The sequence below is a fragment of the Alistipes sp. AF48-12 genome (assembly GCF_003477565.1).
GTDB lineage: Bacteria > Bacteroidota > Bacteroidia > Bacteroidales > Rikenellaceae > Alistipes_A > Alistipes_A hominis.
Map to the genome: position 1 here is coordinate 56867 of NZ_QUDJ01000011.1, position 57671 is coordinate 114537.

Below are 57671 nucleotides of genomic sequence, written 5' to 3' on the forward strand. Positions count from 1 at the left end.
ACAGGATACGGCCCGGAGTAACCGGAGCGACGAATCCTTCGGGAGAACCTTTACCTTTACCCATACGTACCTCGGCAGGCTTCTTCGTGATGGGTTTATCGGGGAATATACGGATCCAGATCTGACCTTCACGTTTCATGCAGCGCACGATGGCCTGACGTGCGGCTTCTATCTGGCGACCGGTTATCCAAGTAGATTCCATAGCCTTGATGCCGAACGAGCCGAACGCAAGCTGAGCTCCGCGCTGTGCGTTGCCCTTCATGCGGCCCTTCTGCATTCTTCTGAATTTGGTTCTTTTTGGCTGTAACATGCTATTATCGCTTTAAGAAGTCCTACTTATTATTTTTTCTTTTTTTGTTATCGCGTCCGCCGCGCGGCTTGTCGCCGCGGTAACCGCCGCCCTGCTGGTTGCCGGCCGATGCCTGCGCATTGACTCCCGAGATCTGGAACAGGTCGCGCTTGTCATATACTTCACCGTTGCAGATCCACACCTTGATCCCCAGAAGACCCACTTTGGTCAGGGCTTCGGAGAGCGCGTAATCTACGTCGGCACGGAACGTGTGCAGCGGAATACGGCCTTCCTTATAGGTTTCGTTACGGGCCATTTCGGCTCCGCCCACGCGACCCGAGATCTGAATCTTGATCCCTTCGGCGCCCATACGCATCGTCGATGCGATGGCGGTTTTGATCGCCCGGCGGTACGAAATACGGCCTTCCAGTTGACGTGCGATGTTGTTACCGACGATCACGGCGTCGATTTCCGGACGTTTGACCTCGAAGATATTGATCTGGATCTCCTTGCCGGTCAACTTACGAAGTTCTTCTTTCAGCTTGTCGACCTCCTGGCCGCCCTTGCCGATAATAATGCCGGGGCGTGCCGTAGAAATCGTAACGGTTACGAGCTTCAGCGTACGTTCGATGATGATTTTCGAGATGCTTGCCTTAGCCAGACGGGCATTCAGATACTTGCGGATCTTAGCATCCTCGACGAGCTTGCTGGAAAAATCCTTCCCGCCGTACCAGTTGGAATCCCAACCGCGGATGATACCAAGTCGGTTTGCTATCGGATTAACTTTCTGTCCCATCTGCTTTAACTTTTTTATCTGCTTTAACTACCATTTTATCGACTACGACCGTAACGTGGTTCGAACGCTTCCGGATACGGTGTGCGCGGCCCTGAGGAGCCGGCTGGATCCGTTTGAGCATCTTGCCGCCGTCCACGAAAATCTCTTTCACGCACAACGTATTGTCTTCCAAACGCTGTCCTTCGTTTTTCTGTTCCCAGTTGGCGATCGCCGAACGCAACAGTTTTTCCAATCTGATCGAAGCTGCCTTCTTGCTGTAACGAAGGGTACCCAACGCTTTATTGATCTCCATGCCGCGGATCATGTCGGCGACGATGCGCATCTTCAGCGGCGAGGTCGGGCAGTCGCGGAGTACGGCAATCGCCGTCTGCTTCTTTTCGGCCTTCAATTTTTCGGCTCTTATGCTTTTTCTTGCACCCATTTTTACCTACTATTTTTTCTTATTACCTGAATGACCACGGAAGTTGCGAGTCGGAGCGAATTCGCCCAGCTTGTGTCCTACCATGTTCTCTGTTACATATACAGGAATAAACTTATTCCCGTTGTGCACGGCGATGGTCTGTCCGACGAAATCGGGCGAAATCATGCTTGCACGCGACCACGTCTTGATGACAGACTTCTTGCCTCCCTCGTTCTGAGCGATGACTCTCGCTTCCAGTTTGGGCTCGATGTATGGTCCTTTTTTTAATGATCGGCTCATTATGCTACTATTTTTAAATTATTTTTTCCTTCTGGATACGATGAACTTAGACGTAGTCTTCTTAGGATCGCGCGTCTTGTAACCCTTGGCGAGAAGACCTTTGCGTGAACGCGGGTGTCCTCCCGAAGAACGGCCTTCGCCACCACCCATCGGGTGATCGACCGGGTTCATGGATACACCGCGGTTGCGCGGACGGCGTCCGAGCCAACGTTTGCGGCCGGCTTTACCGTGCGATTCGAGGCTGTGGTCGGGATTCGACACGACGCCGATCGTTGCGCGGCAGGTTACGAGCACCATACGGGTTTCACCCGAAGGAAGCTTAATAATAGCGAATTTACCTTCACGAGCCAGAAGCTGTGCGTAGGTACCGGCACTACGAGCCATCACGGCTCCCTGTCCGGGGTAGAGTTCAATGTTGTGGATCACCGTACCCAGCGGAATATCCGCGAGGAACAGCGTGTTGCCCACTTCGGGGGCCACGCCGGCTCCGGTCGATACGGTCTGTCCCACCTGCAGTCCGTTCGGGGCGAGCATATAACGTTTTTCGCCGTCGGGATAGCAGAGCAGAGCGATGCGAGCGGAACGGTTCGGATCATATTCGATGGTCTTCACCTGGGCGCTCATGTTATCTTTGTCACGTTTGAAATCGACAATACGATACATCCGTTTGTGACCGCCTCCGATATAACGGACGGTCATTTTACCGCTGTTGTTGCGGCCGCCGGAACTTTTCAGAGGGCTGAGTAATGATTTTTCCGGTGTAGACGAAGTAATATCGTCAAAGGTACCGATCACTTTGTGGCGGGTACCCGGGGTCATGGGTTTAAACTTTCTTACTGCCATCTCTCTTAGATATTACTGTAAAAATCAATCTTGTCTCCGTCTTTCAGGGTGACGATCGCCTTCTTGAAATTGTTGGCGCGTCCGACCAAAAGTCCGTGCTTGGTGTAGCGGCTTTTGAGCTTGCCCATGTAATTCAGAGTATTTACATCCATAACAACCACATTGTACATCGCCTCGACGGCATCCTTGATCTGCAGTTTGTTAGCCCTCGGATCTACGATAAAACCGTAACGGTTCAGCTTTTCGCCCTGAGCCGCCATTCTCTCGGTTAAAATTGGCTTAATTAATATATCCATTGTGTCATGCTAATTTTTAGGACGGACGGTAGCCTATAATCCGAACATTTGATTAATTACATTCACGGAACCTTCGGCCAATACGATGTTGCCGGCGTTCATCACGTCGTACGTATTGATGTTCGACGCCAAAACCACCTTTACGTTCTGCAGGTTACGGGCCGACAGCGCTACGTTCGCATTGGATTCGGGAAGAACCAGCAGAATCTTCTTGCCTTCGAGGTTCAGGTTCTTGGTAATGCCGATAAACTCTTTGGTCTTCGGAACTTCCATCGCGAAATCCTCCACGACCGTCAGGGCTTCGCCTTTGACCTTATAGGCAAGGGCACTTTTACGGGCGAGCTGTTTGAGTTTCTTGTTCAGCTTGAAGCTGTAATCGCGCGGAACCGGGCCGAATACGCGGCCGCCGCCTACGAACAGCGGAGACAGGATGCTGCCGGCGCGTGCGCCGCCGGTACCTTTCTGTTTCTTCAGTTTACGGGTCGAGCCGGCCACTTCGTTACGCTGTTTCGACTTGTGGGTTCCCTGACGCTGATTGGCCAGATACTGCTTGACATCGAGGTAGATCGCGTGGTTGTTGGGCTCAATACCGAAAATCTCATCTTTCAGGACGGCCTTTTTGCCGGTATCTTTCCCTGAAACGTTATAGATAGCTATTTCCATGTTAGTCTTCGATTAATAAGTACGAACCTTTTGCACCCGGAATCGAACCCTTCACCAGAAGCAGGTTGTTTTCGGGAAGTTTCTTAACGATACGCAGGTTGAGCACCGTAACGCGCTCTCCGCCGGTACGGCCCGGAAGGCGTTTGCCTTTGAACACGCGCGACGGATACGAAGAGGCACCCAGCGAACCCGGCTTGCGCTGACGGTTGTGCTGGCCGTGCGTCTGTCCGCCGACACCGGCGAACCCGTGACGTTTCACAACGCCCTGGAAGCCCTTGCCTTTGGAGATGCCCGTAACGTCCACCCAGTCGTTCTCTTCGAAAATATCCACGGTGATCACGTCGCCGAGGTTCAATTCGTTTTCGAAGCTGGTGAATTCGACCAGTTTCCGTTTCGGAGTGGTGTTGGCCTTTTTGAAATGGCCCAGTAAACTGTTGCTGGTGTGTTTTTCGGTCGTTTCGTCATAGGCAATCTGGACTGCCGAGTAACCATCTTTCTCGGGGGTCTTCAATTGCGTAACTACACAGGGACCAGCTTCGATTACGGTGCACGGTATGTTTTTACCGTCGGCACCGAACACGGAAGTCATTCCGATCTTTTTTCCAATTAGTCCTGACATTTTTGTCTGTTAATTAGTATTGGAGGCGAAGTCCACTTGCAAGGCCCCGGCAGCCCGTACGAAACAGGCCGCCGTCCTTACAAGCCTTCCGCCTTTTGTTAAAAACGTTTGTTATTCAACTTGGGTACTGCGATCAGACTTTGATTTCCACCTCTACGCCGCTGGGCAGCTCGAGTTTCATCAGCGCATCGATCGTCTTCGGAGTCGAACTGTAGATATCGAGGATCCGTTTGAAAGTGCACAACTGGAACTGCTCGCGCGCTTTCTTATTGACGAAAGTCGAACGGTTTACGGTGAAAATCTTCTTCTGCGTAGGCAGCGGAATCGGGCCGCTTACGACCGCCCCCGTACCTTTCACAGTCTTTACGATCTTTTCCGACGATTTATCGACGAGGTTATGATCGTATGATTTCAATTTAATTCTTATTTTCTGGCTCATAATTCTGATAAATCTACGGATTATTCCTTTTTACCATTTGTTTTTTCGATAATCTCCTTGGCAAGGTTCGCAGGAACCTCTTCGAAATGAGAGAACTCCATCGAAGAAGTAGCGCGTCCCGACGAGATCGTACGCAGCACCGTAACGTAGCCGAACATCTCCGACAACGGCACCTTGGCATCCACCACGCGGGCGTTGCCGCGCGATTCCATGCCGGCGATCTGTCCGCGGCGTTTGTTCAGGTCGCCGATAATGTCGCCCATGTTTTCTTCGGGAGTCACCACTTCGACCTTCATGATCGGTTCGAGGATTACCGGAGAAGCTTTACGGGCAGCCTCGCGGAAACCGTTGCGGGCACAAATTTCAAAAGAGAGCGCATCGGAATCGACCGGGTGGAACGAACCGTCGATCAGCGTGATCTTCATGCTGTCGAGCGCGAAGCCTGCCAACGGGCCGTTGGACATGGCCGATTCGAACCCTTTCTGGATCGACGGGATGTATTCCTTCGGAATATTACCGCCCTTCACGACATCGACGAATTCGAGTCCCATCTTGCCTTCTTCGGCAGGGCCGATTTCGAAGATGATGTCGGCGAACTTACCGCGACCGCCGGTCTGCTTCTTGAACACTTCGCGGTGCTGAACTTTCGATTTCAGCGACTCCTTGTAGTTCACCTGCGGAGCGCCCTGGCTGATTTCGACGCCAAACTCACGCTTCAAACGGTCCACGATGATCTCCAAGTGGAGTTCGCCCATCCCGCTGATGACGGTCTGTCCGCTATCTTCGTCGGTCTTCACCGTAAAGGTCGGGTCTTCCTCGGACAGTTTGCCGAGCGCGATACCGAGCTTATCGAGGTCTTTCTGCGTTTTCGGTTCGATAGCCAGACCGATCACCGGTTCGGGGAAAGTCATCGATTCGAGCACGATCGGATGCTGTTCGTCGCACAACGTATCGCCGGTGCGGATATCCTTGAAACCGACCGCGGCGCAGATATCGCCGGCTCCGATCACTTCCATCGGATTCTGCTTATTGGCATGCATCTGGTAGATACGGCTGATACGTTCCTTTTTCGAAGAACGGCTGTTGTGCACGTAAGAACCGGCTTCCATCTTTCCGGAATAAACGCGGACGAATGCCAGACGGCCCACGAACGGGTCGGTAGCGATTTTGAACGCCAGACCGCAGAACGGATCGGATTCAACCGGTTTGCGACTGGTTTCCTCTCCGGTGCGCGGATCGGTGCCGATAACGGCTTCGATATCCACCGGCGACGGCAGGAATGCCATCACGTAGTCGAGCAGCAATTGCACCCCTTTATTTTTAAAGGACGAACCGCAGAGCATCGGCACGACCGTCATCGAGATCGTAGCCTTGCGGATCGCGGCGATCAACTCGTCAGACGTGATCGAATCGGGATCCTCGAAGAACTTCTCCATCAAGGCGTCGTCTACCGACGCGACCTCTTCGATCAGCTTGGCGCGCCATTCGGCGGCTTCGGCCTCATGTTTTCGGGAATCTCCTCGTAAGTATAGTTTACCAGATCGGCCTTTTTCGAATCGTCGTAAATAATAGCCCTATTATATATAAGGTCTATCAAACCGGCGAATTTGTCTTCGGCCCCGATCGGCAGAACGACCGGCAACGCATTGGCTCCGAGACGCTCCTTGACCTGAGCGCAAACGTTCAGGAAATCGGCGCCGGTACGGTCCATTTTATTTACGTAACCGATACGCGGCACGCGGTACTTGTCGGCCTGACGCCATACGGTTTCGGACTGGGGTTCCACGCCGCCCACGGCGCAGAACGTGGCCACCGCACCGTCCAGCACGCGCAGCGAACGTTCCACCTCGGCGGTGAAGTCCACGTGACCCGGGGTGTCGATGATATTGATCTGATAGGTCTTATCTTTGTACTGCCAAAAAGCGGTCGTCGCAGCAGAAGTGATGGTAATACCACGTTCCTGCTCCTGAACCATCCAGTCCATCGTAGCGGCACCTTCGTGCACCTCGCCGATTTTATGGGTTTTTCCCGTGTAGAAAAGGATACGTTCCGAAGTAGTCGTTTTACCGGCATCGATGTGAGCCATGATCCCGATATTTCTCGTATATGTTAAATCCCTTGCCATATAATTACCCTCGCTTCACAAATTAAAATCTGAAATGGGCAAAAGCCTTGTTGGCTTCGGCCATTCTGTGCATCTCTTCTTTCCGCTTGAAGGCAGCGCCTTCTTCGTTGTACGCAGCTTGAATTTCAGCAGCCATTTTTTCCGCCATCGATCGACCTGCGCGTTTTTTAGAGTAAAGGATAAGGTTCCGCATTGCTATTGAAACTTTACGCTCGGGTCTCACTTCCGTCGGTACCTGGAAGGTTGCTCCGCCCACGCGACGCGACTTCACCTCCACCTGGGGAGTGATGTTCTCGAGGGCTTTTTTCCAGATATCAAGGGGAGCCTTGTCCGCATCCTTCATCTTCTCACCCACGATCTCTATGGCATCATAGAAAATCGTATAGGCAATACTCTTCTTACCATCCAGCATAAGGTTGTTTACAAACCTTGTCACAAGTCCGTCTCCGAATTTGGGATCTGGAAGTAGAATTCGCTTTTTAGGCTTCGCTTTTCTCATTGTTTAAAAAGTCTTTGTGTTTGATTTAATGGTTACTTTTTCTTTGCGGGCGCTGCTGCTCCTGCTTTCGGCCTTTTGGCCCCGTACTTCGAACGGCGTTGCTTGCGACCGTCCACGCCTGCGGCGTCCATCGCTCCGCGCACCAAGTGATAACGAACACCCGGCAGGTCTTTCACACGGCCACCGCGAACGAGCACGATCGAGTGCTCCTGCAGGTTGTGACCTTCGCCCGGGATGTAGGCATTCACCTCTTTCCCGTTGGTCAATCTCACACGGGCTACTTTTCGCATAGCCGAGTTCGGCTTCTTGGGAGTGGTCGTGTAAACACGAACACATACGCCACGACGTTGCGGACATGCATCCAACGCGGGAGCTTTACTTTTAAAGCTCGGCGTCAACCTTCCCTTACGTACTAACTGTTGAATAGTTGGCATTTTACTTACTTTTTCCTTTACTTTGTTTGGTTAAAAATCTGTTCCATTCACACAAAACGGAGTGCAAAGATACCAATAATTTTCGAAACCGCAATATTTATCGATCTTTTTTCACTGATAATCCGTGTTTTTCAGGCTTTTTCATGCCGTTCAACACATTAGTGACTATCATTTATTTTTATGATTTCAACAACATAATAAACAAAATAAATACACAAACACGCAAACAACTGTTCAACAAAACATTAATACATTACAAATCACCTCTAAATATTTCTGAAACTTATTTTTTGTAATCTGCCGTTTTGTCGTAATTTTGCTCGGTATCAACCGGGAAATCATGGTGTCCGGCCGGCTCGAATCGAACCGGCCGGATACCCCGGCGGAGAAACGTTTAAATTTGAAATCCGTGGGAACAACCGCTATTTTCCGCCTGGAAGCGCGATGCGACGATCCGGCCGGCGAACGAATGAATCTGCACCTGAGCCTCGCTTCTTACGACTCCGAAGAGCGTCAAATCGCCGTCGAGCATACGGACGCGAGCCCGATCCGCAAAGAAACGACCTACAGCGTCCAAACTTCCGATCCGGCGGCGTCCGTCGCAGCATCCGTCTATGCCGTGCCGACGGCCGACCCGCCGTCCGACATCGTCGCCGACACTCCTCCGTTCAAACTATCGTTCCGCATCCTGCGCGGACAGGAGGTAATCGACGCGCAGCAAATACAGGTCAACCGCTGGGGAGGCACGCAGCGAATCGGAATGATTTACAAATAACCGTCGTCCGCCGAAACGCCGGAGAAAACCCGTCGGAATATTTTCGGAATATGGATCGCCGCCCTACCAAACGGGCGGCCCGGTATGTTTTTTCGATGATTCTGCCGCATACGGATTCAGCCGATGCCGGGCGACTTCGACTGAGAACAAGGATCGCGCGACGGGCCGGTTCTGCGCAAACGGCCCGGCCGCTAAAACGACGCGACGATTTCCAGCGTAAACTTGTCGTGCAACAATTTGTTGACGGCGAAATCGGACGGCCGCTCTTTCAGAAGGTATTTTTCGTAATTCAGCCGCACCTCGGAACGCACCAGTTTTGTCGAGAATCCGAGGTTGATCCCGGCCGTAATCCGGTTCGCATCGAAAAGCTCGCGCCGTCGGGTATCGCTATTCAGGTAATCGACCCCGTTGCCGAGATCCCAGCGCACGACCGGCAACAGGTAGCGGGCAAACGACCTTTCGGGCAGATCGAACCGATAGAACCCCTGCACGAGAGCCACGGCCATCACCTCCGACGAACTACCGGTTCCGAGATAGCGACGCGCGTACTCCCCCTCGATCCGGAACTTTCCGCGGACATAACGCAATTCGAAACCGGCCATCCGCATCTTTTGCTCGAAATTTTCCGTTACGTTTTCGCCATCGCGTTCTACAACCCGCGTATGCTGCGGAGCGTAACCGTCGTAATAAGCAACCGCCCCCTGCAGTCCCTCGCTGCCGCCGAGCTCCGCGCGACCGATCACGTTCACGTGTTTCCCCCACACGGGATTGTTGATTCCCGAACCGTTGAAAACGCCGGCGAGCAATTTCAGCGGCAGTTTCGATGCGAAACGGTATGAGAAAAACGCGCCCAGATCGCGCGAACCGAGCGTCCGGACGTAGTCGACGGTTTTCCCGCCGGATAGTTCGCTGCCGTAATAACTCGTCAAGTATTTCGACAGGAAAGAACGGTTCGCGAACAGATTCGTGGACGGCCCCCGATCCATATCGGTGCTGAAATGGTACTGCTGCTGCCCGAGTTCGGCCGTAAAACCTCCGGACTGGTAACCGGCATAAGCATCCAGCAACGATATTTTCCCTTCGTTACCGAAATCCATCTGAAGGCGGTAATTCATTTTCGGCGAAACGTTCCCCCGAACGCCCAGCCGGGCGTTGCGTACGCTGAACCGGTACTCCCCGCCGTTCAGATCGACCTCCATCTTCGCTTTGATCGTTCCGTCCAGTTTCGGCACGTACGAAACCGGCTCCGCCTTTTTCCCGGCCGCAACCGTGTCCGACTGAGCAAAGGCGACGCCTGAAGACAGCACAAAAAGCGAAATCAACACAAACTTCATTTTCATTTATCATTCTTTTTAACGGCCCGGCAGACGGTCGAATCCCGCAACGGCCACAATCCGGCACAAAAATACCATTAAATCGGAAAACGGAAACTTTCGCCCGCGCGCAATTCTGATCTTAACAAAAAATTAATTCGTCTGTTTTTAAAATATAATAATTATATTTGCAGATATTCAATTCATTCAGACCGTCATGATCACGAAAACAGCGCTCGAAAACATCGTCTCCAAACAACGTAAAATGCTCGCGAACGTTTCGCCCGGACATCCGCGCGAAATCGAGGAGTCCATTCCCTACCTAACCGACCGTATGCTGCTGATCGGGGGCGTGCGCGGATGCGGATGCAGCGCGTTGCTGCACCGGATGCTGAACAACGACTATCCCGAAGCGTGGTACACCGACTTCGACGACCCGCGGCTCGGAGGTTTCGACGCGGGCGATTTCACGAAGCTCGATCGGCTGCTGGAAGAGTCGGGCAAAGGCATCGCCCTGTTCAACCGGATCGACCTGGCGGCCGGATGGATCGAATTCTGCGACCGAAAAATCCGCCAGGGGATCAAGATTGTCTCCACCGTTTCGCTGGAAACCCTCCTGCGGCTCGCAAAAGCCGAGCGTCCGGACGGGACAGGCGCCGTCCCGGATATTTTCTCGCTCCGCCGACTCGACCTCTTTTCGTACAACGAATTTCTCAGCTTCACGCATAAACCGGCCGGCGAACAGGCCGTCAACGAATTTCTGTCGCGGGGAGCTTTTCCCGGACTCATCAAAACGGGACACACCGAAGCGCTCCATCAACTCTACACGGAAATCCTCTGCAAGGACGCCGTCATCGCGGGAGGCATCCGCGACCGGAACACCCTGCAACGGATGGCATTGCACCTAATCACCAACACCGGAGAACCCGTCACCGCCAACAAACTGCGCGAAAAACTGAAAATAAAGGCCGTGAGCACGGCCGCAGAGCACATGCAATGCATCGAAACGGCCGGACTCGTACGCTTCGTTTCGATCCTCAGCGACAACCCGGCGCGCCAGGCGGTCAATCCGCGCAAGGTCTATGCGGTCGACACGGCGCTGGCCGCAGCCGTATCGACCGCCGAGACCGTCGACCGGAACAAACTGTTCGAAACGATGCTATTCAACCACCTGTGCCGGGAGAGCCGGTCGGTATGCTATACGAACGAACAGGGCGGATGCGATTTTATCGCGTCCGATGCGGAAGGGGGCGTCCGCTGCATCCAGGCCTGCTACGACGACGACCCCGACCTGATGCAGACCAAAACCGACGGATTGCTATGGGCGCTACGGCAAACCGGGGCGAGCCGAGGCACGATCGTTACGGCCGACCGGAACGACCGCATCGATGCCGAAAATTTCGAAATCGAGGTAATCGACGCCGACACTTTCCTCGGCGGATACTGACGCCGGCAGATGCAAACGCAGCCTTCTAGTCTTTGATTTTTTTGAAACGGCCGATCACGTCGATGTCGGTCAGTTCTTTGGACAACATCAAGATCGTCTCTTCGGGCACCCGCCGCAGGTCGAGCAGCATCAGGGCGTCGAGCGAGTCGCAGAACTCGTGATCCGTATTGAATCCGAGCACACTGCTGTTCAGTTGCAAGTATTTGCGAATCAACACAGGGATCGAAAACGCATTCCGCTCGATATCGCAGATTATCTTATTGATCAGTTCGATCGGACGCACCTCCGCGATCAGCGACTCGTCGATCCGAGCCGGAACGACGATTCCCGTCCGGGGCCTGATGTAAGAGGCCTTCTTCCGATCCAAGTAGAAACGACTGACATACGCGGCGATAATCAGCTTGGACGTATGCTGGAAACCTCCCGAAACGGTCACCGGCCCCATCAGATAGCGATACTGTTCATTCTGTAGCAGAACGTGGAGAATCCCCTTCCATAACAGCATCAGCGACGCCGGTTTCCGCTGGTATTCGCGCGCGATGAACGAACGACCGAGCTCGATGGTGCGGCTCATCACCTCTCCCATCGGGGGCGACATCCGGAAAAGCGTATGGGTATAGAAACCTTTCAATCCGTAGTTCCGCATGATCTCGTCGCCCAATCCCAAACGGTAGGCTCCGACCAGCCGCAGCGCCTCGTTGTCCCAGATGAACAACTGCCGGTAATAGCGGTCGAAACGGTCGGTATCGATCTCGTTCTTGGTGCCTTCGCCGATCTCGCGGAACGTCCGTTCGCGCAACGTGGCGATCATCAGCATCATGTTCGGGATTTGCTGCGGCGGAGCGCAATAAACCTCATAACCGCCCGAAACGAACAGCCGATAATGTCCCCGCAGGCTTTCCAACTCGCTGCAAAGCAATTTCACGTCGACGTCACCGCGAACCTCATCGGGCACCTTCCGCGCCGCACGGCGCTCGGCCCGGCGGGGACGCCGTCTACCGGACGGCTTCAGGTACTCGACCGAAGCGCGCAGGTAACTGTTATAAGCCGTTTTGGAAAGATCCTCGGTCTTTTTGGGCAGGATCGGCGAAGCGATGCGCAACGGCACCGAACAGCCCGCTTTGTTGACCAACTCGCGCGGTAGCAACAACGTCCGCAGCATCGGATGCACCTTCCCGGCCAGCCGGAACGTCCGGCTGTTGGAAGCTTCGATATAAACGGGAACGACCGGCACCTGCGCCTTCCGGATAAACTTTAGCACCGACTCGGGCCACGGCCGGTCCTTAACGTCCCGGAACCCGCGCTGCCAAGTCGCCACTTCGCCGGCCGGGAAGATCACCAGCAGTCCGCCGCCGGAGAGATGCTGCAACGACTCGCGGATTCCGGACACGTTACCGCCGGACTTCGCGTCGAACGGATCGACGTCGATAAAGAACCGTTTCAGGGGGCCGATCCGGCTCAGCAGGAAATTCCCCATGAACTTCACGTCGGGACGCGCTTTCGAAAGCAGGTCGATCAGGATCATCCCGTCCAGCGCACCGGTCGGATGGTTCGCGATCACGATCGCCGGACCCGACGCCGGAATATTCTTGAGATCGGACGGAGCGACGTCGTACGAGACGCCCAGATTATACAACAACCCTTCTGGATAAGGCCCCTCGTAGGAAAATGCGCTTTCGTACAGTCGATTGATTTTCTTCAGGGCGGCCACCTTCATAATCAGACGGGCTTGCAGGCGGGCGATCCATCCCCTCCGTCCAAAATAGAGGTCACTGGGCTGTATAAGTTCCATAATCGGGCGATAAAATAGCTCTGCCGGCTCCGGAATTTTTTCACAAAAAGTTCCGGCCGTTTTACAAATGTAGAATAAATTTTGATACTTTTAATTTTCGAAACCACAAATTAACCGCATGGCCGACTCGAAACGCATTGCCGAACTGAAAGAAAAAGTAGCCCTGCTGCCGGAATCCCCGGGCATTTATCAATTCCTCGGGGCCGACGGCCGCGTGATTTACGTAGGCAAGGCGAAAAACCTCAAACGCCGCGTCTATTCCTATTTTACGTCGAAAGCCAACGAGAGCGCCAAAGTGCGCGTGATGGTCTCGCGGATCGCCGACCTGAGGCACACGGTCGTGGCAACCGAGAACGAGGCTTTCCTGCTCGAAAACAGCATGATCAAAAGTCTTCAGCCGCGGTACAATATCCTGCTGAAGGACGACAAGACCTATCCGTGGATCGTGATCCGCAACGAACCGTTTCCGCGCGTACAGTCCACCCGGCGGCGCGAGCGCGACGGTTCTCGCTATTTCGGGCCGTACGCTTCGGTCTATATCCAGAAAACGGTGCTCGACCTGGTGCGCAGCATCCACAGCCTGCGCACGTGTTCGCTGAATCTCTCCCCGGAAGCGATCGCCAAAGGCAAATACAGCGTCTGCCTGGAATACCACATCGGCAACTGTAAGGGACCTTGCGTCGGTCTGCAAAGCGAAACCGAATACCGCGAAGGGATCGAACTGGTAACGTCGCTGCTGCGCGGCGACACCCGGGAGACGACCGAATACCTGCGCGCGAAAATGGTCGGCGCGGCAGCCGAAATGCGGTTCGAAGAGGCCGCCGTCTATAAAAAACGGATCGAAGCCCTCGCCGCCTATCAGAGCAAATCGGTAGTCGTCAGCAACACGCTGACCAACCTGGACGTCTTCTCGCTGGTCGTCGACGACGATGCGGCCTACTGCAATTTCATGCGGATCGCCGACGGAGCCGTCGTCAATTCGTTCACGGTCGAACTGAAACCGGGGCTGGAAGACCGGCCGCAGGACATCCTGACCTACGCGATCAGCCGGATCGCCGAACAACTGCCGGGCGGACGGTTGTCGCGCGAAGCGATCGTCCCGCTGCTGCCGGCGCAGGAACTATTCGAAGGAGTAACGTTCACCGTGCCGCAGCGCGGCGACAAGCTGCATCTACTGGAACTCTCGGAGCGCAACAGCCGCCTGTACCGGCTCGAAAAACTCAAGCAGATCGAAATCAAAGATCCCGAACGGCACACGAACCGCATCCTGGCCGCCCTGCAAAAAGAGCTCCACCTGAGCGTCCCGCCGCGGCACATCGAATGCTTCGACAACTCGAACCTACAGGGAACCAATCCGGTGGCTTCGTGCGTCGTATTCCGCGACGCAAAACCGGCGCGCAAGGAGTACCGCCATTTCAACATCAAGACCGTCGTTGGAGCCAACGACTTCGCCTCGATGGAAGAGGTGATCGGACGCCGTTACCGCAGGTTGCTCGACGAAGACGCCGAACTGCCGCAACTGATCGTCGTGGACGGAGGCAAGGGGCAGCTCCGCTTCGCCTACGAAACCCTGCTGCGGCTCGGGATCGCCGACCGGGTCGCCATCGTCGGACTGGCCAAACGGATCGAAGAGGTCTATTTCCCGCACGACTCCACCCCTTACTATCTCGACCGCAACAGCGAAGCGTTGAAAGTGCTGATGCACATACGCGACGAAGCGCACCGTTTCGGCATCACCTTCCACCGCAAGAAGCGTTCGCTCGCCTTTATCAAAAGCGAACTGGAAAGCATCCCGACCCTCGGCAACCGTTCGGTAGAGAAACTGCTGCAACGCTTCCACACGCTGTCCCGAATCCGGACGGCTTCCGAAACCGAACTATCGGAACTGATCGGTCGGCAACGCGCCGCCGAAGTGATCCGCTATTTCCGGGAAGCGCCGGCGGACGGCACGAAAGAGGGGAAATAACCGGCGTACGAACGGGCCTGAAAATTTGTGAATCCGGGAAAAAAAAGACACCTTTGCAAAGTCGGTCCAAGAAAACGGCCGGAAACGGGCGCACCATGCATATCAGCGTTCCATACGCGGTTCCCGACCCACTGTGAACGGAAAGGCACGATTTTTTCACGAAACCTCAACTGTACCTAAAACCGAATCATCCATGAAAAGCGTCATCGGAATGGGCAATGCCCTGACAGACATCCTGATCAACCTGAAAAACGACGAAATACTCGATACCTTCAAGTTACCGCGGGGCAGCATGAACCTGGTCGACAGCGAACTGCAACGACAGGTCGACGCATCGGTCGCCGACGCGCCCCACACGCTTTCGCTCGGCGGATCGGCTTCGAATACGATCCGCGCACTGGCCCGGATGGGCGCTTCGACAGGCTACATCGGCAAAGTCGGACGCGACGAAACGGGCGACTTTTTCGAACGGACGCTGAACGAACTACAAATCGCCCCGACCGTTTTCCGCGGCGACGAACCGTCGGGACGCTGCGTATCGTTGGTCTCCCCCGACGGCGAACGCACGATGTGCACCTACCTCGGCGCAGCGCTCGAAATGCGCCATACCGAACTCACGCCCGAAATTTTCGACGGTTACGAATACTTCTACATCGAAGGCTACCTGGTGCAGGATCACGAATTGATCTCGAACGCCGTACGCATCGCCAAAGAGCGCGGACTGCAAGTCGCCCTCGATCTGGCGAGTTTCAACATCGTCGAAGAAAACCTCGGCTTCCTGCACGACCTGGTCGACCGACACGTCGATATCCTGTTTGCGAACGAGCAGGAAGCGGCCGCTTTCACAGGAGAAAAAAACCCGCTGGAAGCGCTCGACAAGATCGCCCGTAAATGCTCGATCGCAGTCGTGAAGGTCGGTACGCGCGGCGCTTACGTCAAACACCGCGGCCGGGTGGATCACATAGGGATCATGGGGAATGCCCGCCGGGTCGACAGCACCGGGGCAGGCGATTTTTACGCCGCCGGATTCCTGTTCGGATTGTGCCGGGGATTGTCGATGGAACAGTGCGGCACGATCGGCTCCATCGCCGCCGGAAAGGTGATCGAAGTCGTCGGAACCACGTTCGATGAAAAAGTATGGGAAGAAATCCGCCGGATGGTCGGCGACGTGGAAACCGGAAACTACATCCTGTAATGCACCCGAATCGTCCAATCCGTTAAACATACCGCGTGGAATGGCTGCTTAATCTGGGATACGTCGGCCTGTTCGCCGGCTCGTTCATCGCCGCGACGGTCGTTCCGTTCAGTTCCGACGTGCTGCTGCTGGGTATGCTGGCCGCAGGCGGAAACGTATGGTTGTGCGTGCTGGTCGCCACGCTCGGCAACTGGCTCGGCGGACTGACTTCGTACTGGCTCGGATGGCTCGGCAAATGGGAATGGATCGAGCGCTACATGGGCGTCAAGCACGAAACCCTCGTCAAACACAAAAGCAAAATAGACCGCTTCGGCTCGCTGCTGGCCCTGTTGACCTGGTTGCCGGTCGTAGGCGACGTATTCGCGATCGCTCTCGGATTTTACAAGGTGGATTTCAAGAAAGCGGCCGTCCTGATGCTGATCGGCAAAGGAGCCCGCTTCGTTTGCTGGGCCCTGCTGTTCATCTGGGGCAAACAATATTTCTGACCGGCCGCCGGCTATCGCTGCGACAGATCCAGCGTCAGGCTGCCGTCCGCATCCGGCATAAGCAGAAACGTATTCGCAGCCTCCTCCTCCCCGACGGTTCCGGCCGTACATTGCGCCCGGTAATCGAGATCGCCGATACGGGCCCGAACGCACTGCGGTTCGATCGCGGTAAAAGGCAACGCCTTCTCCGGGGCCGTCGTCAGCACGAAACGATACTCTTTTCCGGCGTTCTCGGTCAACCGGATACGGATCGCCCGCTCATCGAAAACCATCCGGCACGAACCTCCTGCGAGGATCGGAGTCGTCACGGTCAGTTCGCCGGGCGAGGTCTCCCCGGCCGCCGGCATCCCCACCGGAACCGGCCGCCAACTACCGTCGGCCATCTTTTCCACCAACCGCAGGCCGGCCGTCTCCGTCGTCGAACTCCAATTGAAACCGTCTACCAGAGGCAGGGTCGTATACAGGCACTGCGTCGAAGTGCCCGGCTGCGTCAGGTAAGCCGACGGCAGCCGTTCATCGAAAAGATGGATGTCGCGGAAACGCAGCGTACTATCCTCCCACACGACATTGGCCCGGTAAAAACGGCTGTCGTACCACACCGTTTTGCGGCCGGCCGGCTTGCTGTCCTTCATCGCCACGATGCAGGTCGCCGGAGTCTCCGCGAAACGCTCCTTGAACCATCGTCCCGATTCGGACAACGTCTGTACGGTCAGGGCTCCCGCCCGAGACAGCGAATCCGCCACTGCGACCTGGTATTCCAGTCCGCGCCGCATCCGCGGCCAGGTAAACGAATTCTCCTGTCCGACCTGCGCATACTGGAAAGCCAGGCACGGCCCGTCGGTCAGCATGTCGAAAAACCAATCGATCCAAACCGGGTTGCCGCCCCCTTCGGTATAGGCGGGCTCCAGCGTCTCGACTCCCTGGGCCGGAAGCCCGAGCCCGCTATCGTACTGGTTGATCGGATCGCTGCCGAGCATCCGGAACACCGGGACGCCGATCTGCTCTTGCGGAGTCTGCGCCGGCATGTAGGCATTTTTACGGCTCGGGTAATAAGCCTGGTTCCAGTAACCGCCCCACAGCGTGTAACCGTCCGTTCCCACCTGATCGCGGCAATTGCACGAAGCGACGATCCGGTAACGATCGGCCATGTACTGCAACGTATGCGCGTCGATGAACCACGATCCGACCGCCGTCGGATAGGCCCCGAAAATCTTTTTGAATTCGGCCATGTAGACGTCGACCAATTTTTCGCGCTCTTCGGGAGTATATCCCGTCGAAAAACCTACGTTCGCGTGCCAGTCCCACGGATAGGCCCCGCGCCACGTCATGCCGGCCGCTTCGACGTGAGGTTGGGTGATCTCCCACCAGCCGCCTACTTCGGAACCCTCTTTCAACGCCCTGCGCATCAGTTCCTGATAACGCGGATTGAGCAGCGCGTCGTACTGCAACAAGAAAGTCCCGCGCAAGCGGTGTTTTTCCAGCAGTTCGACCTGCCGGAGCGTTGTCAGGAAAAGATCCTCGTCCGAAATATTCACCGGACGCGGCTCGGTCTGGCGAACGAAATTAATAATATTCACGATGCGGGGCGCCGGTTCTTCCGCCCGCTCCCGGCAGGCGACCAAACACTGGGTCAGACCGAGAACGGCCAGCCCTTCCACGACTCCCCAAACCAAAATCCGTTTTACATTCATATTCTTAAACAGTAACAAATTATGAGTCAGAACGATCCAGCCCGACGTTTTTTCAGCAACCCGTCGACCCGGGCCCCGAACCTGCGGATCTCCTCGGCCGAAGGCGGGCGGAAAGCAGGCCCGCAAGCAGGCAGGCCCAATTTTTCAAGCTTCGAAATCCCGAGCCGGTGATAAGCCACGTACTCCACCTTCACACCATCCAGCCCGTCCAGCAAATCGGCCAGAGCTCCGGCATGAGCGGCGTTATCGTGCAATTCGGGAATAAAAATCGAACGCAGCAGCACGTTCCCGCCCGCCCGGTGCACCGCCCGCAGGTTATCCAGCATCGCCGCGAGCGGCAAACCGGTATATTTTTCATACAGTTCCCCGTCGAGCGACTTGACGTCCCACAACCACAAATCGGTCATCGGCTGCGCCCTGAGAAAATCGGAGAGCCGGCCTTGTCCGGAAGTCTCGATTGCCGTATGGATACCCTCCCGGCGCAATGCTTCCAGCAAAGCGGCGGTAAACCGGAACTGCGCCATCGGTTCGCCGCCGGAGAGGGTGACTCCCCCGCCCGAATGCCGGAAGTAAGAAACGTCGCCACGCACCTCTTCCATCACCTGCCCGACCGTCATATCCCGGCCGACCCGTTCGATGGCCCCGGTCGGACAGGCGTCGGCACAACGCGAACATCCCCCGCACCGCTCGCGTCGAAGCGCCGCATCCCGCAGCGTACGGCGCGCATCGCGGTAAGGACACGCTTCGTCGCATACTCCGCACCCGATACAGCGCGTACGGTGGAACAGCAATTCGTCCGCCGCACGCTGCGATTCGGGATTGTGGCACCAGGCGCAACGCAACGGACACCCTTTCAGAAACACCGTGGTACGTACCCCCGGTCCGTCGTGGGTACAAAAACGTTGTATGTCGAAAACACGCCCCGTCATCCGACCGCCGCTATTTCCCGACCGTCAACCATCGTCCCGACAGTTCGGGCGTAACGTCCAGCATCAATTTCCCGTCGGCTGTTTCGGACGGCACCGTTTTTTTCCCGAGCCGTACGGTCGCTTTTTTCGCCGTCACCGGAACCGGCAGCGCAATCCGCCCCTGTCCCGAAACACAGATCCGGTAAACCGGAGAATCCTCGGCCTCGGGAGCAAAAACCACCTGGCCGAAAGGTTTCTCTCCAAAAACATACTGCACGCCGTCGAGCGTGATCCCCCGGCAGTCGCGGCCGACGAAAGCGATCAGGCGGCCATCGGCGCCGGTACGGAACGCGACCGACATCTTTCCTTCGTAAGAAACCCGATGCCCGTTCACCGCCGCATCGTTCAGTTCGATCCGGTCGGACGGCAGCGGATTCGCGGCCAGCGCTTCGGCATCCTCCTGCTGGTTGCGCGAGAATCCGCCGGGCCAGCTTTCGCGGTGAGTCCGATAATGCTTCACGATTACGGTCGTCGTATTCGGGAACGCCGTGACGAAATAGTCGCTCGTCCGCGACACGACCGACGGATTGTCATTCACCCCGCCGAATTTCCCGCTGGACGGATAAGCCCCGACCGCATACAGGATCTCGAACAGCGTCCGGGTCTCGTAACCGAGACTGGCCGACTGGTCGTCGCGCGGACGAAAACCGAAATAGCTCGCCGATCCTTTCTGCGTCTTCCGGATCGTGCCCACGATCCGCCCGTCGGCCCGAGCGACTACTTCGCACCCCGCTCCCGCTTCGACCGGATAGATCCGGTCGACCAGAAAATCGGTCAAAACGGTTTGTCGCGGCACCGCGGCGAAACTGCCGCAGAAAGCGACCTCTTTGCCGGCAGCGATCTCGCCCATATATTGGTCATGCCGGTAGGTAGCGCCGAACAATTTTTGCCACTGCGCAGCGCAGTTCTCCCCGGCCGTGTTGATCAGGGGCGGAGCGCTGAACCACACCACCCGGCCGCCGCTTTCGACGAACCGTTCCATCATCTCCAGCAGTCCCTTCTCCGGAAGGGGCTCGAAGACGGCCACCAGCGTACCGTATTTCTTGTCGCCCACCTGAATCCGCCCGTCGGGCAGTATTTTCCCCATCTCCAACAGCTTGTCGGCCGTCAGGTAATTGGCATACCCGTACTGGGCCATCCAACTGCCGAAACGCGGCTCGACGGCCACCAGATTCATCGGATAGAGAATCAGTACGTCCACGTCGCGGTGCACATGCCCGGAGATCAGGTCGATCGGCGCCGTTGCCTGCGCGCCGAACGCGCTGTTGATAGCCATCTTCCATTCCCACACCCTGTCGGGCATTCCCCAGGCGGCGGCATAAGCGTTCGGGTACTTGTTGATCACGCCGATCGACGCGGCCATCGCCGCCCCGTAATAATTCCGGTCGCCCCAGCCGCCCTCGGCAAAGTCGTTTCCGGTCGGTTGCAGGTACTCGCTCCATTTGAAATAGTCGTAACAGGCCGCCGAAGCCTGGTGCACCGTGTTTCCCCACACGAAATTGGATGTATATTCGTACTGATTCGGATTCGAAGACTGCTTTTCGGTATTCCACAGGTCGATGGTCGGGCTCTGCGCCCACGAAGCGTGCGCCGCTGTGCGGAGTTCCCGTCCGAACAGTCCCTCGGCATAGCTCTTCGCATCGCAGAACAGATCGACCACGCCGTTATTCAACATTCTGTAATAACGATCGCGCAGCAGGAAAGTCCGGTGGATATCCTCGGGCGACGGCCCCATCACATACTGTACGTTCACCACCGCATTCGCGGTAGGTTCGAAATAGGGCGCCCCGTAAGCGAAATAGAGCATATACCGGTCGTCGAACGGCTGTCCGAATTTTTCGGCATAGGCATCGGCCATGCTTTGCGTAAGGTAGCGTTCGGCAAACTGACCGCCCTCGTGGTGACCGAAATACCCCCAGTCCTGCTGGATATGCATTTCATCGGAATAAAGCGCCGTCAGGTTGACGCCCTTATCCTTATACTTTTTCATCAGCCTTTTCAGGAAAGAGGAAGCGTCCGCGTTGAAATAATCCATCTCCTGGGTTTCGTATTCCAACACCACCATCACCCGGTTATAACCCGGCAACTGCGGCCGGTCGCAGTAAACCCGCAGCAAACGCGTATCCATCGCCGCTCCCGTAACCTCGTCGCCCAGCGTGTCGGTCGCCTCGTACTTCACCTGCTCCACCGGGACGATGTCCGCCGGATCGACCGCCCGGAACGGACTGCCCCCCAGCGGCGTTTCGCGGAACGCGTAAGCCTTGACGCCGGTCAGCTTCACCGGAGACTTTCCCTTATTGTTCGTCCAGGCGAGCTGCTGCCAGACCGGAAGACTGAACTTTCCGGTCTGCGGATCGCGGAACCCAACTTTGTAAGCCACCCAGCGGCCGCCGTGCCCGGTCTGTTTCTTATAAGCCGCCCCCAGTTCGAGCGGACTGAGCAGACTCAGGCAGATCCCCATGTCGTATTTGGCGGCAAAATCGCTGATCACTTTGATCTTATCGACATACTCGTCCATATCGGGAGTCAGTTTCCTTTCGGAACCGGTATCCTTGCGATATTGTCTGAAAAATTCGTCGAATGCCACGATCAGCTCCTTGCAGCCGCGTTTTTTCCCCTCTTCGCAGATTTCGCGCAGACTCTGCACGCGCGGATTGAACCCGAGCGAAATATCGATTTTTTTATCGGGATCCGTCAGGTCGGTCAGTTGCCGGTCGCTGGTCAGAATGACCTCGGTAGATTGCGCCCCTGCCGGAAGCGGACGGAACAGCAAAGCGAGCGAGCAGATACCCAGTATGCCCAAAAAGCGTAAAACGTTTATCATAATTCGAAATTTAGGTCGGACAGGAATAAAGGTTTTATCAAAGATAAGAATTTATTCGCAATACGACAAATCCGACACCATTCATACAATAACAAGGTATAAAAATCGTTCGAAAAGAAATATTTTTATATTGTCGGAATTTTTCTTATTTTTCAAAATAAATCTCCGCTCGAAGCAAAACCGAAACCGACAAAACGCGACACAGCACGGTATATCCCCGTTTTTCATTCCGGACCCAGACGAAAAAATTATCGGGCTCCCGGCCGCAGACAACTGAGCGCACAATTATTTGATAAAATAATTATTATGTATTGCATAATATTAATTTTATTATATATATTTGCAGTGCAAACTTCCTTTGCAGCCGACAGAATCGCCGTCAGTACAAACCGGAATACCGGAACCGACCCCGTTCATCCGTCTGCGGAGCAACCTCGAACCGACAAACTTTTTCCGACGACATGACAAGCCTGATTAGACTGGAGAACATCAACAAAACGTATAACAACGGCTCCCCGTTGCACGTATTGAAAGGAATCGACCTGGAGATCAAGCGTGGCGAGCTGGTTTCGATCATGGGAGCCTCCGGCTCAGGCAAGTCGACCCTGCTGAACATTCTGGGCATCCTCGACGATTACGACACGGGCAGTTACTACCTGAACGGCACGCTGATCAAAAATCCGAGCGAAACGAAAGCGGCCGAATACCGGAACCGGATGATCGGATTCATCTTCCAGTCCTTCAACCTGATCAATTACAAAAATGCAATGGAAAACGTCGCGCTGCCGCTCTATTACCAAGGGGTGTCGCGTAAAAAACGGAATGCCATAGCGCTCGACTACCTCGAATCGCTGGGGCTGCGCGACTGGGCCGACCACATGCCGAACGAAATGTCCGGCGGACAGAAACAACGCGTCGCGATCGCCCGCGCGCTGATTACCGGGCCCGAGATCATCCTCGCCGACGAACCGACCGGCGCCCTGGACAGCAAAACCTCTCAGGAAGTGATGGATCTGCTGCGCAAGGTAAACGACACCGGAATGACGATCATCCTGGTCACCCACGAACAGGGCGTCGCCGACCAAACCGATAAAATCATCCACATCAAAGACGGGCTGATCGGCTCGGTAACCGACCTGAAACGATGAGGGAGCAACTGCAGGAAATCGCCTCGACAATCAGCCGCAACAAGCTACGGACATTCCTAACGGGATTTTCGGTGGCATGGGGCATTTTCATGCTGATCGTGCTGCTCGGATCGGGCAACGGGCTGCGCAACGCCATGCAGGATTCGTTCGGCGACCTGGCCGTCAATTCGATGCAGGTCTACGGCGGACGCACCTCGATGCCCTACAAAGGTTTCCAGAGCGGGCGAAACATTACCCCGAACCTGGACGACATCCAGGTTCTGACCAACGAATTTCCGGATCAAATCGCCCAGATCGCCGCCAGCGTTTACCACTGGGGAGCCAACCTGGCTTACGGCCGGGAGTACAACACGGCAAACCTGTACGGCGTCACGCCCAAATTTCCCGAAATCAAAGGCGTCCGCGTCACGGCGGGCCGATTCATCAACGAAACGGACATCAAGGAGCGGCGGAAGGTGGTCGTTCTGGACGACATGACCTCGAAAACCCTGTTCAAAGGGGCCGACCCGATCGGTAAAGTCATTCAGATCGACAAAATGGGATACACGGTCGTGGGTCTGTACAAAGGGAACAACTACTCATACACGCCGAGGATTTACAGCCCGATCAGCACGGTATTCCAAATCTACATGGCCAACAAACGGGACGTGGGGGATCTGTCGTTCACCGTCAAGGACATCCGGACGGACGAACAGAGCAAGGACTTCAAAGACCGGCTTTACGCCCGCCTGGGGGCGGCGCATACCTTTTCGCCGGACGACAAAAGCGCCATGTACATCTGGGACGTCATGGAGAACTACAAACAGGGGCAGATGATCTTCAACGGTATCGCGCTGTTCATCTGGATCATCGGGATCGGCACGCTGATCGCCGGCATCGTAGGCGTCAGCAACATCATGCTGGTGACCGTCCGCGAGAGGACATTCGAATTCGGCATCCGCAAGGCGATGGGCGCCAAGCCCTCGTCGCTGGTCAAGCTGGTGCTGATCGAATCGGTACTGATTACCGCCGCATTCGGCTATATCGGCATGATCGGCGGGGTCGGCATCATGGAACTGGTCAACTTTTTCATGGAACGGGCGGCGGCGAACGCCCCGCAGGACAGCTTCGAAATGTTCAAGAATCCGACCCTCGACCTGTCGGTGACTCTAAGCGCCACGCTGGTACTGATCGTCGCCGGAATGATCGCCGGCTACGTGCCGGCCCGCCGGGCGGCCCGGATCAAGACGATCGACGCGATGCGACACAATAAATAACGAAACCGAGACGAAACGATGTTTGATTTAGACCGTTGGGAAGAGATCTGGCAGACGATCAGCAGGAACCGCAAACGCAGCATCATGACGGCGTTCGGCGTCTTCTGGGGCATATTCATGCTGACGATCATGCTGGGCGCGGGACTGGGATTGAAAAACGCCCTTTTCTCACAGTTGGGCGATATGTCCGTCAACTCCTGTTTCTTCTGGGGCGGCCGTACCTCGATCCCCTACAAAGGGCTCCCTTCCGGACGTTACTGGCAGTTCGAGAACGAGGACCTCGCTGCGATCAAAAAACAGGTGCCCAACGTCCGCAGCGTCGGCTCGGTCATCTGGGGCAGCGAATACAAATTCAGCCGGAACAACAAAAAAGGCGATTACAGCCTGGTAGGATACAATCCCGATTTTCAGCAGATCAGCCCGCAGCCGATCCGGTTCGGCCGGTTTTTCAACGAGATCGACATGGAGCAGCAGCGCAAGGTATGCATCCTCACCGAGCAGGTCTGGCTGGATCTGTTTCCCGGCGGCGAGGACCCGGTCGGCAGCACAATCCGCATGAACAACATGTACCTGACCGTGATCGGCATGATCAAAGTCCCCGACCGCGGGTTCCGGTTCCACGGCGACAAATCGGTACTGATGCCCGTTTCGACGATGCAACAAATGTACAACATGGGGCACAAGCTACACTCGGTGGCGGTCGCCGCAAACGACGACGCCGACATCAAAGAGGTGGAAACGAATATCAAACAACTGGTCTTCGCACGGCACACCATATCGCCGGACGATACGAAAGCGGTCTACTCGCAGAACCTCGGCGAACAGGTCAACAAGTTCAACTCGCTGTTCGGCGGAATCGGCACGCTGACCTGGATCGTCGGGATCGGCACGCTGCTGGCCGGACTGGTAGGGGTCAGCAACATCATGCTGGTCATCGTCCGCGAACGAACGCAGGAGATCGGCGTCCGCCGGGCCCTGGGAGCGCGGCCCCGGATCATCATCTCGCAGATCATGAGCGAAAGTTTCGTGCTGACGTTCGTCGCCGGAATTTTCGGATTGGCGCTTGCGGTCGCACTGCTGTCGGGCGCCGAATCGGTACTCACGGCCAGCGCCGGACGGCCGATCCGCCCGCAGATCTCGTTCGGCACCGGTATGCTCTCGATGACGGTACTGATTCTCGGAAGCCTGCTGGCCGGCATCCTTCCGGCGAGCAGGGCGCTCAGGATCAAACCGGTGGATGCGATCCGCGAAGAATAAAATTAAAACGAAACTCAATTCACAAACGATATGAAAAAAGTTCTGAAAATTTCGCTGGGCATATTGTTCCTGATCCTGCTGATCGGGACATTCGTCTTCCTGTGGAACAAGACCCGGCCGGTCAAAGAGGTCTACGCCATCGTCAAACCGCACATCGACACGCTCGAAAAACGGGCAGTCGCCACCGGCAAAGTCGAACCCCGGGACGAGGTGCTGATCAAGCCGCAGATATCGGGGATCGTCTCGGAAGTGTACAAACAGGCCGGCGAACCGGTGCGTCAGGGCGAAGTGATCGCCAAAGTGAAAGTCATCCCCGATATGGCTACGCTGAACGCAGCCGAATCGCGCGTCAACGTGGCCCGGATCAACCTGGCTCAGACCAAACAGGAATTCGAACGCGTCAAGGGATTGTTCGACTCCGGCGTGGTCGCCAAGGAGGAGTTCGAGAAGAACGAAACGGAATACTCCAAAGCCAAAGAGGAGCTGCAGAACGCGCAGGACAACCTCGAAATCGTACAGAACGGCATTGCCAAGCGGAATGCGGAACTGAGCAATACGCAGATCCGCTCGACCATCACGGGAATGGTTCTGGACGTCCCGATCAAGGTCGGCAACTCGGTCATTCTGTCCAACAACTTCAACGACGGTACGACCATCGCGTCGGTCGCCGACATGAACAACATGATCTTCCGCGGAAAGGTGGACGAAACCGAAGTGGGACGCATCCGCGAAGGTATGCCCGTCAAGCTGACGATCGGCGCCCTGCAGGACATCTCGCTGGATGCGACGCTCGAATACATCGCGCCGAAAGGCACCGAGGAGAACGGAGTCATCATGTTCGAGATCAAGGCGGCGGCGAAAATTCCGGAAGACGTGTTCATCCGCGCCGGATACAGCGCCAACGCCGACATCCTGATCGACCGGCGCGAAGGGGTGATTTCAATCCCGGAAAGCTCCATCGAGTTCGAAGGAACCAAAACGTTCGTCAACCTGCTGACCAGCGACTCCACGGCGACCGACCAGACTTTCGAACGCAAGGAGATCCAGATCGGACTGTCGAACGGGGTCAACGTCGAAGTTACCGAAGGGCTGACCGGAAACGAACAGATCCGCGGGACGAAGACAACGCCGACCAAATAACGGATAAACCGCACATCCAGAACAGAAATCTCATATCGAATAAAACATAGAACCATGATCCGAACCCTTGCAGCTTTCCTATTGTCGGCCGCTCTTTCGGTTTCCGCTTCCGCTCAGCCGAAAGAGGACTGGACGCTTCAGCAATGTATCGACTATGCTATTGAAAACAATATTTCGGTCAAACAGTTCCAGATAAGCAGCAACAACCAGGAACTCCGGCTGAATACGACGCGCAACAGCCGACTGCCGAACGTGGGTATCAACCTCAGCGAGAACGCCTCCTTCGGCCGCGGTCCCGGACGCGACGGAACGACGGTCGATCACACGCAGTTGTCCACCTCGCTGGGAGCCTCCGCAAGTGTTACCGTGTTCGAAGGAATGCGTATCAAACACGACATCGCAGGACAAAAATTTTCCCTACAAGCTTCGCTGAAAGATTTGGAACGGGCGCGCGAAGACGTCTCGCTCAACGTGACCTCGCTGTACCTTCAGGTGCTGCTGAACAAGGAAATGGTCAAGGTAGCCGAAAATCAAGTCGAACTGAGCCGCCAGCAAGTCGAACGCAGCGAACTGCTGGTCAAAAACGGACGCAATCCGGAATCGGATCTTTACGAAAGCAAAGCGCTGCTGGCCAATGACGAAATGAACCTGACGCAGAGTCGGAACACGCTGCTGCTGTCGCTGCTCGACCTGAGCCAGGCGCTGAACCTCGAAAACAAGGACGGCTTCGACATCCGGATGCCCGACCTGGGAAATATCACGATCGCCTCGATGAGCCGCATGGAGACTCCCGGAACAGTTTACGATTACGCGGTCGGCAACCGGCCCCGGATACTGGCCGAACAACTCCGACTGAAAAGCAGCGAAAAGGCGTTGCTATCGGCCAAATCGGCTTTTTATCCGTCGATTTCGCTCGGAGCCGGATATAGCAACGGTTACTACTTCTCGATCTACGAAGGAGCCCGGAACGCCGCCTTTTTCAACCAGCTCAAGAACAACGGCAGCGAATACATCGGTCTGAGTATCAACATTCCGATATTCAACCGCAACGCGACGCGCAACAACGTTCGGATGGCTCAAAACAACATCCGCATCCAGGAGTTGGCCATTACCGAAGCCCAATTGGCGCTACGCAAGGAGATCGAACAGAGCTATTACAGCGCCGATGCGGCTTACCAGAAGTACCTGTCGGCCGAAAAATCGCTCGCGGCGGCTCGCGAAGCTTTCCGTTACCAGAAAGAAAAAGCGGACGCCGGACGTTCGACCATCTTCGACTACAACGACGCCAAAACCCGGATGGAAAAATCCGAATCGGACATGGTACAAGCCAAATTCAATTTCATATTCAGCCGAAAAATCCTCGATTTTTACGCCGGTCAACCGCTCGATTTCAGCATCTATTGATCCCGCGACAAATCGATCCGTTCCCTTACATCTCCTAACGGGCCTTCCTTCGCACAAGGACGGCCCGTTCTTTTTTACGCCGCGTCCGACGGAGCCCTCCGGATCTGGCACCGGCTTTGCCTTCGTCACAGGGTAAGAATCCGTTAAAACGTCCGTTATGAAAAAAACGCTGTTCGTCCTGCTATGCCTGCTGATCTCGCTGACAGCGGCGCGAGGCGGAGACAAAATAACCACGACCAATCCGGAGAGGCTGCCCGTCCAGGCACGAAAATTCCTCTCCGAGCACTTCTCGGACACCCGAATATCGATCATAAAGATTGAACCGAAAGGGTCGGCGACCACCTACGACGTCCTGATGGAAAACGGGGTGGCCGTAGCGTTCAACCACAAAGGAATGTGGACCGAAATGGACGCCAAGGTCGGTTCCGTTCCGCAGAGCGCCATCCCGGCCGACATCCTGCAATACGCGAGAGACCGCTTCCCGGGATGCGAAGTACAGGCTGCCAAACGAGACGGTAAAAACACCGAAATCAAACTTTCGAACCGTACCGAGCTCATGTTCAATGCGAAGAGAGAGCCGATCGACCGGGAAAAAGAACCGCGCGACGATTGACGGAAGACCCGCAGCGCCCCGAATCAATACAAATCGATAAACTCATAGCTGTTCCCGCATCCGTCGAGATATCTGATGAATTCGGCTTGCGGGATCACGATCGTCCCCGTGTTGTCGTTCGGATGAAAGCTCAGGGAGTGCTGCTGCCGCAGATTCCGGTCGAGAAACAGGTGCACGTGATTTTCCGTGTCGTTGATCAGTCCGAACGGCGATACGGAACCCGGACGGAGTCCCAGATACCGTTCCATCCGCTGTTCGGAAGCGAACGAGAGCTTTCCCTGTCGCAGCCGGCGTTCGAGATCGCGGATCGCCAGATTTCGGTCGCAGTCGAAAACGACGAGGTAATGCCGGTCGCCTTTATGATTGCGGAAAAAAAGATTTTTGCAGTGTTTCGAGCCGTCGTCGCGCCAATACAGCCGGGCCAGTTCGATCGTCGGGGCCGCCGGATGCTCGTAATAGTCGTACCTCAAGGCATACCGGCCCAAATAATCAAAAACGATTTGCTTACGATCCATCATTCGGGAATTTCGATACAAAGTTATAATAATACGTAAAAAATCATAACTTTGAATAAAACCGATCTTCCCGACTATGAAACGAATCCATCCGAACCGTTGCCGCCGAGCGGCGCTGACCGTCTTGTTATCCGTTTTTTCAGCCGTCACGCTACCGGCATCCGCTCCGCGTTCGCCGCAACAAACGGCGAACACGAAACCGACCTTGCATTTCCGTCCGCAGGACGCGAAGGCGGGAGACGTCATCCCGTTCTACTGGAAAGGAGACTACCATCTCTTTTACCTGAAAGGCCCGGATTGGGCGCACGTCGTCAGCCGCGACCTGCTGCGTTGGCAGGAACTTCCGAACGCGCTGATTAAAGGTTCCGACCCGCTGGGACCGGACTGGGAGAGTATCTGGACGGGAAGCGTCGTCGAACACGGCGGAACCTTCTACCTGTTCTACACCGGCAAAAACAGCAACGATCCACTCGGCGATCAGAAAGTGATGCAGGCGCGAAGCGTCGACCTGATCCACTGGACGAAACATCCGGAATATACGTTCTATGCCGACGGAAAGATTTACTGGAACAAAACGATCAACGGAGCGATCGACGACAAACAGATCTACCATCACCAGGCTTTCCGCGATCCGCACGTCGTGTGGAACGGCCGGGAGAACCGATGGTGGCTCGCCTTGCACGCCATGCTCGCCGACGGCTCGGCGCCGAACGTCGGCCTGTACACGTCCCGCGATCTGACGCACTGGACGCCGCACGCGCCGCTCGTCGTCTACCCGGCTTCCGTTTCGGGCGACTGTCCCGACCTGTTCGAGCTGAACGGCTTGTGGAACGTCAACTGCGCCGATTATCACTATATGCAGGTACGCGATACGGGGGCGATCGACCCGCCCGTACAGCCCTACGACTGCGGAGACCTCCGGGTGGCCAAAACCATGTCCGACGGGAAACGCAGGATACTGATCGGATGGATCGGCGATTATAAAAACGACTCGGATGCGGGAGAATACGAATGGGGCGGCACGCTGAGCATGCCCCGGGAACTATACGCCGATGCAGCAGGCCAACTGTATCAGCGCCCCGTGCGGGAAGTCGTCCGGCTGTTCGACCGGACGGCGTTGCGGGAAAAACGGGTCGGATTGAATACCCGGTACGACCTGCCCGAGAATTACATGCTGACGGCGACGCTGTTTCCGCAGAGCGGCTTCGGACAGGCGACGCTCCGTTTCAGGGAGTCCGCCGACCGGACGGAAGGGTACAGTCTGACCGTCGATTTTCAGACCGGCGAGATCGGAATCGGCAGCCGGTACCGCACCTTCCAAAGAAAGTGCGGCATCGATCCGTACGCCCCGTTGAAGATCCGGCTCTTCGTCGACGGCACGATCGCCGAATGCTTCGTCAACGACGCCTACTGCTTCACGATGCGCATCTACGACAGCCTCGGGACGGGAGTCTCTTTCCGGTCGACGGCCCCCGGCCTGACCGTAAAGGATCTGGTCGTCCGGGTATGCGAATAACCGTCCGCATCCAAAAAGCGAAGGCCCGGGAATGATCCCGGGCCTCGCTTTATCGTTTTCCGTACTCGGTTACTTTCCGGAAACCATGCTGTTGTATTCGTCCTTGGCGCCCACGATAATCGTATCGAAATCGCGCTGCCCGGTACCGGCCGGAATCAAGTGACCGCAGATCACGTTCTCCTTGAGGTTCACCAACGGATCGACCTTACCCAGAATAGCCGCTTCGTTCAGCACCTTGGTCGTTTCCTGGAACGAAGCCGCCGACATGAAGCTGCTGGTCTGCAACGCCGCACGGGTAATCCCCTGCAGCACCTGATTCGACGTCGCCGGAATCACATCGCGCACCTGCACGAGCTTCAGGTCTTTCCGTTTCAGTTGCGAATTCTCGTCGCGCAACTTGCGCAACGTGATGATCATACCCGGTTTCATCGTCGCCGAATCGCCGGCGTCGGTTACGACGACCTTGTCGTACAAGTCGTCGTTGACAGCCATGAATTCCCACTTGTCGACGATCTGTTCTTCGAGGAAACGGGTATCTCCCGGATCTTCGATCTGCACCTTGTTCATCATCTGGCGAACGATCACCTCGAAATGCTTGTCGTTGATCTTCACGCCCTGCATCCGGTACACTTCCTGCACCTCGTTGACGATGTACTCCTGCACCTTGGTCGGGCCCTGGATCGCCAGAATATCCCCCGGCGTAATCGCGCCGTCCGACAGCGGCATCCCGGCGCGGACGTAATCGTTCTCCTGCACCAGGATCTGGCGCGACAGCGGAACGAGATAACGTTTCACATCGCCCACTTTCGAAGTAATGATGATCTCGCGGTTACCGCGCTTGATCTTGCCGAACGAAACCTCACCGTCGATTTCCGAAACCACGGCCGGATTCGACGGGTTCCGCGCCTCGAACAATTCGGTCACACGCGGCAGACCGCCGGTGATATCGCCCGCCTTGCCGACGGCTCTCGGAATCTTAATCAGAATCTCTCCGGCTTTGACGGCGGCGTTCTCCTTCACGACGATATGCGCGCCTACCGGTAGGTTGTATTGTTTCTGTTCCTCGCCTTTTTTGTCCAGAATCTTGATGATCGGGTTCTTGGTCTTGTCTCTCGACTCGGTAATCACCTTCTCGCGGAAGCCGGTCTGCTCATCGAACTCGTCGCGGTACGTGACACCTTCAATCACATTTTCGAAAGCCACCTTACCGTCGTATTCCGAAATAATCACGGCGTTGTACGGATCCCACTCGCAAACCAGATCGCCCTTCTTGACCAAATCGCCGTCGTTCAAGTACAACGTAGCGCCGTAAGGCAGGTTGTGCGTATAAAGCACGATATCGGTATTGACGTCGACGATCCGCAACTCGGACAGGCGGCTGATCACCGTATTGATCTCTTTGCCTGCGTCGTTCTTGCTCTTCACCACGCGCAATTCGTCGATCTCAAGACGTCCTTCGTAGCGCGAAACGACGCTGTTGTCGGTCGCCACGCCACCGGCCACACCGCCGACGTGGAACGTACGCAGCGTCAGCTGGGTACCCGGCTCGCCGATCGACTGAGCGGCGATCACGCCGACCACTTCGCCTTTCTGAACCATGCGTCCGGTCGCCAGGTTGCGTCCGTAACACTTGGCGCATACGCCCTTGCGCGACTCGCACGTCAGCACCGAACGGATATCCACCGATTCCACATGCGCTGCGTCGATCGCCTCGGCGATCGTTTCGGTAATCTCTTCTCCGGCAGCCACGATCAACTCGCCGGTATGCGGATTGTAGACGTCGTGCACGGTCGTACGGCCCAGGATACGTTCGTACAGCGTCTGTACGACATCCTCGTTGCGCTTGATCGCCGTAGCGGTCAGGCCGCGCAGCGTACCGCAGTCCTCTTCGCAGATAATCACGTCTTGCGCCACATCGACCAGACGGCGCGTCAGATAACCGGCGTCGGCCGTTTTCAACGCGGTATCGGCCAGACCCTTACGGGCGCCGTGCGTAGAGATGAAATATTCCAACACCGAAAGCCCTTCCTTGAAATTCGACAGGATCGGGTTTTCGATGACCTGACCTCCTTCGGCCCCGGATTTCTGCGGCTTGGCCATCAAACCGCGCATCCCGGAGAGCTGGCGGATCTGCTCCTTCGAACCGCGGGCCCCGGAATCCAGCATCATGTACACCGGATTGAAACCCTGCATGTCCTTGGTCAGGTGATCCAACACCGTCTTGGTCAGCTTCATATTGATATTCGTCCAGATGTCGATAATCTGGTTGTAACGTTCGTTGTTGGTGATAAGCCCCATGTTGTAGCTCTCCATCACCTCTTCGACGCGCTCGTAACCTTCGTTGACCAGCGCTTCCTTTTCATCGGGAATGATCACCGCATCGAGGTTGAACGACAGTCCGCCGCGGAAGGCCATCTGGTATCCCATGTGCTTGATATCGTCGAGGAAAGCCGCCGTTTTGTCGGCTCCGGCCTTCTTCATCACCAGGCCGATGATGTCGCGCAGCGAACGTTTGGTCAGCACTTCGTTCAGGAAGCCCACCTCTTTGGGAACCACCTGGTTGAAGATGATCCGGCCGACGGTCGTATCGACCAATTTACGAACCGGCTGCCCGTTCTCGTCGAGCGTATCGACCATTACTTTCACTTTGGCGTGCAGGTCGGCGCGTTTTTCATTGTAGGCGATCAGCGCCTCCTCGGGGCCGTAGAACTGAAGCCCTTCGCCCTGCGATCCGGCGCGCTCTTTGGTAATATAGTACAACCCGAGCACCATGTCCTGCGAAGGCACCGTGATCGGCGCTCCGTTGGCCGGGTTCAGGATGTTGTGCGAACCGAGCATCAGGATCTGGGCTTCGAGGATCGCCGCATTGCCCAGCGGCAAATGCACGGCCATCTGGTCGCCGTCGAAGTCGGCGTTGAACGCCGTACAAGCCAGCGGGTGCAATTGCAACGCCTTGCCCTCGATCAGTTTCGGCTGGAACGCCTGGATACCCAGACGGTGCAAGGTCGGGGCGCGGTTCATCAGCACCGGATGTCCTTTAATCACGTTTTCCAGGATATCCCAGATCACCGGATCCTTACGGTCTATGATTTTTTTGGCCGATTTAACGGTCTTGACGATTCCTCTTTCGATCAGTTTCCGGATCACGAATGGCTTGTAAAGCTCGGCCGCCATGTCTTTCGGAATCCCCATCTCGTGCATCTTCAACTCGGGACCTACGACGATGACCGAACGGGCCGAATAGTCGACGCGCTTACCGAGCAGATTCTGACGGAAACGTCCTTGCTTTCCTTTCAGACTGTCGGACAACGATTTGAGCGGACGGTTCGACTCGGTCTTCACGGCGTTGCTCTTGCGCGAGTTGTCGAACAGCGAGTCGACGGCCTCCTGCAACATGCGCTTTTCGTTGCGCAGGATCACTTCCGGCGCCTTGATCTCGATCAGCCGTTTCAGACGGTTGTTCCGGATGATCACCCGGCGGTACAGGTCGTTCAGGTCGGACGTAGCGAAACGGCCTCCGTCCAACGGAACGAGCGGACGCAGTTCGGGCGGAATCACCGGAATCACTTTCAGGATCATCCACTCGGGCTTGTTGATCTCGCGCGACTCGCGGAACGCTTCCACCACATGCAGGCGTTTGAGCGCCTCGGCCTTACGCTGCTGCGAAGTCTCGGTGCTCGCCTTGTGGCGCAGCGAATAGGAAAGCTCGTCCAGATCGACCCGCTGCAACAGCGTGTAGATCGCTTCGGCCCCCATCTGCGCGATGAATTTATCGGGATCGCTGTCGTCGAGTTGCTGATTTCCTTTCGGCAGCGCGTTCAGGATATCGAGGTATTCCTTTTCGGCAAGCAGATCGAGATCGGACACTCCGTTCACGGCTGCAGCGCCGGCCTGTACGACGACATAACGTTCGTAATAGACGATCGCTTCGAGCTTCTTCGACGGAATACCCAGCAGGTATCCGATCTTCGACGGCAGCGAACGGAAATACCAGATATGAGCCACCGGAACCACGAGCGAGATATGTCCCATCCGTTCCCGACGTACCTTTTTCTCGGTCACTTCCACGCCGCAACGGTCGCAGACGATCCCTTTGTAACGGATCCGCTTGTATTTTCCGCAGTGGCATTCGTAGTCTTTCACCGGGCCGAAAATCCGCTCGCAAAAAAGGCCGTCCCGTTCGGGCTTGTAGGTGCGATAGTTGATGGTTTCGGGTTTCAGCACCTCGCCGCTCGAATTTTCGAGAATCTCCTCCGGAGATGCGAGACCAATGGAAATTTTCGAAAAACCGCTCTGTGCCTTATTGTCTTTCTTGAATGACATATTTTTAAACTTTTATTTATTCTTCAACAAGTAAACCTTCGAGCCGCGGCGAACTCGGGATCTTCCGCCGTTCGTCAGCAACACCGCTCTCCGGCCGACGCACTTTTAGTCCAGCTTGACGCTGATGGCCAATCCCCTGAGTTCGTGCAGCAACACGTTCAGCGATTCCGGAATGCCGGGCTGCGGCATGTTGTCGCCCTTGACAATCGCTTCATAGGCCTTGGCACGTCCCATCACGTCGTCCGACTTGATCGTCAGGATCTCCTGCAAAATGTTCGATGCGCCGAACGCCTCGAGCGCCCAAACCTCCATCTCTCCGAAACGCTGACCGCCGAACTGCGCTTTACCGCCCAGCGGCTGCTGCGTAATCAGCGAGTACGGGCCGATCGAACGGGCATGCATCTTGTCGTCGACCATATGGCCGAGTTTCAGCATGTAGATCACCCCGACGGTCGCCGGCTGGTCGAACTGCTCACCGGTACCGCCGTCTCGCAGATAGGTGCGACCACTGCGCGGTACGCCGGCCTGAGCCGTATATTCGTTGATCTGCTCCAGCGAAGCCCCGTCGAAAATCGGCGTGGCGAACTTCAGACCGAGTTCGCGGCCGGCCCATCCGAGCACGGTCTCGTAAATCTGTCCGAGGTTCATACGCGAAGGCACGCCCAGCGGGTTCAGCACGATGTCGACGATCGAACCGTCTTCGAGGAACGGCATGTCCTCGTCGCGAACGATCCGCGCCACGATCCCCTTGTTTCCGTGACGGCCGGCCATCTTGTCTCCCACGCGCAACTTGCGCTTCTTGGCAATGTACACTTTGGCCAGCTGGATAATTCCGGTCGGGAGTTCGTCCCCGTTGGTCAGGTTGTATTTCTCGCGCTTGAGAACCGCATCCAGTTCCTTGTACTTGATCGTATAGTTGTTGATCGTCTGTTCGATCAGCGTATCCAGACGCGCGTCGCCCGTCCATTTATCGGTGCCGATATTCAGGTAGTCGAGTTCGGCCAGCATTTTCTGCGAGAAACGCGTCCCCTGCGGGACCAGTTCCACCCCGAAATAATCGCGGATACCGATCGTCGATTTGTCTTTGAGCAACGTCCACAGTTTTTCGATCAGACGCTCTTTCAGCGCATCGGCCTGCTGCAAGAACTCGGTCTCCATCTTTTCCAACTGCGCCTTTTCGGAAGCCTTGCTCTTCTTGCCGTCCTTATTGGCGCGGCTGAACAGTTTCTTATCGACCACGACGCCGAACAGCGAAGGCTGCGCCTTCAGCGAAGCGTCTTTCACATCGCCGGCCTTGTCGCCGAAGATCGCACGCAGCAGTTTCTCTTCCGGCGAAGGATCGCTCTCCCCTTTCGGCGTGATCTTACCGATCAGGATATCGCCCGGCTGCACATTGGCGCCGATGCGGATGATACCGTTCTCGTCGAGATCTTTCGTAGCGTCTTCGCTGACGTTCGGAATGTCGGAAGTAAGCTCCTCGACACCGCGTTTGGTATCGCGCACTTCCATAATATATTCGTCGACATGCACCGAAGTGAAGATATCCTCGCGGATCACGCGTTCCGAGATCACGATGGCATCCTCGAAGTTGTAACCCTTCCACGGCATGAACGCCACTTTCAGGTTGCGCCCCAGCGCCAGCTCGCCGCCCTGCGTAGAATAACCTTCGGTCATGATCTGCCCTTTGGTCACTTTATCGCCCTTGCGAACCAGGGGTTTCAGGGTCATCGACGTGCTCTGATTGGTCTTACGATAGCGCGGCAGACGATAGGTCGTCACTTCCGGATCGAACGTAACGATCTTCTGGTCTTCGGTACGTTCGTATTTGACCTGAATCTGCGTCGCGTCCGAGAAGACGACTTCTCCTTCGCCTTCGGCGACGATCTGGATCCGGCTGTCGGCGATCATGTCTTTTTCCAGACCCGTTCCGACGATCGGACCTCCGGCATCACCAACGGCACGGCCTGACGCATCATGTTCGATCCCATCAGCGCACGGTTGGCATCGTCGTGTTCGAGGAACGGGATCAGGCTGGCGGCGATCGACGAAATCTGGTTCGGCGCAACGTCCATCAGATCCACTTCCGTAGCCGTCACCACCGGAAAATCGCCGTTGTCGCGCGCTTTGATCTTGTCCGGCACGAGGAACTCGCCCGCATCGTTCAGCGGAGCGTTGGCCTGCGCAATGGTCAGTCCTTCCTCCTCTTCGGCGCTGAAATAATGAATCCCTTTATCCGTCAGATCGACCCGTCCGTCCGCCACTTTGCGGTACGGCGTTTCGATAAAGCCCATGTCGCTGATTTTCGCGTAAACGCACAGCGACGAAATCAATCCGATGTTCGGGCCTTCCGGCGTTTCGATCGGACACAGACGGCCGTAATGGGTATAGTGCACGTCGCGCACTTCGAATCCGGCGCGCTCACGCGACAGACCGCCGGGCCCCAGAGCCGACAGGCGGCGCTTATGGGTCATTTCGGCCAGCGGATTGGTCTGATCCATGAACTGCGACAGTTGGTTCGTTCCGAAGAACGAATTGATGACCGACGACAGCGTTTTGGCATTGATCAGGTCTACCGGCGTAAACACTTCGTTGTCGCGCACGTTCATCCGTTCGCGGATCGTACGCGCCATGCGGACGAAACCTACGCTGAACTGGTTGGCCAACTGCTCGCCCACCGTGCGTACGCGGCGGTTCGACAAGTGGTCGATATCGTCCACGTCGGTCTGCGAGTTGATCAGCAGAATCAGGTAACGGATGATGGCGATGATATCCTCCCGCGTCAGGATCCTTACGTCCGGAGAGATGTCCAGATCCAGTTTCTTGTTGATACGGAAACGCCCCACATCTCCCAGATCGTAACGCTTGTCCGAAAAGAACAGCTTTTCGATCACGTCGCGCGCAGTCGCCTCGTCGGGCGGCTCCGAGTTACGCAACTGGCGGTAGATATAGACGACGGCCTCTTTTTCGGAGTTGCACGGGTCTTTCTGCAGGGTATTGTATACGATGGAGAAATCGGTGCCGTTCTGGGCCTCCTTATGGATTAGGATGCTTTTGGCGCCCGACTCGATAATGTCTTCAATATGGCTCTCTTCGAGGACAGTCTCCCGGTCGATGATGATCTCGTTTCGTTCGATCGAAACCACCTCTCCGGTATCTTCGTCCACAAAGTCTTCAACCCATGTCTTCAGCACCCGGGCAGCCAGCCGCTGTCCGACCATCTTCTTCAGGTTGGCTTTAGTAACCTTTACATCCTCCGCAAGGTTAAATATCTCTAAGATCTGCCGGTCGCTCTCGAATCCGATCGCACGGAGCAGCGTGGTTACCGGCAATTTCTTCTTTCGGTCGATATAGGCGTACATCACGTTGTTGATGTCCGTCGCAAACTCGATCCACGACCTTTAAACGGGATGATACGGGCCGAATAGAGTTTGGTTCCATTGGTATGGGTGCTCTGACCGAAGAACACCCCCGGGGAACGGTGCAACTGCGATACGATTACGCGTTCGGCGCCGTTGATAATGAACGTGCCGCGCGGAGTCATATAGGGAATGGTGCCGAAGTAAACGTCCTGAATCACCGTATCGAAGTCCTCGTGTTCGGGATCGGTACAGTACAGCTTCAGCTTCGCTTTCAGCGGTACGCTGTACGTCAGTCCGCGTTCGAGACACTCGTCCTGGCCGTAACGGGGCGGATCCACGTAATAATCGATGAATTCCAGCACGAAGTTGTTACGCGTATCGGTTATCGGGAAGTTCTCCATGAACACCTTGTACAGCCCTTCGTTTTTGCGGTTCTCGGCCGTGGTATCTAATTGGAAAAAGTCTTGAAATGATTTGAGTTGCACCTCCAAAAAATCGGGATAATGCAATCTGTTTTTTACGGAAGAAAAGCTAATACGCTGATTATCTGTTTTTGAAGACATTGTATCCAATAATTAAAGTTGAAGATAAGAACTGATTTGAAATGCGCTTCTGCTTTCAGTTTCAAACGCGGCAACTGACCCGGCAGTTCAAACGACCGATCGGAAAAATCCGTTCGGGATCACTGGTTTTCCACCCCTGCCATCTCTTTTTGCAAAACATAACCGCCCGTAGGGCCCGGTTACTGGCTGTTGCTTCTGTTAAATGAGAAAAGGTATAGAGTCTATCAGAATAGACTCTACACCCGATATGTTCTGAACTATAAGTAGTTACTACTTAACTTCAACTTCAGCGCCAGCTTCTTCGAGCTGAGATTTAACCTGTTCTGCTTCTTCTTTGGAAACGCCTTCTTTGATAGCTTTCGGTGCGCCATCAACCAGATCCTTAGCCTCTTTCAGACCCAGACCGGTAATGTCTTTCACTACTTTCACTACCTGCAGTTTCGCCTGACCTGCGCTCTTCAGGATCACGTCGAAAGACGTTTTCTCAGCAGCAGCGGCGCCACCGTCGGCAGCAGGAGCAGCGGCAACGGCAACAGCAGCAGCAGCGGGCTCAATTCCGTATTCTTCTTTCAGAACATTGGCAAGTTCGTTTACTTCTTTAACTGTCAAGTTAACCAACTCCTCAGCTAATTTTTTGATATCGGCCATCGTAATATAAAATTTTTAAAATGTTTGACTTTTAAACGTTTTGGTTAATTTTCGGGAACCATTCCTTCGGCAGCGGACTCAGGCGGATTTTCGATAACGCCCTCCGGCAAACCGTCCGGAAATATTATCCCCTTGCTTCGAGGGTTTTAACCAACCCTGCGATTTTTTGTCCGGCAGAACCCTGCAGTGCGGAGATAACGTTCTTCGCGGGAGACTGCAACAGTCCGATGATGTCACCAATAAGCTCTTCGCGCGACTTGATGTTAACCAGTTCCTCTACGGCGGCATCGCCCAGATAGATGCAATCTTCCACGCATGCAGCTTTCAGAACCGGTTTCGGATTCGCCTTGCGGAACTCCTTGATCAACTTGGCGGGACTCTTACCCACGTTGGCGAACATGATCGCCGTTTCGCCTTTCAGCGAAGGGAGCACCTCCTCGTTAATCTTCCCGGTCTGTTCGAGAGCCTTGATAAACAACGTATTCTTCGCAACCACCAGCTTCACTTCCTTTTCGAAACAAAGCTTTCTCAAAGCAGCGGTCTGCTCTGCGTTCAGTTCCGAAGTATCGGTAATGTAGTAGTGAGCGTATGCGGTGAGCTTCTCGGCCAGACTATCAATTACAACTTTTTTCTCTTCCCTGTTCATCGTCTTTCGGTTTATTTGTTTTCAAGGGATTTGGGATCAATCTGCAAGCCCGGGCTCATCGTAGTAGAGAGAAATATACTCTTCACGTAAGTACCTTTAGCCGTAGCCGGTTTCAATTTCATGATTACATTCATGAACTCGTTGGCATTGTCGACGATCTGTTCCGCAGAGAACGCGATCTTGCCGATCGAAGAGTGAACGATACCGAATTTGTCGACTTTGAAGTCGATCTTACCGGCTTTCACCTCTTTTACCGCCTTTCCGACTTCCATCGTAACGGTACCCGTCTTAGGGTTCGGCATCAGGCCACGGGGACCCAGAATACGTCCGAGCGCACCCACCTTCGCCATTACATTAGGAGTTGTGATGATCACGTCCACATCGGTCCAACCGCCTTTGATCTTCTCGACGTATTCGTCCAAACCTACGTAATCGGCGCCTGCCTCGGTCGCTTCGGTCTCCTTGTCGGGAGTACAAAGCACCAGCACGCGAACCGATTTCCCGGTTCCGTGGGGCAACGTAACGACACCTCTTACCATCTGGTTGGACTTACGGGGATCAACACCAAGTCGCACGTCCAAATCCACGGAAGCATCGAATTTCGTAAAGGTAATCTCCTTTAGAAGAGCTGCCGCCTCGCTGAGCTTGTACGCCTTATTCGGTTCAATCTTAGCAAGAACTAATTTTCTATTTTTGGTCAGCTTACTCATTTCAGTAATTTTTATCAATTACAAATTAGGAAATTCACCAACGACATCGATACCCATGCTACGTGCTGTACCGGCCACCATCCGCATCGCGGACTCAAGCGTAAAGCAATTCATATCCGGCATTTTATCCTGGGCGATCTCCTTGATCTGATCCCAGGTCACCTTGCCTACCTTTTTACGGTTCGGCTCGGCGGAACCCGACTGAAGCTTTGCGGCTTCCTTGAGCTGTACGGCTACCGGCGGCTGCTTAATGATAAAGTCGAACGACTTATCGCCATAAACGGTGATAATGACAGGAAGTACCTTGCCTGCCTTGTCCTGGGTCCTCGCATTGAACTGTTTACAGAAGTCCATGATGTTCACTCCTTTCGAACCCAGAGCGGGCCCTACCGGAGGCGAAGGATTGGCGGCACCACCTTTGATCTGCAGTTTAATTAACGCAGCAACCTCTTTTGCCATAATTTTCCTTGGTTAATTATTCTTTTTCTACTTGCATAAAGCTCAACTCCATAGGAGTCTTGCGCCCGAATATCTTCACGGAAACCGTGAGTTTCTTCCGCTCGTTGTCCACCGCCTCGATCGTACCCGAAAAGCTTGAGAATGGGCCATCGGTAACCTTGACGGTTTCTCCTTCGAAGAAAGGAACTTCGTTTTCCTCCTCGCTGACGCTCAGTTCGTCGACACGTCCTAAAATCCGGCTCACTTCCTGAGGGCGGAGAGGGGTTGCCACCATGGAAGAAGCCTTCGTGTCTCCGAGGAAGCCTAAGACGTTGGGAGTGTTGCGAAGCATAAACGGGATTTCGCCCACGAGAGCGGCCTCGACCAATACATAGCCCGGATAAGAGACCTTTTCCCGGCTGATCTTTTTACCGTTTTTGATCTGGTAAACTTTCTCAGTCGGAATCAGAACCTGGGAGATATAGTCTTCGAGGTGAGAATTCTGGACTTCCGTCTCGATGTATTCCTTCACCTTTTTTTCCTTACCTCCGATGGCACGGATCACGTACCACTGTTTTTGCTCTTTTTCGCTCATCTTTATCTTTTCTTTACAGAATTAATAAAGAATACTATATATGGCCTTCATGATGTTCTCGAATGCCAGGTCCATCGCAAGAATCACTACAGCGAATAACAGGGAAGCTGTCATAACAATTACCGCTGAATTGGAAAGCTGATTCCAGGACGGCCACGTCACCTTTTGAACAAGCTCGGCGTAGGCGTTTTTAACGTAATTAATAAATCTCATTGTCGTAACGTTTTTAGCACGAGTGGAGAGATTCGAACTCCCATCAACGGTTTTGGAGACCGCTATTCTACCCTTGAACTACACTCGTTTGTAAGGCGGCGCGCCGAACGCGCCGCCTTGAAAGTATTTCGAAATTACTTAATGATTTCGATGATCTGACCGGCACCTACGGTACGGCCGCCTTCGCGGATTGCGAAACGCAGACCTACGTTCAGGGCTACGGGGTAGATCAGGGTAACGGTGATCGTTACGTTGTCACCCGGCATAACCATTTCTACGCCTTCCGGAAGTTCCACTTCACCGGTTACGTCCAGCGTACGCAGGTAGAACTGCGGACGGTATTTGTGGTGGAACGGCGTGTGACGACCGCCTTCTTCCTTTTTCAGGATATAAACCTCGGCTTTGAACACCGTGTGCGGGGTGATCGAACCCGGTTTGGCAACGACCATACCGCGCTTTACGTCTTTCTTGTCGATACCGCGCATCAGCAGACCGACGTTGTCGCCGGCTTCGCCCTGATCCAGCAGCTTGCGGAACATTTCCACGCCCGTACAGGTCGAAGTCATCGACTTTTCGGCCAGACCGATGATTTCCACCGGATCGCCCACGTGGATCACGCCGGTTTCAACGCGACCGGTCAGCACGGTACCGCGACCGGTGATCGAGAATACGTCCTCGACAGGCATCAGGAACGGTTTTTCGTTTTCACGCGGAGGAATCGGAATGTACGAGTCAACGGCATCCATCAGTTCCATGATCTTGTCTTCCCATTTGGCTTCGCCGTTCAGACCGCCCAGCGCAGAACCGCGGATAATCGGGGTATTGTCGCCGTCGAATTCGTATTTGCTCAGCAAGTCGCGAACTTCCAGCTCAACGAGGTCGAGCATTTCGGGATCGTCCACCATGTCGCACTTGTTCAGGAATACGACGATTTTCGGCACGTTCACCTGGCGGGCCAACAGCACGTGTTCGTTGGTCTGGGGCATCGGACCGTCGGTAGCGGCAACCACGAGGATCGCGCCGTCCATCTGAGCGGCACCGGTAACCATGTTCTTCACATAGTCGGCGTGGCCCGGGCAGTCTACGTGAGCGTAGTGACGGTTGGCCGTCTGATACTCAACGTGCGACGTGTTGATGGTGATACCGCGTTCCTTTTCCTCGGGAGCGTTGTCGATCGAGTCGAACGAGCGCAGTTCGGAAAGGCCTTTTTTTGCAAGTACGGTGGTAATTGCAGCGGTCAAGGTAGTTTTACCATGGTCAACGTGTCCGATCGTACCGATGTTCACATGCGGTTTGGATCTGTCAAATTTTTCTTTTGCCATATCTGTAATCTATTTTAGGAATAATTGTTTTACTTCAATTAAAGTTTCCAACACTTTTTGCGAGCGGAAGACGAGATTCGAACCCGCGACCCTTAGCTTGGAAGGCTAATGCTCTACCGACTGAGCTACTTCCGCAAAATCATTTCGTCGATTCTCCGGCGCGAACCGGATTCACTGTGGGCGGAGATGGATTCGAACCACCGAAGTCGAAAGACAGCAGATTTACAGTCTGCCCCATTTGGCCACTCTGGTATCCGCCCAGAATTTTCTCGAAGAACTTTTCGAAACCCGAGTCTCGCTCGTTACACCCTAATAATATAGCGCCGCACCCACTATTGTCCGCCGCATCCGCACGCTCTGTCCGTCGCACCTTCCGGAGCCGATGGAGGGATTCGAACCCCCGACCAGCTGATTACAAATCAGCTGCTCTGGCCAACTGAGCTACATCGGCAGTTTGTCACATTTTAGGGTTGGCAAAAGTACGAATAATTTCTTAATGCACAAATATTACGCACCAAAAAATTAATCCGCCCCGGCAAATCGACGGTCAACTCAAGGCCTGCGTCAAATCCCAAAAACGCAAAATCGGTGTCAAAGGTACAACGGATTTTTGGAATAACGAAATTTTTTATACCAAATACGCTATTTTTAAGCTCAAAATCGTGTCGGTTCCGAATCCCGCCGCGACGGCGCCGGCCGCGAATTTTCATTTCGGTGTCCGCCCGGCCGCAAAACGGCAGTCGGTCGGCAGATCCGTTCCGGATCGGTAAACACGGACGGATAATAAATACCGGTATATTTTTTATCTTTGCTATGTTCACAATCCCATTTTCACCGTTCTAACCCGCCCGACATGAAAAAAACTTTCCTGCTTTTCGCCGCATCGCTTTCCTGCAGCTTACCTATTTTCTCCGCCCGTGCGCAGGTCGCCGACCTGCGGGGAGGCCCGCTGGGGGTCGAACGGGTCGCAGCGAAAGCCAATTACGCGATTTACGAATCCGCACGCAAATCCTCCGCCGACGAAAGTTGCTGGATACGGATCGACCTGGGACGGCCGTATCCGATCGATTCGGTCAAACTGTACCCCTCGTATTCGACAGTTGGGACTACTATGCGCGCCCGGGATTTCCGGTACGATTCCGGATCGAAACGTCCGGCTCCGACGACGCTCCGACAGGCCCGTAACGATCGCCGACCACACCGGCAGCGACTACGAAGCCGCCGCAGTCGACCAGATCGACGTCTTCCGCCCGGCGCACCCTGTTTCCGGCCGGTACGTCGAGCTGAGAGTCACCCGGCTACCCGAACGCGACAACGGATACTATTTCGAACTCTGGAAAATGGAGGTATGGTCGGGCGGCGCCGACGTTTCGGAAAACCGGCTGCTCACCGACTCCGACCGGGGTTTTCTGGGTAAACACCCCTTATTGAGACCGCAACGCCCGATGGGAGAAGTCGCCGTACTGAATTGTCCCGAAAACGTCACTCCGGCGGCAAGCTGGCGGCCGGTCGAACCGACGGCGCGGGTTCCGCGCAGCGGCGTCACCGTAAACGACGGACTGTTCCGCCGAACGCTCTATGCCAACGCCCATTACCTGCTTCAGTCGTTTTCCGTAGACGATATGCTGAAAGAGTTCCGCGAGCGGGCCGGAATGCCGGCGGACGGGGCATTGCGCGACCTGCATACCGAATGGGTCGACATTCTGCCCGGTTCGAAAGCGGGTCGCTTTCTGATGGGCGCGGGCAACCAACTGCGCTGGGTCGAAAACCGCGAACTGCGCGACCGGATGAACCGGATCGTCGACGGCATCGAAGCCTGCAAACAGTCGAACGGATACCTCATGGCTTATCCCGAACGCGATATCCTGCATTTCGAAAACGGAGCTTACTGCCGTTCGTGGGTGACTCAGGGACTGATCGAAGCGGGAATCGCAGGAAATCCGAAAGCCTATCCGTTGCTGCGCGGTTTTTACGACTGGTTCAACGCCTGCCCCTATCTGCCGGAACTGGTCCGCCGCGGCGGACAGGGACGCCAGGGAATCATCGCCAGCACCCGCCTTTATTTTACGCCGGTAGGAAAACCCGAAGACCTGCAAGTCGTGCAGCGTTACTACCAGGAAAATTTCTGGATGCAACAATTGATCGACAAGGATGTCGACGCGATCTGGAAATATCCGTACGACCGTCCGCACTGTTACCTGATCCTGTCGCTGGAATCGTTCCTCGACCTCTACATGGCGACCGGCGACCGGCAGTACCTCGATGCGGCCGTCGGAGGCTGGGAACTGTTCAACGAATATTACGAACATATCGGAGGCAGTATCAGTATCAGCGAACTGTCGCCCTACCCGCCCAAATCCTATCTGCTGCGCAGCGGAACGGGCGAGCTGTGCGGCAATTCGTTCTGGGCGTTCCTGAACCAGCGGTTCCACCTGCTCTACCCCGAAGAGGAAAAATACGTGGCCGAAATCGAAAAATCGATCTACAACGTAGCCATTGCCAACCAGACTGCCGACGGCAAAATCCGCTACCACGCCCGCCTGATAGATCGTAAAGAAGACGGCACGGACGTCAACACCTGCTGCGAAGGGCAGGGGACGCGGCTTTTCGGAGCGTTGCCCGAGTTCATCTACACGCAGGCGGACGACGGCGTATACGTCGACCTATTCGCCGCCTCTTCGTTCGCCTGGGAACAGGACGGGACACCGATGAAACTAACCATGCAAACCGAATTCCCGTACAGCCGGCCCGGAGCCGGGAGCACCCTGATAAATCCGAGATTAAACGAACGACTCGAATATCCGTATCCCACCGACATCCAGATCGAAGTTTCGGCACGCAAAAAAACGCCGTGCAAAATCCGGCTTCGCATTCCATGGTGGTGTAACTGCAACGCAGTCATCTTGGTAAACGGCGAACGGGTAGCCTGGGGAAAACCGGGATCATACGTAACGCTCGACCGGAAATGGTCGGACAAGGACAAGATACAATTTTCGTTACCGATGGCTTTCCGCCTCACCCTGTACAAAGGAAGCGAACCCGATTTCAAAGGCAAAAATGCTTACGCTATCGAATACGGCCCGCTGCTGATGGCCGTTGTCGGAGATTCGGTGCAAAACGGGCGTGTTACGCTACCATTCCCGCCTGAAAAACTATTTGAAAAATTCAAACCGTCGCAAGACGCTCCGCTTCATTTTACCATCGAAGACAGCGGCTTGCGGCTGATTCCCTATTTTGAAATTTCGGACGAATCGTTCACCTGTTATCCTTTTTTGGAAGATTGCCAGATAGAAGGACGGGGCCCGAGAATCGAATCTATCGGACAAATCCTGCCGAGACTGCTCAAAGATTGAGCAACAACAAAACGGCGGCCGGAGATCCGGCCGCCGTTTTAGAATCTATTATATCTTATCATTTCGCAGGAGGAACCAGCGGCAGCGCGAGCCAGGCCAGGTTGATGCCGCGGCCCATGTGTCCGTAATTTTCTCCGGTCGCGCCGTCGTAGAGCATCGCCAGCCGGTCGCCCACCCGGATCACCGACGGCATCCCGATAGCGCCTTTCACCTCTTTGGAATTCTGGCAGTCGATCACGATCGCCTTGTCCTGCGGATCCCACCGATTCAGGTCTTTGGTCCAATACACCCAAACGGCGTCCGTATATTCGCCCCGGTCGGGATGTATCCCGATGTGGTTCGTAAACAGGAACCAGGTACCGTTATCGGGTTCGTAATAGAGCGAGGTGTTCTCGCACTGCTCGGCGGGCGGGAAAATCGGCTGCGGATCGACCGTCCACGCGCTCCCCAGGTCGCGGGTACGGGCGATGCCGACCGTACGGCCCAGTTTACCTTCCTTGTCAAAAGCCGCGGCTCCGAAAAACATCTTGTACTCGCCGTCCTGCTCCACCACATCGCCCGGACTGGCCGTATCGCTGTAATAAGTGCCGGCCTCGTTGGTGAAAGGAATGATGTCGTAACGTTTGCGCCAAGGGCCGGCCGGATGATCGGCCTCGGCCGTCAGGGTCACATAAGGAGTGGCCGGGATGCAGTCGGGAGCGGGGGTACAAAATTGGGTGCCCACGTAGAACATATGCCATTTCGCGCCGTCGTTCACCAACCAGGGCGACGAAGCCGATTTAGAATCGGGGCGTCCCGCTTCGCCGAGGGTCAATTGCAATCCGTGCTTCTCCCAATGGCGCAGGTCGCGGCTGGTAGCCAGGCACGACAGCCACCCGTCCTTGCCGGCGCCGTCGTAATGAAGGTAGTAGACTCCCTCGTGCTCGACCACTACGGCTTCGCGTGCGCCGTAGGTATCGCAACTGTCGGGCCCCGTCCCGCAAGGCATCACCAACCCTTCGTCATCGATCGTCATCCGCAGAACGGCCTGCGAACGCCCGTCCACGTAGCTCTCGGGCGCCGATATTCCTTCTGGGCGGAAACGCCCACAACCCAGACCAACATACAGCCTGTCAAAAATCTTTTCATTTTCCGAATTTTAAAAAGCGGGCCGTACGCCCTTCATTGGGAATACGACCCGCACATTCCTAAAATTATTCCGAGCGATCGCTATTCGATCTCGACCAGTTGGCTGTCAACGGCGACGGTATCGCCTTCGGCCACGAGCACCTGCTTCACGGTTCCGGCGTAATCCGACGTGATGCTGTTCTCCATCTTCATCGCTTCGAGGATCACCACATCCTGTCCTTTCGTCACTTTATCGCCCGGTTTCACCAGCACGCTGAGGATACGTCCCGGCATCGGCGACGTAACCACGTTTCCGGTAATCGCAACAGCCGGCTTGGCTTCGGCCTTCGCTTCCGGAGCCGGCGCGGCGGCGGGCGCAGCAGCGGCCGTCTGGGCGGCTTTCGCGGCTTCGGCGGCGTGAGCGGCGGCATAACGCGCTTTCTTCACGCCCGTCAGGTAATTCTTGGCGACCAGCGGGAAGAGCTCAAGCAACAGCACCTCTTTTTCATTCTCGGCCAACTTGACGCCGCCGGCGTCTTCGAGCACCGGATTCGGTTGCATCTGATATTTCGACGTATCGTACGGGGTTTCCTCGCGCACCCCGGCGATCTTCAGGCGGAATTCGGGATCGACCGGAACCGGCGTTTCGCCGTACTCGCCCTTGACCAGGTTCACGAACTGGTTCGACACGTTCGAATACATCGGCTTACCGTTTTTAACGTCCAGCGCGCAATTGACGGCCTGGGCGCCCACGATCTGGCTGGTCGGCGTCACCAACGGCGGCAAACCGGCGTCCAGACGCACGCGCGGGATCAACTGCATCGCGCTCTCGAGGATCGATTCGGACTTGAGCTGCTTGAGCTGGGCCACCATGTTCGTATACATACCGCCCGGAATCTCGGCCTTCTGCACCAGTTCGTTCGGTTTCGGGAAGTTGAAATACTTTTCGATCGCATGACAGGCGTCGAGCAGTTCGGCCTCGTTTCCGTTTTTAGCTGCGGCAATCGCCCGGTCGAACTCCTTGTCGATGTTCTCAGGCAGCTTGTCGGTCAGCGGGTTGAACGCATTCGGGAAAATCTTCACCGCATCCACCGCATCGAGTTCCTTGCGGATCGTATAGAGTTCCTTGTTGATCTTGGCGACGGCCTCCATGTTGATATCGAGCTCCACGCCCATTTTCTTGCAGAAGATGTAGATCAGTTCGATCGCCGGAGCCGCCGGTCCGCCGGCGAAGTTCCAGATATTCGTATCGACGACGTCGACGCCGGCCTCGATCGCAGCCACGACGGAAGCCAGCCCGTAACCGGGCGTACAGTGCGTATGGAAGTCGATCGGAATCAACAGGTTTTTTTTGAACAGCTTGATCAGATCCGAAACGCGTTTGGGCGGGATCAGTCCGCTCATGTCCTTGATCGTGATCATATCGGCGCCCAGAGCGGCCATCTGCTGCGCCTTGTTCAAGAAATACTCGTCGGTGAAAACCGCTTTCGGAAGTTTCTTCCCTTTCAGCGCGGCCTTGATACGTTCCATCGTCGAGAAATGCGGGTCGATCGTGTAGCACACGGCGCAGTCGGCGATACCGCCGTACTTCTTGATATACTTGATCGTAGACTTCACGTTGTTCACGTCGTTCAACGCGTCGAAAATACGCATGATGCCCAGTCCCGACTCGATCGCATTGCGGCTGAATCCCTCGATGATCTCATCGGTATACGGAGCGTATCCGAACAAGTTGCGTCCGCGGGACAGCGCGGTCAGTTTCGAAACGTCGCCCACGACGGCCTTGATCTTTTCGAGGCGGTCCCACGGGTTTTCGTTCAGGTAGCGCATTACGGAGTCGGGCACGGCGCCGCCCCACACCTCCATGGCGTAAAAATTAGCGTCTTTATAGAAAGGCAGGACGCGGTCGATCTGCTCCTGCTTCATCCGGGTGGCAAAAGCGGATTGCTGTCCGTCCCGGAGGGTCAAATCCCTTATCAAAAGTTTTTGAGCCATAGTTGTTTTGATTAGTGCGATGATTTATAAAGTTAGTTTCCCACTGAGCTGGACGGCAACCGTTTACCGCCCCTCTGTTATAATATTAACAAAGATACGAAGTTTTTGCGATAAAACATAAAAAAATCGTTTTTTTATCTTACCCGGAGATTAATTTGGCAAATCCCCGGTTAATGATTACTTTTAGCGTTCGATTACGCGCTGACAAAATACGTTCAGAATCATAAAATCAGGAGGCTATGGAAAGAAATTACAAATTGCCGAAAGAGGGAGGGCTGGAGCCGGGGGCAGATCCTGCCGACATCATCCGAAAATTCGAAAAAATCTACACGAACATTTACGAGAACGAAGCGAGCGGAGCCATGTACGTGGCTCGGGAGATCGCCGGCTGCATCCGCGAGAAACAGTCGGCCGGAGAGATGTGCGTACTGGGCATGACGACCGGGAAATCGCCGGTGGGCCTGTTCCGCGCGCTGGTCGAACTGCATAAAAAAGAGGGGCTCAGTTTTCACAACGTAGTCATATTCAGCCTCGACGAATTCTTCCCGATCTCGCCGAAGGAGTTGCAGAGCCGCAATTACTCGATGCACGAGAGTCTGCTTGATCACATCGACATCAAACCCGAGAACATCCATATCCCGGACGGGACGCTGCCGCAGGACAAAGTCGAAACGTTCTGCCGCGACTACGAAGCGCTGATCGAGCAGTACGACGGCATCGACCTGATGGTGCTCGGTACCGGCGTACAGGGGCAGATCGGGTTCAACGAACCGGGCACCTACACCAATACGCGGACGCGGCTGGTCGCCCTCGGCAACGAAAGCCGCAAGGCCGCCGCATCGATCTTCTACGGCATCAACTACGTACCGCACAAGGCGATCACGATGGGACTGCGAACGATCCTCGACGCCAAACGCATCATCCTGATCGCGTGGGGCGAAGAAAAAGCGTACGTCGTCAAGGAGCTGGTCGAAGGCGAACGCCAACTGTTGGTTCCGGCCACCTGCCTGCAGGAGCACCAGAACATGGAAGTCGTGGTCGACGAAGGCGCCGCCTCGCAACTGACCCGTATCCGCACGCCGTGGCTGGTCGGACGCTGCCTGTGGCCGAAACGTTTTATCCGCACGGCCGTGCTGTGGCTGTGCGAGCAGGTCGACAAACCGATCCTGAAACTGACCTATCAGGACTATGTGGATAACCGTCTCGGCCAGTTGCTCGAAATCTCCGGCATGGCCTACGACGAGATCAACATCCAGGTATTCAACGACCTGCAACACACGATCACCGGATGGCCCGGCGGCAAGCCGAACGCCGACGATTCGACGCGTCCCGAACGCGCGCAGCCGTTCCCCAAACGCGTGCTGATTTTCAGCCCGCATCCGGACGACGACGTGATCTCGATGGGCGGCACGTTCCGCCGGCTGATCACCCAGGGACACGACGTCCACGTAGCTTACGAAACGTCCGGCAACATCGCCGTGCACGACGACGTGGTGCTGCAAACGATCGACACCGCCCGCGAATGCGGTTTCAAAGACAAATACGACGAAGTGAAAGCGATCATCGCCGGTAAGCGCAAAGGCGAACCCGAACCGTTGGAACTCCGCAAGCTGAAAGGCTCGATCCGCCGCGCCGAAGCGAAGGCGGCCTGCCGGCACATGGGGCTGAACGACCGGACAAATGTCCACTTCCTGAACCTGCCGTTCTACGAAACGGGAGGCGTCAAAAAGGGACTGCTGACCGAGAACGACATTTCGCGCGTCGTAAAATTATTGCAGGAACTCAAGCCCGACCAAATCTATGCCGCCGGCGACCTGTCCGACCCGCACGGAACGCACCGCACCTGCATCGAAGCGGTCATCGAGGCGATGTACCAGATACAGAACGAACCCTGGGTGAAAGATTGCCGGTTCTGGCTCTACCGGGGCGCATGGCAGGAGTGGGATCTGGACATGGTCGACATGGCCGTGCCGCTCAGCCCGGACGAGGTGGTGCAGAAACGCCACGCCATCTACCGCCACCTGTCGCAGAAGGACGTGATGCCGTTCCCCGGCGAAGACAAGCGCGAATTTTGGCAGCGCGCCGAAGAACGTACGCAGAATACCGCCCGGATGTACGACAAGCTGGGAATGGCCGAATATCAAGCGATCGAAGTATTTGTCAGACTGGACCTTTTCAAACTATAAAAAACACAAATCCTTTAATTTATTGAAACCATGAAAAAAATCCTAATCCTGATGAGTTGCGCGGCCTTGCTGTTCTGCGGTTGCAAAGACGACGAAGACAACCAGGCTAAAGTAAGCCGCGAATACCAGACCCGTATCGGTCTCGGACAGGATGGTTATCTCGGAAGTGAAACGAACAATCTGAATCAGCTAAATACGCTGCTCGAAGAAGGTATCGCAAATATCAATAAACAATTCGGAGCCAAATTCACGATCAACGCAACGGGCGACACCGAGGAAGAAGCTTACGCACAGTGCGATGCACAGGCCAAGCAGAAATACGAGGAGCAAAGCGCGTCGATTAAGGCCGCTCTGGTCGCTCTACAAACTTCATTCAACACGAAAAAAGCAGAATTATTACCTTCGTTTACCGAAGACGAGAAAAATAAGTATTACATCAACGACGTCGCGTACGGGATGGTGTCTTATCAAAAAAGCATCGCGATCGCTCCCGGATACGAAGACATCTACATCGTGGAAGACACTGCCAACCAAGTGACTTTCAAGGCGGGAAAGGGCGACGTCCAATAACGTTATTTACAGAATGTCCGGGTTGAGACCCCGTTTATGGCCGGTTACAGCTGCCCATAGTGGTCCAGAACGTTCACAACCGAGAACAAATAAAATATTTTTAATTATGAGAGTCATCATCGAACCCAACGGCGGACAGGTATCGGCCTGGGGAGCCGCCTACATTGCCAAACGCATCAACGAACACAACAAAAAGGAGAAACGGCCTTTCGTACTGGGTCTTCCGACGGGTTCCACCCCGTTGGGCACCTATAAAAAGTTGATCGAATACTGCAAAGCGGGCAAAGTTTCGTTCGCCAACGTCGTAACGTTCAACATGGACGAGTACGTAGGCATTCCGAAAGACCATCCGGAAAGCTACCATTCGTTCATGTGGAACAACTTCTTCAGCCACATCGACATCAAACCCGAAAACGTCAACATCCTGAACGGCAATGCGCCCGACCTATGCAAGGAGTGCGCCGACTACGAAGCCCGTATCCGGGCCGCAGGCGGCATCGATTTGTTCATGGGCGGCATCGGCCCCGACGGACACATCGCGTTCAACGAACCTTTTTCGTCGCTGAACTCGCGGACGCGCGTCAAATCGCTGACCAAGGATACGATCATCGCGAACTCGCGCTTTTTCGGCGGCGACGTCAACCTGGTTCCCAAAACGGCGTTGACCGTGGGCGTGGGCACCGTGATGGACGCCCGCGAGGTGATGATCCTAACGATGGGACACAACAAAGCGCGCGCGCTGGCCGCCGGCATCGAAGGCGGTTACAGCCACCAGTGGACGATCAGCGCGTTGCAAGTACATCCCAAAGGAATCATCGTCTGCGACGAGGACGCAACCGACGAACTGAAAGTAGGTACTTACAAATACTTCAAAGACATCGAGTCGGCGAACCTCGATCCGGCGAAACTGTTCGCATAGGTTCCCCGTTTTACGGCATATTCTCGAAAAGCCTCGGAAACGGGGGCTTTTTTATTATATTTGCGCAAATTAACCGCACTAACACACAGACATGGCAGACGAAAAAATCATATTCTCGATGGTCGGAGTCAGCAAGACTTTCACGAACCAGAAAAAAGTGCTGAACGGCATCTACCTGTCGTTTTTCTACGGGGCTAAAATCGGGATCATCGGGCTGAACGGCTCCGGGAAATCGACGCTGATGAAGATCATCGCCGGGCTGGACAAGAATTTCCAGGGCGAAGTGGTCTTCTCTCCGGGCTATACGGTCGGCTACCTCGAACAGGAACCGCAGTTGGACGATACGAAAACCGTCCGCGAAGTGGTCGAGGAAGGGTGCGCCGACGTGGTCGCGCTGCTGAAAGAGTACGAAGAGGTCAATGCGAAGTTCATGGAGCCGATGGACGACGACCAGATGGCGAAGCTGATCGAACGGCAGGGCGAGCTGACCGAACTGATCGACCACAAGAACGGCTGGGAACTGGACGCCACGCTCGAACGCGCGATGGACGCGCTGCGGTGTCCGGACGCCGACCAATCCGTCAAACACCTGTCGGGCGGCGAACGCCGCCGCGTGGCGCTGTGCCGGCTGCTGTTGCAGCAACCGGACGTACTGCTGCTCGACGAGCCGACGAACCACCTCGACGCCGAGAGCATCGACTGGCTCGAACAGCACCTGCAACAGTACAAGGGAACGGTCATCGCCGTTACGCACGACCGCTATTTCCTCGACAACGTGGCCGGCTGGATCCTCGAACTCGACCGCGGCGAAGGCATTCCCTGGAAAGGCAATTACAGCAGTTGGCTCGAACAGAAATCGAACCGTCTCGCGCAGGAAGAGAAGCAGGAGAGCAAACGGCGCAAAACGCTGGAGCGCGAGCTGGAATGGGTTCGCATGGCCCCGTCCGCCCGCCACGCGAAGAGCAAAGCCCGTCTGTCGGCCTACGACAAGATGCTGAACGAAGATACGAAACAAAAGGAGGAAAAACTCGAAATCTACATCCCGAACGGCCCGCGCCTCGGCGATGTGGTGATCGAGGCGCAGGACGTGTCGATGGGCTACGGCGACCGGCTGCTGTACGAACACCTGAGCTTCTCGTTGCCGCCCGCCGGAATCGTCGGCGTGATCGGCCCGAACGGGGTCGGCAAGACCACGCTGTTCCGGCTGATTATGGGGATCGAAAAGCCGCTGCACGGCTCGTTCCGCGTCGGCGAGACGGTCAAGCTGGCCTACGTCGACCAGCAACACGCGTCGATCGACCCGGAAAAGACGGTTTACCAGGTCATCTCGCAGGACAGCGAGCTGATCCAGCTCGGCGGCCGCAGCGTCAACGCCCGCGCCTACGTATCGCGCTTCAACTTCAGCGGCGCTGACCAGGAGAAAAAGTGCGGCGTGCTGTCGGGCGGCGAACGCAACCGGCTGCACCTGGCCCTCGCGCTGAAGGAGGAGGGCAACGTGCTGCTGCTCGACGAGCCGACCAACGACATCGACGTCAACACGCTGCGCGCCCTCGAAGAAGGATTGAATAACTTTGCAGGATGCGCCGTAGTGATCTCGCACGACCGCTGGTTCCTCGACCGCATCGCCACGCACATCCTCGCGTTCGAAGGCGACTCGCAGGTCGTGTTTTTCGAAGGCGGTTACAGCGAATACGAAGAGAACAAGCGCAAACGCCTCGGCGACGACACCCCGCACCGGGTGAAATACCGCAAACTGGTCGCCGACTAAACACCGACAGCGTATGAAAACCTCACTCGGACACCTGCCGCAGCGCAAAGCGGAGGAACTCGAAATCCTCACAAAGTACATCCGCAGGGCCGTACCGGCCCAAATGGTTATCTTGTTCGGCAGCTATGCGCGCGGCAACTGGGTCGAACTCGACGAACGGTTCGACTACGGGGTTCATACGACTTTCCAAAGCGACTACGATATCCTGGCGCTGGTCGAGCACGGAGTGGAACCTTACGGGGCCGCACGGAAGTTGGATCGTGTAGAAGATGTTTTCGCAAGAAACACCCGTTCGGATACCCCGGTCAGTTTTATACTGGAACATATCCAAACTTTTAATAAATACCTCGCAGAAGGCCGGTATTTCTGGACGGACATCGCCGAGGAAGGAATCATGCTGTACGACAGCGGAAAGTTTACGCTCGAAACACCGTGCGAACTGAATGCACAGGAGTTTAAAGGACAGGTACAGGAATATTTTGAGGAATGGAACGGTCGCGGAGAAACATTCTATAAATACGCTGCCCTAGCGCACTCCAACAAAGATCATAAATTTTCCATTTTCAATTTCCATCAAGCATGTGAATCTTTCCTCCACACGATCAGACTGATCCACACCCTTAAAAAACCGAGGATACACGACCTCGAAAAACTGGTAAAATCCTGTAAAGTGCATACGCCGGAAATCCTTGCATTTTTTCCGACCGACACAGAAGAGAGCAAACGCTTGTTCAAAATATTGAACGACGCCTATATCGCCGCACGCTACGATCCGAAATACACGATCGCCCCGGCGGACATCGACCGCATCCGGCCGCACGTCGAACTGCTGCGCCAGATCACCCGCAACGCTTACGATAAAAAGATCGCCGAACTGGACGCTTTGATCGACAGTTCGCCAACGAAATAAAATTTTAGAAAACACACCGTCATGGCACAAAAACCATCCATTCCGAAGGGCACACGCGATTTCGGCCCGGACGAGATGATTAAACGCACCTACATTTTCGACACGATAAAAAGCGTCTTCCGCACCTACGGATTCCTGCCGCTCGAAACGCCGGCGATGGAAAACCTCTCGACGCTGCTCGGAAAATACGGCGACGAGGGCGACAAGCTGCTCTTTAAAATCCTGAATTCGGGGGACTTCCTGAGCGGAGTCGCACCCGAAACGTTGCAGGATGCCGACGCCAACCGCAACGCGCTGTCGGTGAAAATGTGCGAAAAAGGATTGCGTTACGACCTCACCGTACCGTTCGCCCGCTACGTCGTACAACACCAGAACGAAATCTCGTTCCCGTTCCGGCGCTACCAGATCCAGCCGGTATGGCGCGCCGACCGGCCGCAGAAGGGACGCTACCGCGAGTTTTTCCAGTGCGACGTCGATATCATCGGCAGCCGCAGCCTGCTCAACGAAGTCGAGCTGATCGAAATCGTGGCGGCCGTGTTCAAAAAACTCGGCATCCGGATCGCGCTGAAGATGAACAACCGCAAGATCCTGTACGGCATCGCCGAGACCATCGGTCACGCCGACAAGATGACCGACATCACCGTGGCGATCGACAAACTCGAAAAGATAGGAATCGAAGCGGTCAACGAAGAGCTGCTTTCGAAAGGTATCTCCGAGCAGGCCGTGGCCGCGCTGCAACCGATCCTGTCGCTCAGCGGTACGAACCGCGAGAAGCTGCGACAGTTGCGCGCGGTGATCGGCGGCAGCGAAACCGGAATCGCCGGCATCGACGAGATGGAAACGATCTTCGGATACGTCGAAGCGCTTGGCACGGAATTGGATATCGAACTGGATTTGTCGCTGGCGCGCGGGCTGAACTACTACACCGGCGCGATCTTCGAAGTAAAGGCGAAGGATTTCGCGATCGGCAGTATCTGCGGCGGCGGACGCTACGACGACCTGACCGGAATTTTCGGTATGCCGGGCATGTCGGGAGTA

General features: G+C 55.4%; 47 protein-coding genes, 4 tRNA genes and 2 pseudogenes (2 of these 53 running past the window's edge). 19 read left to right on the plus strand and 34 right to left on the minus strand.

Translation table 11 applies throughout. From position 1 onward, the window contains the following. The 12 genes and pseudogenes from rplP to rpsL all read right to left on the minus strand — a co-directional run. On the minus strand, positions 1-310 hold the 5' portion of the coding sequence (gene rplP, locus DW082_RS08320) for a 50S ribosomal protein L16 (RefSeq protein WP_055202326.1). It extends 119 nt beyond the left edge of the window; 310 of the gene's 429 nt are visible here — the first part of the coding sequence; its start codon is at positions 308-310; the stop codon falls past the left edge of the window. 22 nt (positions 311-332) lie between these two features. Beyond that, positions 333-1085, minus strand: coding sequence for a 30S ribosomal protein S3 (gene rpsC, locus DW082_RS08325; protein ID WP_055202328.1), 753 nt, complete (start codon positions 1083-1085; stop codon positions 333-335). Beyond that, positions 1069-1506 carry a 50S ribosomal protein L22 gene (gene rplV, locus DW082_RS08330; RefSeq protein WP_055202330.1) on the minus strand — a complete coding sequence of 146 codons (438 nt, stop codon included), beginning with the start codon at positions 1504-1506 and terminating at the stop codon, positions 1069-1071. Before rplV ends, rpsC begins: the two co-directional genes overlap by 17 nt. 9 nt (positions 1507-1515) lie before the next feature. Further along, positions 1516-1785, minus strand: a complete 270-nt coding sequence (rpsS, locus tag DW082_RS08335; protein WP_026089662.1) for a 30S ribosomal protein S19 — start codon at positions 1783-1785, stop codon at positions 1516-1518. An 18-nt stretch (positions 1786-1803) separates the two neighbouring features. Further along, complete coding sequence (gene rplB, locus DW082_RS08340; RefSeq protein WP_055202332.1) at positions 1804-2628, minus strand: 50S ribosomal protein L2; 825 nt, start codon at positions 2626-2628, stop codon at positions 1804-1806. 5 nt (positions 2629-2633) lie between these two features. Beyond that, the gene (gene rplW, locus DW082_RS08345) at positions 2634-2924 is read right to left on the minus strand and encodes a 50S ribosomal protein L23 (RefSeq protein ID WP_055202334.1); all 291 of its coding nucleotides are present in this window, start codon (positions 2922-2924) and stop codon (positions 2634-2636) included. Between the two features lie 33 nt (positions 2925-2957). Beyond that, entirely contained in the window at positions 2958-3587 is a 630-nt protein-coding gene (gene rplD, locus DW082_RS08350; protein WP_101571503.1) for a 50S ribosomal protein L4, read from the minus strand. Position 3588: 1 nt separating this feature from the next. Then, positions 3589-4206 (minus strand): 50S ribosomal protein L3, encoded by a 618-nt coding sequence (gene rplC, locus DW082_RS08355; protein ID WP_101571505.1) that lies wholly within the window; start codon positions 4204-4206, stop codon positions 3589-3591. A gap of 133 nt (positions 4207-4339) precedes the next feature. After that, positions 4340-4645: a 30S ribosomal protein S10 gene (gene rpsJ, locus DW082_RS08360; RefSeq protein ID WP_055202340.1), complete on the minus strand. Its 306-nt coding sequence runs from the start codon at positions 4643-4645 to the stop codon at positions 4340-4342. 20 nt (positions 4646-4665) lie between these two features. After that, a pseudogene (gene fusA, locus DW082_RS08365) lies at positions 4666-6770 on the minus strand (elongation factor G). A 22-nt stretch (positions 6771-6792) separates the two neighbouring features. Then, complete coding sequence (gene rpsG, locus DW082_RS08370) at positions 6793-7269, minus strand: 30S ribosomal protein S7 (RefSeq protein ID WP_055202344.1); 477 nt, start codon at positions 7267-7269, stop codon at positions 6793-6795. 32 nt (positions 7270-7301) lie between these two features. After that, positions 7302-7703, minus strand: coding sequence for a 30S ribosomal protein S12 (gene rpsL, locus DW082_RS08375; RefSeq protein WP_055202346.1), 402 nt, complete (start codon positions 7701-7703; stop codon positions 7302-7304). 409 nt (positions 7704-8112) lie between these two features. Here rpsL and DW082_RS08380 point away from each other — a divergent pair, with 409 nt between their 5' ends. Beyond that, on the plus strand, positions 8113-8478 hold the full coding sequence (locus DW082_RS08380; protein WP_145996510.1) for a hypothetical protein: 366 nt from the start codon (positions 8113-8115) through the stop codon (positions 8476-8478). 191 nt (positions 8479-8669) lie between these two features. On the opposite strand, the gene DW082_RS08385 is transcribed toward DW082_RS08380, so the two are convergent. Further along, a complete protein-coding gene (locus tag DW082_RS08385; RefSeq protein WP_101571511.1) occupies positions 8670-9818 on the minus strand; it encodes a porin in 1149 nt (382 codons plus the stop codon). A gap of 190 nt (positions 9819-10008) precedes the next feature. Here DW082_RS08385 and DW082_RS08390 point away from each other — a divergent pair, with 190 nt between their 5' ends. Continuing rightward, positions 10009-11238: an ATP-binding protein gene (locus DW082_RS08390; RefSeq protein ID WP_101571513.1), complete on the plus strand. Its 1230-nt coding sequence runs from the start codon at positions 10009-10011 to the stop codon at positions 11236-11238. Positions 11239-11263: 25 nt separating this feature from the next. On the opposite strand, the gene DW082_RS08395 is transcribed toward DW082_RS08390, so the two are convergent. Continuing rightward, entirely contained in the window at positions 11264-13030 is a 1767-nt protein-coding gene (locus DW082_RS08395) for a lysophospholipid acyltransferase family protein (protein ID WP_118458201.1), read from the minus strand. A gap of 118 nt (positions 13031-13148) precedes the next feature. On the opposite strand from DW082_RS08395, the gene uvrC reads away from it, so the two are divergent. The 3 genes from uvrC (at position 13149) to DW082_RS08410 (ending at position 16676) form a co-directional block, all read left to right on the plus strand. Continuing rightward, complete coding sequence (uvrC, locus tag DW082_RS08400; protein WP_118458203.1) at positions 13149-14996, plus strand: excinuclease ABC subunit UvrC; 1848 nt, start codon at positions 13149-13151, stop codon at positions 14994-14996. 193 nt (positions 14997-15189) lie between these two features. Next, positions 15190-16191 carry an adenosine kinase gene (locus tag DW082_RS08405; RefSeq protein ID WP_118458205.1) on the plus strand — a complete coding sequence of 334 codons (1002 nt, stop codon included), beginning with the start codon at positions 15190-15192 and terminating at the stop codon, positions 16189-16191. A gap of 35 nt (positions 16192-16226) precedes the next feature. Continuing rightward, positions 16227-16676: a YqaA family protein gene (locus DW082_RS08410; protein ID WP_055202359.1), complete on the plus strand. Its 450-nt coding sequence runs from the start codon at positions 16227-16229 to the stop codon at positions 16674-16676. Positions 16677-16687: 11 nt separating this feature from the next. On the opposite strand, the gene DW082_RS08415 is transcribed toward DW082_RS08410, so the two are convergent. Genes DW082_RS08415 through DW082_RS08425 form a run of 3 tightly spaced genes read right to left on the minus strand, consistent with a single transcriptional unit; the run spans position 16688 to position 22159 of the window. After that, positions 16688-18367: a hypothetical protein gene (locus DW082_RS08415; RefSeq protein ID WP_118458207.1), complete on the minus strand. Its 1680-nt coding sequence runs from the start codon at positions 18365-18367 to the stop codon at positions 16688-16690. A gap of 26 nt (positions 18368-18393) precedes the next feature. Then, a complete protein-coding gene (locus DW082_RS08420) occupies positions 18394-19296 on the minus strand; it encodes a glycyl-radical enzyme activating protein (protein WP_118458209.1) in 903 nt (300 codons plus the stop codon). 10 nt (positions 19297-19306) lie between these two features. Next, positions 19307-22159 carry a hypothetical protein gene (locus tag DW082_RS08425; RefSeq protein WP_182424130.1) on the minus strand — a complete coding sequence of 951 codons (2853 nt, stop codon included), beginning with the start codon at positions 22157-22159 and terminating at the stop codon, positions 19307-19309. A gap of 470 nt (positions 22160-22629) precedes the next feature. Between DW082_RS08425 and DW082_RS08430 the strand changes: the two genes are divergently transcribed. The 6 genes from DW082_RS08430 (at position 22630) to DW082_RS08455 (ending at position 28977) form a co-directional block, all read left to right on the plus strand. Further along, complete coding sequence (locus DW082_RS08430) at positions 22630-23307, plus strand: ABC transporter ATP-binding protein (RefSeq protein ID WP_055203491.1); 678 nt, start codon at positions 22630-22632, stop codon at positions 23305-23307. Then, positions 23304-24563 carry an ABC transporter permease gene (locus tag DW082_RS08435; protein ID WP_118458211.1) on the plus strand — a complete coding sequence of 420 codons (1260 nt, stop codon included), beginning with the start codon at positions 23304-23306 and terminating at the stop codon, positions 24561-24563. Before DW082_RS08430 ends, DW082_RS08435 begins: the two co-directional genes overlap by 4 nt. A gap of 18 nt (positions 24564-24581) precedes the next feature. Then, positions 24582-25820 carry an ABC transporter permease gene (locus DW082_RS08440; protein WP_118458213.1) on the plus strand — a complete coding sequence of 413 codons (1239 nt, stop codon included), beginning with the start codon at positions 24582-24584 and terminating at the stop codon, positions 25818-25820. A 30-nt stretch (positions 25821-25850) separates the two neighbouring features. Beyond that, a complete protein-coding gene (locus DW082_RS08445; protein ID WP_118458214.1) occupies positions 25851-26960 on the plus strand; it encodes an efflux RND transporter periplasmic adaptor subunit in 1110 nt (369 codons plus the stop codon). Between the two features lie 54 nt (positions 26961-27014). Continuing rightward, positions 27015-28364 carry a TolC family protein gene (locus DW082_RS08450; protein ID WP_055202372.1) on the plus strand — a complete coding sequence of 450 codons (1350 nt, stop codon included), beginning with the start codon at positions 27015-27017 and terminating at the stop codon, positions 28362-28364. 157 nt (positions 28365-28521) lie between these two features. Beyond that, positions 28522-28977, plus strand: a complete 456-nt coding sequence (locus tag DW082_RS08455) for a PepSY-like domain-containing protein (RefSeq protein ID WP_118458216.1) — start codon at positions 28522-28524, stop codon at positions 28975-28977. A 23-nt stretch (positions 28978-29000) separates the two neighbouring features. Here the strand turns inward: DW082_RS08455 and DW082_RS08460 are convergent, their stop codons facing one another. After that, positions 29001-29492 (minus strand): prolyl-tRNA synthetase associated domain-containing protein, encoded by a 492-nt coding sequence (locus DW082_RS08460; protein ID WP_055202376.1) that lies wholly within the window; start codon positions 29490-29492, stop codon positions 29001-29003. A gap of 76 nt (positions 29493-29568) precedes the next feature. Here DW082_RS08460 and DW082_RS08465 point away from each other — a divergent pair, with 76 nt between their 5' ends. Further along, on the plus strand, positions 29569-31008 hold the full coding sequence (locus tag DW082_RS08465) for a glycoside hydrolase family 32 protein (protein WP_101571526.1): 1440 nt from the start codon (positions 29569-29571) through the stop codon (positions 31006-31008). A 69-nt stretch (positions 31009-31077) separates the two neighbouring features. Here DW082_RS08465 and rpoC read toward each other — a convergent pair whose 3' ends face one another. From rpoC to DW082_RS14320, 14 genes and pseudogenes are all read right to left on the minus strand, one after another. Continuing rightward, positions 31078-35331 (minus strand): DNA-directed RNA polymerase subunit beta', encoded by a 4254-nt coding sequence (rpoC, locus tag DW082_RS08470; RefSeq protein ID WP_101571528.1) that lies wholly within the window; start codon positions 35329-35331, stop codon positions 31078-31080. A gap of 105 nt (positions 35332-35436) precedes the next feature. Continuing rightward, positions 35437-39253: pseudogene (gene rpoB / locus DW082_RS08475) on the minus strand (DNA-directed RNA polymerase subunit beta). A 270-nt stretch (positions 39254-39523) separates the two neighbouring features. Beyond that, positions 39524-39901: a 50S ribosomal protein L7/L12 gene (gene rplL, locus DW082_RS08480; RefSeq protein ID WP_055202384.1), complete on the minus strand. Its 378-nt coding sequence runs from the start codon at positions 39899-39901 to the stop codon at positions 39524-39526. Between the two features lie 124 nt (positions 39902-40025). Continuing rightward, positions 40026-40547, minus strand: coding sequence for a 50S ribosomal protein L10 (gene rplJ / locus DW082_RS08485; protein ID WP_055202386.1), 522 nt, complete (start codon positions 40545-40547; stop codon positions 40026-40028). Positions 40548-40558: 11 nt separating this feature from the next. Beyond that, on the minus strand, positions 40559-41257 hold the full coding sequence (rplA, locus tag DW082_RS08490) for a 50S ribosomal protein L1 (protein ID WP_118458244.1): 699 nt from the start codon (positions 41255-41257) through the stop codon (positions 40559-40561). An 18-nt stretch (positions 41258-41275) separates the two neighbouring features. Beyond that, the gene (gene rplK / locus DW082_RS08495) at positions 41276-41716 is read right to left on the minus strand and encodes a 50S ribosomal protein L11 (RefSeq protein ID WP_055202390.1); all 441 of its coding nucleotides are present in this window, start codon (positions 41714-41716) and stop codon (positions 41276-41278) included. A gap of 16 nt (positions 41717-41732) precedes the next feature. Continuing rightward, the gene (nusG, locus tag DW082_RS08500; RefSeq protein ID WP_101571532.1) at positions 41733-42290 is read right to left on the minus strand and encodes a transcription termination/antitermination protein NusG; all 558 of its coding nucleotides are present in this window, start codon (positions 42288-42290) and stop codon (positions 41733-41735) included. A 21-nt stretch (positions 42291-42311) separates the two neighbouring features. Then, entirely contained in the window at positions 42312-42503 is a 192-nt protein-coding gene (gene secE / locus DW082_RS08505; protein ID WP_055202394.1) for a preprotein translocase subunit SecE, read from the minus strand. 17 nt (positions 42504-42520) lie between these two features. After that, positions 42521-42591 (minus strand) — tRNA-Trp (locus DW082_RS08510). Positions 42592-42637: 46 nt separating this feature from the next. After that, on the minus strand, positions 42638-43825 hold the full coding sequence (gene tuf, locus DW082_RS08515) for an elongation factor Tu (RefSeq protein WP_101571534.1): 1188 nt from the start codon (positions 43823-43825) through the stop codon (positions 42638-42640). Between the two features lie 62 nt (positions 43826-43887). Continuing rightward, a tRNA-Gly gene (locus tag DW082_RS08520) sits at positions 43888-43960 on the minus strand. A 42-nt stretch (positions 43961-44002) separates the two neighbouring features. Beyond that, positions 44003-44085 (minus strand) — tRNA-Tyr (locus DW082_RS08525). 117 nt (positions 44086-44202) lie between these two features. Next, positions 44203-44276: transfer RNA gene (locus DW082_RS08530), tRNA-Thr, on the minus strand. A 13-nt stretch (positions 44277-44289) separates the two neighbouring features. Beyond that, a complete protein-coding gene (locus DW082_RS14320) occupies positions 44290-44646 on the minus strand; it encodes a hypothetical protein (protein ID WP_145996512.1) in 357 nt (118 codons plus the stop codon). A gap of 279 nt (positions 44647-44925) precedes the next feature. On the opposite strand from DW082_RS14320, the gene DW082_RS08535 reads away from it, so the two are divergent. Beyond that, positions 44926-47178, plus strand: coding sequence for a beta-L-arabinofuranosidase domain-containing protein (locus DW082_RS08535; RefSeq protein ID WP_118458218.1), 2253 nt, complete (start codon positions 44926-44928; stop codon positions 47176-47178). A gap of 58 nt (positions 47179-47236) precedes the next feature. Here DW082_RS08535 and DW082_RS08540 read toward each other — a convergent pair whose 3' ends face one another. Continuing rightward, on the minus strand, positions 47237-48193 hold the full coding sequence (locus tag DW082_RS08540; RefSeq protein ID WP_147386994.1) for a hypothetical protein: 957 nt from the start codon (positions 48191-48193) through the stop codon (positions 47237-47239). 194 nt (positions 48194-48387) lie between these two features. After that, positions 48388-50280 (minus strand): biotin/lipoyl-containing protein, encoded by a 1893-nt coding sequence (locus DW082_RS08545; RefSeq protein WP_118458222.1) that lies wholly within the window; start codon positions 50278-50280, stop codon positions 48388-48390. 239 nt (positions 50281-50519) lie between these two features. Here DW082_RS08545 and DW082_RS08550 point away from each other — a divergent pair, with 239 nt between their 5' ends. The 6 genes from DW082_RS08550 to hisS all read left to right on the plus strand — a co-directional run. Beyond that, the gene (locus DW082_RS08550; RefSeq protein ID WP_118458224.1) at positions 50520-52466 is read left to right on the plus strand and encodes a PIG-L family deacetylase; all 1947 of its coding nucleotides are present in this window, start codon (positions 50520-50522) and stop codon (positions 52464-52466) included. Positions 52467-52496: 30 nt separating this feature from the next. After that, the gene (locus DW082_RS08555) at positions 52497-53036 is read left to right on the plus strand and encodes a hypothetical protein (protein ID WP_055202406.1); all 540 of its coding nucleotides are present in this window, start codon (positions 52497-52499) and stop codon (positions 53034-53036) included. Between the two features lie 106 nt (positions 53037-53142). Next, positions 53143-53955, plus strand: a complete 813-nt coding sequence (nagB, locus tag DW082_RS08560; RefSeq protein ID WP_118458226.1) for a glucosamine-6-phosphate deaminase — start codon at positions 53143-53145, stop codon at positions 53953-53955. A 91-nt stretch (positions 53956-54046) separates the two neighbouring features. Beyond that, positions 54047-55723: an energy-dependent translational throttle protein EttA gene (gene ettA, locus DW082_RS08565; protein ID WP_055202410.1), complete on the plus strand. Its 1677-nt coding sequence runs from the start codon at positions 54047-54049 to the stop codon at positions 55721-55723. 13 nt (positions 55724-55736) lie between these two features. Then, positions 55737-56633 (plus strand): HEPN domain-containing protein, encoded by an 897-nt coding sequence (locus DW082_RS08570; protein WP_118458228.1) that lies wholly within the window; start codon positions 55737-55739, stop codon positions 56631-56633. 21 nt (positions 56634-56654) lie between these two features. Beyond that, on the plus strand, positions 56655-57671 hold the 5' portion of the coding sequence (gene hisS, locus DW082_RS08575) for a histidine--tRNA ligase (protein WP_118458230.1). 351 nt of this gene lie beyond the right edge of the window; 1017 of the gene's 1368 nt are visible here — the first part of the coding sequence; the start codon lies at positions 56655-56657; its stop codon lies off the right edge, out of view.

Bases quoted from the DNA above. Each gene is read 5' to 3' on its own strand.
- rpsC (WP_055202328.1), bottom strand. From the start codon at position 1,085: ATGGGACAGAAAGTTAATCCGATAGCAAACCGACTTGGTATCATCCGC.
- rplV (WP_055202330.1), bottom strand. From the start codon at position 1,506: ATGGGTGCAAGAAAAAGCATAAGAGCCGAAAAATTGAAGGCCGAAAAG.
- rpsS (WP_026089662.1), bottom strand. From the start codon at position 1,785: ATGAGCCGATCATTAAAAAAAGGACCATACATCGAGCCCAAACTGGAA.
- rplB (WP_055202332.1), bottom strand. From the start codon at position 2,628: ATGGCAGTAAGAAAGTTTAAACCCATGACCCCGGGTACCCGCCACAAA.
- rplW (WP_055202334.1), bottom strand. From the start codon at position 2,924: ATGGATATATTAATTAAGCCAATTTTAACCGAGAGAATGGCGGCTCAG.
- rplD (WP_101571503.1), bottom strand. From the start codon at position 3,587: ATGGAAATAGCTATCTATAACGTTTCAGGGAAAGATACCGGCAAAAAG.
- rplC (WP_101571505.1), bottom strand. From the start codon at position 4,206: ATGTCAGGACTAATTGGAAAAAAGATCGGAATGACTTCCGTGTTCGGT.
- rpsJ (WP_055202340.1), bottom strand. From the start codon at position 4,645: ATGAGCCAGAAAATAAGAATTAAATTGAAATCATACGATCATAACCTC.
- rpsG (WP_055202344.1), bottom strand. From the start codon at position 7,269: ATGAGAAAAGCGAAGCCTAAAAAGCGAATTCTACTTCCAGATCCCAAA.
- rpsL (WP_055202346.1), bottom strand. From the start codon at position 7,703: ATGCCAACTATTCAACAGTTAGTACGTAAGGGAAGGTTGACGCCGAGC.
- DW082_RS08385 (WP_101571511.1), bottom strand. From the start codon at position 9,818: ATGAAAATGAAGTTTGTGTTGATTTCGCTTTTTGTGCTGTCTTCAGGC.
- DW082_RS08390 (WP_101571513.1), top strand. From the start codon at position 10,009: ATGATCACGAAAACAGCGCTCGAAAACATCGTCTCCAAACAACGTAAA.
- DW082_RS08395 (WP_118458201.1), bottom strand. From the start codon at position 13,030: ATGGAACTTATACAGCCCAGTGACCTCTATTTTGGACGGAGGGGATGG.
- uvrC (WP_118458203.1), top strand. From the start codon at position 13,149: ATGGCCGACTCGAAACGCATTGCCGAACTGAAAGAAAAAGTAGCCCTG.
- DW082_RS08405 (WP_118458205.1), top strand. From the start codon at position 15,190: ATGAAAAGCGTCATCGGAATGGGCAATGCCCTGACAGACATCCTGATC.
- DW082_RS08415 (WP_118458207.1), bottom strand. From the start codon at position 18,367: ATGAATGTAAAACGGATTTTGGTTTGGGGAGTCGTGGAAGGGCTGGCC.
- DW082_RS08420 (WP_118458209.1), bottom strand. From the start codon at position 19,296: ATGACGGGGCGTGTTTTCGACATACAACGTTTTTGTACCCACGACGGA.
- DW082_RS08425 (WP_182424130.1), bottom strand. From the start codon at position 22,159: ATGATAAACGTTTTACGCTTTTTGGGCATACTGGGTATCTGCTCGCTC.
- DW082_RS08435 (WP_118458211.1), top strand. From the start codon at position 23,304: ATGAGGGAGCAACTGCAGGAAATCGCCTCGACAATCAGCCGCAACAAG.
- DW082_RS08440 (WP_118458213.1), top strand. From the start codon at position 24,582: ATGTTTGATTTAGACCGTTGGGAAGAGATCTGGCAGACGATCAGCAGG.
- DW082_RS08445 (WP_118458214.1), top strand. From the start codon at position 25,851: ATGAAAAAAGTTCTGAAAATTTCGCTGGGCATATTGTTCCTGATCCTG.
- DW082_RS08450 (WP_055202372.1), top strand. From the start codon at position 27,015: ATGATCCGAACCCTTGCAGCTTTCCTATTGTCGGCCGCTCTTTCGGTT.
- DW082_RS08455 (WP_118458216.1), top strand. From the start codon at position 28,522: ATGAAAAAAACGCTGTTCGTCCTGCTATGCCTGCTGATCTCGCTGACA.
- DW082_RS08460 (WP_055202376.1), bottom strand. From the start codon at position 29,492: ATGGATCGTAAGCAAATCGTTTTTGATTATTTGGGCCGGTATGCCTTG.
- DW082_RS08465 (WP_101571526.1), top strand. From the start codon at position 29,569: ATGAAACGAATCCATCCGAACCGTTGCCGCCGAGCGGCGCTGACCGTC.
- rpoC (WP_101571528.1), bottom strand. From the start codon at position 35,331: ATGTCATTCAAGAAAGACAATAAGGCACAGAGCGGTTTTTCGAAAATT.
- rplL (WP_055202384.1), bottom strand. From the start codon at position 39,901: ATGGCCGATATCAAAAAATTAGCTGAGGAGTTGGTTAACTTGACAGTT.
- rplJ (WP_055202386.1), bottom strand. From the start codon at position 40,547: ATGAACAGGGAAGAGAAAAAAGTTGTAATTGATAGTCTGGCCGAGAAG.
- rplA (WP_118458244.1), bottom strand. From the start codon at position 41,257: ATGAGTAAGCTGACCAAAAATAGAAAATTAGTTCTTGCTAAGATTGAA.
- rplK (WP_055202390.1), bottom strand. From the start codon at position 41,716: ATGGCAAAAGAGGTTGCTGCGTTAATTAAACTGCAGATCAAAGGTGGT.
- nusG (WP_101571532.1), bottom strand. From the start codon at position 42,290: ATGAGCGAAAAAGAGCAAAAACAGTGGTACGTGATCCGTGCCATCGGA.
- secE (WP_055202394.1), bottom strand. From the start codon at position 42,503: ATGAGATTTATTAATTACGTTAAAAACGCCTACGCCGAGCTTGTTCAA.
- tuf (WP_101571534.1), bottom strand. From the start codon at position 43,825: ATGGCAAAAGAAAAATTTGACAGATCCAAACCGCATGTGAACATCGGT.
- DW082_RS08540 (WP_147386994.1), bottom strand. From the start codon at position 48,193: ATGACGATCGATGACGAAGGGTTGGTGATGCCTTGCGGGACGGGGCCC.
- DW082_RS08545 (WP_118458222.1), bottom strand. From the start codon at position 50,280: ATGGCTCAAAAACTTTTGATAAGGGATTTGACCCTCCGGGACGGACAG.
- DW082_RS08550 (WP_118458224.1), top strand. From the start codon at position 50,520: ATGGAAAGAAATTACAAATTGCCGAAAGAGGGAGGGCTGGAGCCGGGG.
- DW082_RS08555 (WP_055202406.1), top strand. From the start codon at position 52,497: ATGAAAAAAATCCTAATCCTGATGAGTTGCGCGGCCTTGCTGTTCTGC.
- nagB (WP_118458226.1), top strand. From the start codon at position 53,143: ATGAGAGTCATCATCGAACCCAACGGCGGACAGGTATCGGCCTGGGGA.
- ettA (WP_055202410.1), top strand. From the start codon at position 54,047: ATGGCAGACGAAAAAATCATATTCTCGATGGTCGGAGTCAGCAAGACT.
- DW082_RS08570 (WP_118458228.1), top strand. From the start codon at position 55,737: ATGAAAACCTCACTCGGACACCTGCCGCAGCGCAAAGCGGAGGAACTC.